The sequence below is a fragment of the Citricoccus alkalitolerans genome, assembly GCF_039528175.1.
GTDB classification, from domain to species: Bacteria; Actinomycetota; Actinomycetes; order Actinomycetales; family Micrococcaceae; genus Citricoccus; species Citricoccus alkalitolerans.
This window is the reverse complement of sequence record NZ_BAAALH010000003.1, coordinates 1-49,690: the sequence shown is the minus strand read 5'-3', so window position 1 is coordinate 49,690 and position 49,690 is coordinate 1. Positions and strand designations below refer to the sequence as shown.

Here is a 49,690-nt window from a genome sequence, read left to right as displayed (position 1 = left end):
GGTCGGTCTTGGTGGAGGGCGGGCCCTAGGCCAATGCCACGTCGGCATCTCCGTCGTCGACGGCAGCGCTTTCGGCACTCCGGACCGGAAATTGCCGGACAGGACGGTCCGGCAAGGAATTCAGCGGTTCCCAGCCGGCTCTCTTCAGGGCAGCCGTGTAGACGTCCGGTTCCCAGTCCTCCGAGACCGGTATCGGCACGGTGTCCAGGACGGCATCCGCACCGCGCACAACCCCGTCGACGTCCGCCGTGGTGCCCTTGCCGATGAAGATGTCACTGAACCAGCCGACGGGACCGATCAGGCCGCGCCGTGTCGGATCGCTGATGCTGGCCATGTACTCGGCGTCGCCGAAACAGGCGTTGTAGTTGATCGCCATACGGCGCTTAGTCGGTTTTCCGGCCGGTGAGCTTGTCCCGGAGCCGGTCAACCATGCCCACCCCGGGACCGATGGTCTTGTGGAACAGTTCCGAGTGGGGCGCATTGGGATGCGGCCGCGTGGGAGCGATCTTCTTGGCGTTCTCGACCTTCTGTCCAATCTCGACGAGCTCATCGGCCGGGATGCTCGCCCGAAGCTGGGGGAACTGGTCAGATTCCTCGTCGTCGATATGGTGGCGCAACTGGCTCTCCATTTCCCGGACGCAATCCATGAACTCGGGGTCGGAGGCATTGATGTCCTCGATCCGCTTCATCACCTGGACAAGCTCGTCATGCTCCTTCTTATCGTGCTCGACTTCTTCGGCACCGTTCGGGAGGTGCTTCTCCATAGCCGGGTAGACGAACATCTCCTCGGCCACAGCATGGCGCATCACCTCGGCGATCACGGTGTCTGCCAGGTCGCGTCGCTCGTCGGCGTCTGCAGTGCTTTCAATCTGGCCCAGCAGCTCAAGCATGGCGCGGTGGTCGGCTGTGAGGATGTCCACGGCATCGGATTGCTGTCCATCGATGGTGTTTTCAGTCATGACAGGTATCTCCTTGGTTCGAGGCTCCTCGAGTCGGAGCCAGCGGCCAGTCGTGGGCCGGGTGCCCCTTGCGTTTTTGCATCGGGGCAAAGCCGGGCGCGTCCGGCTGTGTCGGGCACGCTACCGCTCACCTTGCCTCATCGGCAGATGGCGCGACAAGGACGTCCACACGCGATTGCCAGGCTTGCCCCCAGCTCGTCTAGGGCACCGAGTGCCACCACGGCCCCGGGAGGATACAGATCGGCACGTGGACCGGTCCTTGTGTTCGGTTAGACGGGACTTCGGGCCCGCCATCCGAGCCCCGACTCAGCCGGCGGCCTGGATTCAGTCTTCGCAATCGGTGCAGTACAGCAGACCGTCTTTCTCCTTCGCGACCTGGGACCGGTGACGGACCAGGAAGCAGGAGGCACAGGTGAACTCGTCGACCTGGGCAGGAAGCACCCGGACCATCAACTCCTCCCCGGAGAGGTCGGCACCGGGAAGTTCGAATCCCTCCGCGGCGGCGGTCTCATCCTCGTCCACCACGGCGGACTGGGTGTCGGCACGATGGGATTTGAGCGCCTCAATGGATTCCTCGGAGAACTCATCGTCGTTCTTGCGTGGAGTATCGAAATCGGTGGACATGGAAGTCTGATCAGCCTCCGCGGCGGGATGAGGCCAGTCGCCCGGCCGATGGTCATGGACTGCAGACAACACGCGGGCCGCTCCTCGTATTCCACGCCATGACCATCGGACAGCTCACCGATTCCGGGTGTCTCGGGTCTTCACGGCGGTGCGAACGCCGGGACATGATCGGACTATGGCTGATTACCTGCCAGACGTCATCTCTCGGAAGGACAGACCATGAGCACCACCCCTGACCGGCCCCCCACACATCGCACCACCGCCGAACGTGACGCCCCGGGTCGTAGCCCGGTTCAGATCGTGGCGATGATCTACGGTGTCGTCTTCTTGTTGGTCGGCATCGCCGGGTTCATCCCGGGCTTGACCACCAACTACGAGACCATGCAATTTGCCGGACACCACTCCGAAGCCATGCTGATGGGCATCTTCCAGGTCTCGATCCTGCACAACATCGTCCACCTGCTCTACGGCATCGCCGGACTGGTACTGGCTCGGACAGGGACCATGGCACGGCACTACCTGCTGTGGGGCGGCGTCGTCTATCTCTTGCTGTGGCTCTACGGCCTGTTCATCGGACACGACTCCCCGGCGAACTTCGTGCCATTCAACACCGCCGACAACTGGCTACACCTTGGGCTTGGCGTGACCATGGTCGCTCTGTCCTTCCTGCCTCGGAGGAAGCACACCACGGAGTTGACCGCGGCCTCACCCAAGTACTGATCCCCCACCACCATCCACACCATCCCCTGCGGAGAGGAGCACCATGAAAACCGCACGCGAAGTCATGACTGCCGGAGCTGAGTGCATCGGCGAGAACGAGACCCTGGAAGAGGCCGCCCGCAAGATGAAGGACCTCGATGTGGGTCAACTGCCCATCTGCGGGGAGGACAACCGTCTCAAAGGCGTCGTCACAGACCGGGACATCGTGATCAAGTGCCTGGCTGCCGGCGGCGACCCACGTCAAACCACGGCCGGCGAGTTCGCCCAAGGCAAGCCGGTGACCATCGGCGCCGACGACAGCATCGAGGAAGCCATTCAGACCATGAAGGAACACCAGGTCCGCCGCCTACCGGTCATCGACGGCCACGACCTGGTCGGCATGCTCAGCCAGGCCGACGTCGCCCGCAATTGGCCCGACGACCGCGTCGGTGAGTTGCTGGAAGTCATCTCCCAGGACTGACTCCACGGCCTCCCCTGAAGCCAGCCACAGGCCCCTGCCGGAGAACCGGCAGGGGCCTGTGGCTGATTCAACCGGGCCGGCCACGAGCGCGTCCGGCCCTTGCCCCTTGGCAGCACGAGCCCGATTCACCGAGGTCCCCGCAAGGACACGCCCCCGACCCCGGACCCCGTCGTCCTCGCCCCGATTCTGGTTGGAAACTGGGGCCGCGTGGCGCTGACGGCGTAGGAGTGGTGGCACACCGTCAGGTTGTTTAGCGGTCGAAGTGTGTGCCGGGAGGTTCAGTTCCAGTAGATGCGACGACGCCGGCCGCGATTTCGCGGAGCTTGATGTTGCGGCTCGTCGAAGCTGACTTGAGGATGCGGACCGCGTCTTCCTGGCTGCAGCCGTTCTTGCCCATGATGATGCCCACGGCAAGATCGATCGTGGTGCGAGATTTCATTGCTTCGAGCACGTCGGCTTCGGCCTCGCGGTGCTTGGCCAGGCGCAGGGACAGGGCTAGCGCTTGCGATGCTTGCTGGGCATAGTTCTGGGCGGCCTCGACCTTGGCGTCCGTGAATTTCCCTGGTTCGGCAGAGTACAGGTTCAAGGCCGCCCCGTCCCCGGCTTCCAGCTCGAAGGGGATGGCCAGGACCGAGCGGATGCCGCGCTGTGAAACGTCCCTGGCATAGTCGGGCCACCGGTCGTCATTCTGCAGGTCGGAGACCTTCACCGTCACTTGGTTTCGTGAGGCGGACAGACAGGGGCCGTCACGGTAGCCGTATTGGATTTCATCTACGTCCTGCGCCTCTTCGCTGCTGCTGGCCACGGTGCCCGCGCGCCGTTTACGCAACAGCGTGATCCCGCACAGCACGTCCTCGCCTCCGTCGGAGAGCTCATGGACCGCCAGGCGCGTCAGCGCATCCAAGAACGCTTCCACCTCATCGAATTCCAGAATCTTTCCGTACAAATACTCGTTGACGGTTGTCTTGGCTTCAATAGCCATGCTCGGGCCTCCAGCGCCTCGGTGCAGCCAGGATCCGGACCGGTCCCCTAATGTTCTGGGGCCCGCGATACGGTCGGCTGCTGTCAGATTACCTGCGGCTGTTGGCTCAACCGTGTCCCATCACCATAGCCGTGGATCCTGCCGGCGGCCGATCCGGACGTGCCGTGGCCGACAAGCCGCGGCAGAGTTTGGGGCCACATGCGGAGACGCTGCGATAGGGGTCAGAATCCGCCGGAGGCTTCACGGAGAAGCTTGAACTTTCGTACTTGGCTTGCGAGGCGGCGCACGAAGCAGCGTCTGAGCATCAAAAGCCACCGGGTCAGAATCGGTCGTTTACGGACGGGGTGTCATTTCAAGAGTCGGCGGCACGAATGCCAGGAGTCGGGTGCACTGACGCCGGGCCTTAATCACCAACGCTGTTCGCAAAGGGATTGTTTGGTGAGACGTGCTGGAACCTGCCTCGTGCATTAGGCCGAGAGCGTTCCATAGGCCAGTTGCGTCGCGGCAACACTGGTTCACGGGTACCGGCGCCGATGGCCAAAAGTTCCCCTCCGACGCCGGATTCGGCACCCCCTAGCAGGGCATCATCTACAGGTACCGGTCCGGTTTTTTCTGACGGGATGCCCCGGCGCACTTCGGGCCGTGGCAGGCCGTATGGAAGCGCCCCCCAAGGCAGCGCCGACGGGGCCTCCCGCGTTTGCTTAACACCACGTCAGGATGGGCGCTTTCATCGTCAGTGCGCCGACTCGAGGATCTCGTCCTCCCACAGCTGAGGCTGATTGGGGTCGATGATGGGGTGCACTCGGTCAAGCTTCGCCTTAAAGTCCGTCCAGTCGTCGCTGAGCTTCATGATCGTCGTGACCGAAGCGATGTGCTCGCGGAGCTTGGGGTGACCAACCTCGGTCGTGAGCTGCTGATGGAACTTTGCCTTGCGCTTCTTCTCGTCCTTCGCTCGCTCCGCCTTGATTTCATCGAACACACCAGGGGCAACGCGCCTATACACGACGTCGTTCGTCAAGTGGCCGAAGTAACTAGGCTTCTTCAGAGAAGACGGGTCGAACCGCAGTTCCCGGAGGCGAAACATCTCCTTGTAGAAGTCAACGTCGAACGTCTTCACCCATGGCTGCAACTCGTCAGCGACGTACGCCTCTAGGATCTTGGCCAGCGCATCGCGGGCGCGGACGTCCTGATATCCAGTGGCCTCGTCAATGAGTGCGATGATGCCGACGCGAGCAAGCCCACGAACAATAATCTCGGCGGCGGTAGCGATCGGGTGCTGACTCTTGAGAAGTGTGTCAGCGCTGCGAGCCGAGAGCCATGCTTCGCACACCTGAGGTAGCACGTCGGCTCGGTATCCGTTGGCTCGAACACCGGAGGGGGTGACGAAGCTGATCGGGCGGGCATCTTCGATGAGTTCGTCCGAGATGAAGGGGCGAAGCGCCTGAGCTCGGAGAATCGGCGGCAAGGTAATATCGTCGCCCGGCTTAGTGTTCACTCGCCGACTGCGGCCGAGTGCGGTCAGCATTGCTCCCTGTGTGATCACACGCGTCCCGTCGTCGAGAACATAGCACTCGATCGCGGCGTCGCCGATCATCAGTGGACGGTCGGCAGAACCAGAGATGGCCCGCTTGGGTTCGGGCGTGGCCCAACGGGCGGCTGCAGCTTTCTGTGCCGACTCCTTCCGCTGTGCGGGGGTCATCTTGGAAGCCCGTGCCACGCCGCCTTTGGCGCGGCCGCTCGGATCGGTCATATGTGCGCTCCATCCTTGTTGCGAATAATGCCTGCATAAACTATACCATGCACGCATTCAATGCTCTTATGCGTGCTAGTTATGAAGAGTATCGATGGAGCGGCAGTAGTCATCTGGTGTCAGTTTCAGAGGTCGACGGCACGGATGTCAGGAGTCGGCTGCACGAACGCCATATCTCAATCTGGCCCCTGTCCACCATGATCATGCGTGTGACTTGGATAGATACGATGAGATCCCACGTCACACTCACTCGTTGGGGGAAGTATGGAGAGGAAACTTGCCTGCACGCTGGGGCTCCTGCTGGTGGTCACAGGATGCGGATCGGGTGAAGCGGGGACACCTACAGTGGCTGCCACTTCAACGTCCGGGGCCGCGGTAACCAGCGAAAACGCGCCGTCGCCCGAGTCAGAGTCGGAACCGATGAACCTGGAGGAAGCTGGCGCCCACTACCTTCAGCACATCTGCTCAGCGAACGAGGTGGGCGATGGATACAACGATGTGCTGTTCGGGGCGGTGGACACGCTCAACGCTGGTGGCACCCCGGAGTTGACCCCCTTAACGAACGCGGCGGCTGAATCACGAGACGCAAGCCGAGATGTTGCAGTTGCCTTCTCCGCCGAGGAAGCCGAATGGCCGACCGCGGTGCAAGAGGACATCCAGACCCTTGTGGATTTTCAGTACGAGGAGATGGCGTTCCTGTCCAACATGGCGGAAGCCAGAGACGTGGACCAATACTTCACCGTCGTGGACGCCTACGAGCAGATGACAGTGGAGTCGGATGGTCCGGCTGCGGCACAGAAGATCCGCGCAAAGCTGGGGCTTCCAGCGGATACCGTCGAGTCCTGCGAGAGCTACACCAGTTAAGAGGTGTCAGCTCCAGAAGTCGACGGCACGGACCTCAGGAGGCGGCTACATGGCGTGAATCGCAGCGATAGGTGGCCGCGGTTCTCGCAGATCTATATGGCGGCTCGCGTCGCTCAACGGCGGTTACGCCGGCTGTCGGCCCCACCTTCTTGGCCATTACTTTCCTCCCTCGGACGACAACGGTGGAAGGCTCTCCATAATTTCCGTGGTCCTCACAGATACGGCCACGACTTTCTCCAGAAGATCGAGGACGAACCGAGGGTTTCCATGTTCGGTACCCCATTGATTGGGGTCGTTGACGATCCCCGAGGCTTTGTCGGTGGAGACTTGGTACTGGCGCATGACCCATTCGATCGCCGAGCGGGATCCGAGCTGATACCGGTAGGCCGCTTCCGGGATGCCGTCAACGGTGATGTTCGGGTTGAGGATGATCCGCGAGGGGGTGTCTGCAGCCTTGTGGCCGGTTGGGAAGCGCATCTTATCGACGTGGTAGATGCTGTCCTCATCCCCGAAAGAAAGCTGGTCGCCGCCCTCGGCTCGAAGAGGGAACTGTTCGACGTCCTCGTAGTCCATGTGCAGGCTGGCAAGCTCCCGGCCAGCGGCCGTGAGAGCATGAAACGCGCTGTCCGAGACGTTGGGGATGCGGGGGAGCATCTGCTTGAGCTCACCTTTGTAGCGCTGGCGATACTCCGGTGCATGCAGCAGCCCGTAGACGAAATAGAAGACATCGTCCTTGGTGACGGCCGGACCGTAGAGGCTGCGCATGTGCGCCAGGAAGGCGTCGGTGATGTTGTCAACGCGGAGGTATCCATCGAGGACATCTTCGCCGATTTCCAAAGCGCCTTCCTCGACCGGGACCCAGGTGTAGCGCGGAAAGAAGTTGCCACCGGAACCAGCGCCTGTGACGTGCAGATCTGGCACAAGCCGAGTTGCAACTGCGGTGAAAGGAACTGCTGACCCCGGGCCCACAAGATAGAACCCGAAGTTCTCGTGCGCAGCGGTTGGGAAGTACCGGCGGGCAACCGCGGGCAGGTAGACAAGGCCGTCTGAGTGGTCGATGTGCTGGCGGAAGAAAGGCCGGTATAGCGCGAGGGTGGTGCGTCCGGATTGACGTTCGAGTGACTTTCCCTTTGCCAGTCGGTCGCGCAATGAACGGTTCCACTTGATCTGGGTTTCGTCGGTGGTCACGACTCCGCCGGTGTCTGTTCCCTTAGCACGGTCCAGGTGAGTGGCTTCCTTATGCGCCTGGAACCGAGTCTGCTCGTTCTTGTAGGTAGAGATAAATCGGCTGAGATTCTCATCCAGTGCTATGCGGGACGAGTTGTACACCCAGAAGTCCCGGTTGGTCTCCAGTCCTCGCGAGAATTCCGCAAAGACACGCACTGCGGTTGACTTTTGGTCGCCGAGGATGGGGTACGTGAGGTACTTTTCGTCGCGTTGGTTGATCCAGTCGCCGTGCTCGTTTGGGGTGATGGTGCTCCAGGGGATGTGGTGGATGTCCGCTTCCTCGATGATGGCGAGCTTGTCCTTGGCGGTGAGGTAGTCGCCGATGTCGCGGTAGTGGATCGCGCCGGGGCCGGTGTGGGCAGGGTTCCGGACGAGGAGGAAGATCGCGATGGTCGTCCTTCCCCCAGAACCGAAGACGTTGCCCTTCTCTTTCCGTCGCTTCTCGCCAGCGGTTCGGGCGTTGCCGCGGAGGTTGAAGACGTAGATTTCGGAGAACTCGTCGGCGAGGGTCTTGCGGACGCCGGCGGCGGTGTTGCCTTCGATCCACCCGCCGTTGGTGACGAAGCCGATGACGCCCTCGGCGCCGAGGCGGTCGGAAGCCCAGCGTATGGCGCGCATGTAGGAGTCGTAGAGGCTGTTCTTGTTGGTGGCCGCGGTCCGAGCGGCGTAGGTGTCGCGAATGCGGGCATCAAGCGTCGGGTAGTCGACGTTGGCGTTGTCGTCGTTCGCCGAGTTCTGGCCGACGGAGTAGGGCGGGTTGCCGACGATGACGCGGATGTCCAGGCCCTTCTGGTGTTCGGCGCGGGAGTTGTTGGTCGGGAAGACCACCTCGTCCTGGATGTCGCCGTCCTCGGTGAGCTGGAAGGTGTCGGTGAGGACGATGCCGTCGAAGGGCACGTAGCCCTCCTCGGCGAGATCTTTGCCGTCGCGTTCGGCGGCGAGGTCGTGGTAGGTGGTCTCGATGTTGACCGCGGCGATGTAGTAGGCCAGCAACAGGATCTCGTTGGCGTGGAGCTCGGAGGCGTATTTGCGGGCCAGGTCCTCCGGCTTGATGAGGCCGGATTGCAGCAGCCGGACGATGAACATACCGGTTCCGGTGAAGGGATCGAGCACGTGGACACCCGCGTCGCCCAGGGTCCGGCCGAACTGCTCGCGGAGGATCTCGTTGACACTGCGCAGGATGAAATCGACGATCTCCACCGGGGTGTAGACCACGCCCATGGAATCGGCTGTCGCGGGGAAGGCCTTCTTGAAGAACGATTCGTAGAGCTGGGTGATGATCTTTTGCTTGCCGGCGGCGTTGTCGATGTCCGCGGCGCGCAGGCGGACGGAATCGTAGAACCTTTCGAGCGTCGCGGCTTCGGCGTCGACGTGCACTGCGGTGAGCGCGGCGACCATGCGGTCCATGACCTGGGAGACCGGGTTGGACTTGGTGAACTCGTAGTCCGCGAACAGGGCATCGAAGACCGGCTTGGTGATCATGTGCTGGGCCAGCATCTCGATGGCCCCGTCGGGGGTGATCGATTCGTTCAGGTTGCCCCGCAGCGCTTCGAGGAATACGCCGAACTGTGCGGCGGCGTCCGTGGCGGGGTCCTCGACGAGCTGGGTGATGCGTTCGATGTGGGCTCGGGCGATGTCGGCGATGTCCTGGGCCCACTGCTCCAAGTACTGCTTGGTGCCGACCTTCTTGACCATGCGTGCGTAGATCGCATCGCGTAGCTCGTCCATCTGGGACAGCCGGAGCCCGAGCTTGGTCTGGGTGCCTTCCACGGAGGCCGAGGTGCCGTCGTCGTTGTGATCGAACCCGACGCCGATGACATCGATCTTGGGGTTGTGGTCCTTGTTGAGTTCGATCTTGTTGACCATGGCATCGAAACGCTCGTCATGGGCACGCAGGGCCTGCAGGACCTCCCAGACGACCTGGAAGTTCTTGTTCTGATCCAGGGCGTCCTCGGCCTCCACCCCGGCCTCCACGACGACCGGCAGGATGATGTAGCCGTATTTCTTGCCCGCCGATAGACGCATGACCCGCCCGACGGACTGCACGACGTCGACGACGCTCTTGCGCGGGTTCAAGAACATCACGGCGTCCAGGGACGGGACGTCCACACCTTCGGAGAGGCACCGGGCGTTGGACAGGACTCGGCAGGTGTTGTCCTCGGTGGTTTCGCGGAGCCAATCCAGGTGGCGGTTGCGCTCCATCACGTTCATCGTGCCGTCGACGTGCTCAACCTCGACCCGCAGCAGATCGTTCACCGGCTCGTCGTGCTCGGCATCGACGTAGGCGTCGATGACCTCGGTGAACTGCTGCTTGACCTGCTGGGAGGCCTTGATGCTCCGAGTGAACGCGACCGCCCTACGCATCGGCTGAGCATCGGCGGCAAAGGCGTGCTCAGAGTCCCCCCGCTTGGCCAGCCCGTTCCAGCAGCCCACCAGACGGGTGGCGTCATCGAGGGTGAGTTCACCGTCCTGGGCGAACGCCGTCTGTAGGGCCTCGTTCACGGATTCTCGATTGACGGTGAGGATCAGGACCTTGTAGTCGGTCAGCATTCCCATGTTCACGGCATCACCGAAACCGAGGCGGTACATCTCCGGGCCGTAGGTGTCCTCATCATCCATCGACGCCAACACGGCCTGGGCCTTACCGGCCTTGGCTTTGGAGGCGTCGTCATAGATCCGCGGGGTGGCCGTCATATACAGGCGCTTGGAAGCCTTGAGGTAGTGCCCGTCATGGACCCGGACGAAAGCCGATTCGTCGTTGGCGAGTTCGGTGACGCCAGTGGTGCGGTGGGCTTCGTCGCAGATGACGAGGTCGAACGGTTCGAGCCCGGCGATCTGTTGGGCCTGGGCGACGACGTCGATGGACTGGTAGGTGGCGAACACCACCCGCATGCCCTCGCCATTGGCCCGGGCATGCTTCATCCGTTGGGCCAGGATGCGGGGCTCTGTGGTGGCTGGCAGCGCCAGGTCCACCACGGAGATCTCCGGGCTGTCCTCGGTGCGACGCCGGGCCTTGGAGGCCTTGGCATCGGAGCACACGGCCATCGCGGTCATTCCCAGACGGGTCTGGTTGGACCACTCGCGCAGAGCCTGGGACAACAGGGCGATCGAGGGAACTAGGAACAGCACGCTCCCGGCGGCCCCGACCTCCTCTTCGGCCAGACGCAGCGAGGTGAAGGTCTTTCCGGTGCCGCAAGCCATGATCATCCGGCCGCGGTCATGCTCCCGGAACCCAGCCCGCACCGTGTCGATCGCGGTGCGCTGGTAGGGACGGAGATCGTCCTGCTCGGTGAGACTGAGCGCGGTAGGGGTCTGCGGGTCGAAGTAGGTCCAGTCGACGCGGGACTGCTCCAAATCGGGCAGCCCCAGACGGCGCACCGGGACCGCCTGATCCCGGATGGCCTCTTCGGCGTTGGGTCCCCACTTGGTTGAGGTCGAGACGATGATGCGCTCGGTGAATCCCGTCCGGCCGGAAGCCGCCAGGAATGAGTCGATGTCTCCCTTGGAGATATGCCGCTCGGGGGAGTAGAACTTGCATTGGATGGCCACCAGCCCCCCGTCGCGGCGTTGGGCGACCAGGTCAATGCCGATGTCGTGGCCGGTATTGCCGGGCCAATCTTCCCAGAGCCAGACGTCGGAGAACTGCTCGGCCCAGGTCGGGTCCGTCTGGAGGAAGGCCTGGATGAACCGTTCGAATCTGGAGCCCTTTTCCGCTTCCGAGCCTTCGGCGTAGTACATGCGGTCCAGGAGGTCCATGGGTGAAGGCGCGGTAATCATGCAAGCCATTATCGTCTAGCAAGAAGGCCGTTTCGTGCAGCGGCAGGCCCGCTCCGCCGACCACCACGGACGCGGGGATCCATGAGCCGCAGGATGGGATCGAAGAACGCCGGGATCTTTCTCAGAGTCCCTCGTGGTGGTGCAATTAGACATGCAACACAATGACCCCATCATGGCCCTCGCAAAATGGCGCTGGTCTGCAGCACTCGGCATCGGGCTAGCCGCAGCCCTGACACTCACAGCCTGCACCGACCCAGGCAACGAAAGCGTGGGCACCGAGGGAGGGGTTACCAGCCCGGATACGGGCACGCCGGATGCGGTTGCGCAACCCCCCGCCGAACCAACAACGGAATCACCGGGCCCCACCGCACCGCCCAAAGAGCCAACGACCGAAGAAGTACGCCAGTACTCCACCAAGGACGGCATGTTTACCTGGACGCTGCCTGCAGGGTGGACAGTCGCCCCGGGAGAGTTCTGGGAAGTCGAGAGTCCCGACGAGACGGACTATCCGGGTCAACCTTACGAGTATGTGGGATTCCAGAATGCAGCCCAAACCATTGGTTTCGATGTCGAGACCGGTAATGCATCCATAAAGCATGGCCGTCCATGGCCGGAGCTTATTGAAGTGCTCGACGCGAAGCACATGCCGGAGGTTCCCCAGTCCGAGCTGTATGGGGAGGTTTGGTACCGAGCAGCGCTGGTCCACTCCTATGACACGCCAGGCAGTCCCGGCGAGTATGAACTATGGGTGAGCGTGGCGGAAGGGGGCGACCCGCGCGGCGCCACAGGCGACGACCTTTGGGACTCCTGGGTCTTTACCACTCCGCGTGTCGAGGGTTATGAGCAGGAGGCGGGCAACTCGTTCCTGGGCTACACCGGTCAAGCTGAGGCTGAGCAAATCACTGGTCGAGAGGGCGAGGAGGCCGTACGTGCGCTGCTCGAGACGGAAGAATACGCCGAGCTCCGGGACGTCGCCACTTCAATGGTGGTCGAGATACCTTGAGGTCGGACATCACGGGCCTCTCAGCCAGGCCCATTGTCGACGTCTGGGCACCACGGGGCCGCGGTGCCGGCCATGGGGTCCCGTCCGGCCCTGGGGTGGAGAGCGGCGGGCCGCCTGCCAGGTTCAGGGCTGCGGCGTATCGTGCCAACGCAAGACGGTGCTGGGGGTGTGCGCCAACACGAATGCCCTGCTGGACGCGGCCGGAGTGCCGGCCCTCGATTCAGCCCCGTCCAGACGATCCATGGCATCAGGGGGTGGGCGCAGACATCGCCCTTCATGCCGGCCTGGTCTGCACGCAGGCCAGCTGCTGGGCCAGCTCTTCGATCTTGTCGGGGCGGAATCCGGACCAGTGATCGCCGGTCTCTGTGATGATCACGGGGGCCTGCATGTAGCCCAGGTCCCGCACCCGCTGCAGTGCTTCGGGGTCTTGGGACAGGTCCACGGTCTCGCAGGCGACGCCCTTCTTCTCCAGGGCCCTGTAGGTGGCGTTGCACTGCGCGCAGGCCGGCTTGCTATAGACGGTCACGGTGATCATGGTCTGGTCCTCTCGGATGGAACTGTCGTGGTCAGTGGCTGTGGATGAGGTCGGGGTCGATGCCGTCGCCGAACTCGGCGCCGGGGAAGCAGCGCGGGTGGATGCCGCTGGTGATCTGCTCCCGCAGTCGGTGATCGAGCTCGGGCAGTGCGTCCTGCACAGGGTGGCCTTTCATCAGGGCGTCGGCCCCGGCCTGGGGGACGGTGATCCATCCCTGCTGCCCACAGAACGGGCACACCGGGGTCAGGATGTCGGCACAGTTGTCTTGCATGCTGTCGTAGATCGCGTGGTGACTCATCTGGGGTTCCTCTCACCGTCGGGGGTAGGTTGGCCCTCTCCCCCGTTGTTTTTTGCCTGCTGGCGAAACGCAGTGAGCTGCCCCGGACGGAGCCGGCAGCAACCCGCAGGGCGGCGGAAGAAGAAAGCTTGGGAAGGAAACAAGCGACCGAGGAACGAGGGAGCGCCGAGCCAAGGTTTCTTCAGGAGCCGGCCCCGTAGCGCTAGCGGAGGGGCTTGTGCCGGTGGAGCCGGGGCACATAATCCGAAGGACAGCAGCAAAAAACGAAGAAGAAGCCGGCCCGCCAGGGCCGGTACCTGGTCCGATGCCGTCCCGGCGGACCAGGAAACCGTCGGCCGCTTGCGGCCGCCCTTGTTGTCCACAGGACCCGGCCGATCACGACCTTGCGACAGGCTCTGACGTTTAGGCTCGTGTCCATGGGTCAGGTCAGGCGGGCTCACCCGGAGTGGGTGATGATGGCCGATGCTGGCGTGCCGATCGCCGTGATCGCCCGGCTCAATGAGGCCGATCCCAAGTACGTTCGGAATTACATCCGCCAGCGGGGTGAGGCGTTGCGCGGCGGTCCCGCTCCTGCCCGGTTGTTCTTACATGATCGGCCCCGACCACGACCAGCGTATTTACCGGATCCGGATCGGCGCTGGCGGGCCCGATTGGAGGAACTACAGAGATTCTTGGTGGCACATCAGCGCCGGCCTCATGCCAGCGAGCACGACACGAACCGTGACGTGGGGGATGAGTGGGCGTTGGCGCATTGGCTGACGATGCAACGCTCTGAGGAGCGCCTCGGCCGTCTGGCCGCGCACCGGGCCCGACGGCTGGATCAGACGCTGCCGTCCTGGCGTATCGATGACCGGGCTCTGGCCGCCGAGGCCGCATGGCGACTGAAACTCGTCGAGGTGTTGCGCTTCCACGAGGCGCATGGGCGTCTGCCGCGCCGCAGCAAGAGCTCGAGTCCTGAGGAAACCGTGCTGGCCTCGTGGATCGAGGGACAACACGACCGTGACCGAGCCGGCACGCTCGATCCCAAACGCGCATTCTGGCTTGACCGCCAGGTGCCGGGCTGGAAAACCGCCCCTCGCAAGCGGCCCTCGTTCGAGTCTGCACCGTCCACCTGAAACCGGATACCTGCACTGTCACCGATATAGGTCCTGACAGCGGCCATGAGGAACCGAAACAGGGATTCGCCGGGCCGTCGGCGACCGTCAGTTATCACCTGTACGATTGCCAATCGAACATAGTTTCGATTCATTGGGGTGGAGAGTTGCTGGCTACCAAGGTCCGGGCCCTGGCTGAGGGGCTAGACGACCAACTCCGGACGCGCGTCGAGGACGGCGTGGTCATGGCCGGCTTCCCCTCGCCGTCCCAGGACTACACCACCGCCGAGATCGACCTGACCGAGCACCTGATGCCCAACCGGGCCTCGACGTACCTGGTGCGGGCTCGGGGACACTCGATGACCGGTGCCGGGATCTGGGACGGCGACGAACTCGTGGTCGATCGCTCGATCCGCCCCCAGCACGGCCACGTGGTGATCGCCGTACTCGACGGCGAGCTGACCGTGAAACGACTCAGCATCGGCACCGACGGCCGCGTGGTGCTCTCCTCGGAGAACCCCGCCTATCCCGACATCGCCGTCCCTTCCCTCTCGGACCTGCGGGTCTGGGGCGTGGTCACGGTGGCACTGCATCATGTCTCCCGCGCCTCGTGAGGCCATGATCGCCCTGGTGGACTGCCAGAGCTTCTACGCCTCGTGCGAGCGGGTCTTCGACCCCAGCCTGGAGAACCGCCCAATAGTGGTGCTGTCCAACAACGACGGCTGCGTCGTCGCCATGTCCCAAGAAGCCAAGACGCTGGGGATCCCGATGGGGATCCCGTGGTTCAAACTCGAGCCCATCGCCGCTGCCCAGGGCATCGTGGCGCGATCCTCCAACTACGAGCTGTACGGCAGCATTTCGGCCCGGGTCATGGAGGTCATCGGCCGGCACGCCGCCTGGCAAGAGGTCTACAGCATTGACGAGTCCTTCATCAGCCTGCGCGGCACCGTTGAAGAGTTGATCCAGGCCGGCCGACGCATCCGTCAGGACGTGGCCCGCTGCACCGGGGTTCCGGTGCGTGTGGGCATCGCTCCCACCAAGACGTTGGCGAAGGTCGCCCTGATCGGGGTGAAACGCTCCCGACCCCTGTCTCAGGTCGGGGTGTGCCACTTCGGGGCCTACTCCCCCACCCAACGGGACACCATTCTGGCCAGCATCCCCGTCATGGACCTGTGGGGCGTCGCCGGGCGCCTAGGCCGGCGCCTGGCGAATCTGAATATCCATACCGCCGCGGACCTCGCCGCCCAGGACCCCGGGCAGATGCGGCGGCGGTTCTCGGTGGTCGTGGAGCGCACCGTGCGCGAGCTGCGCGGCACCCCCTGCATCCCCCTCAAGGAGGAACCCCGCCAGTACAAGGACCAGCTGATCTACTCCCGCAGTTTCTCCGAACCGGTCACCACCACCCCGGCCATGCGCCAGGTCCTGTCCATCTACGCCCAGCAGCTCGCCTCCCGACTGCGCAACGCCGGGCAAGAGGCCCGGGTGCTCACGGCCTGGGCTTCAACGTCACCGTTCGCCACGGACCAGGAGCCCCATTCCCCTCAGATCAGTGCCGTACTGCCGGTGCCGACAGCCGAGCCGGTGACGATCGCACGCGGATCCTTAGGCCTGGCCGAGCTGATCCGCCCGGGCACCCGGTACGTGCGGGCCGGCGTCGTACTCACCGATTTGCGCCCCGCCGGCCAGGCCGAGACCCTGCCCGGCCTCGGCCCGCCCGGTGAGGGCCGCAACCTCGGCCCCACTCTGGACGCCGTGACAGCCCGCTTCGGAGTCGGGAGTATCGGGCTGGGATACGGAGGCCTCGGGGAACCCCCGTCCTGGCAGATGCGCCGTGCCATGCTCTCCCCCAGAGCCACCACCCACTGGGAGGAGCTCGTCACGGCCCACCTGTAAAAGACCCCCACGAGCCCCGGAACCAGTAGTGCGGCGTCTTCTTCTCAGTGCTCGCTGCGCCGCAGATTCATGATGCGCCAACCGGCGGGCACTCGTCCACGGAGCGTCGCCACTCCTGCCTCGTAGGACTCGGCTTCAGCCGTCAGCTCATCGATTCCTCGATCGCCAGCCCCGGTGTCATCGTCGGGGATGGTCTCGGTGACGGCGGTGATCTCCATCCATTCAGCCTATGCGCCCTCGGTCCACGGGGGCGTGTGCGGCAGACTGGGGCCCATGTGCGGACGGTATGTGATGGCCCGGGCCCTCGGAGACCTGGTAGCGAACGCCGGTGCGGTCGGGCCCAAGGAAGAACTGGCGCTTCGACCGAACTGGAACGTGGCCCCGACCAGCGAAGTCCCCATCATCTTGGAACGGGCAGTCGAGACCGAAACCCGCCGGGAGGTCCACGTGGCCCGGTGGGGCCTGGTCCCACCGTGGGCTAAGGACATCGCCGTCGGCTCGAGAGCCTTCAACGCCCGCTCGGAAACCGTCTCCTCGAAACCAACCTTTCGCGCGGCAGTGAAGGCCCGGCGATGCGCAGTCCCGGTCGATGGGTACTACGAATGGCTCAAGCCGCCCGCGGATGCGCCCAAGGGCACACCGAAGCGGCCCTTCTTCGTTCGCCCCGCAGACGGTTCGCCGATCTACTTCGCCGGGCTCTACGAATGGTGGAAAGACCCAGCAGCCGCGGAGGACGATGAGGGCCGGTGGCTTCTGAGTTGCACAATCCTCACCGGCCCCTCCCCCGAGACCGGCACCGACGAGCCGACCTTGGAGCAGCTGGCCGGTCTGCACGACCGTCTGCCCCTGCCTATGGACCGCGACACCATGGACACCTGGCTGAAGCCCGAGAAGCTAGCGTCCGCAGACGAGGCCGAAGCACTGGTCGAGGAGGTCCGGAACCAGGCCTACCGGACCGCCTCAACATGGACCCTGACCGAGGTCGGGACCGCCGTAGGCAACGTGCGAAACAACGGGCCGGAGTTGATCCAGACCGTGCAGGGTTCCTAGGCGGAACACTGACATACGTACAGCCTGACGCTTGGGTGCACCGGCAGCGTGTGTCTTGGACCATGGGGGACGGTACCGGCTTGGCCCTGGGGTCCATCCAGTGGTGCCGAATCAAGGGGCCCGGCGGTGGGTACCTGCGGAGGGGTGCTGTCGTGATCCTGCTGAGCCGATGGGGGTGGGTGCCGTTTCGGCTTTTGCCCTTTCCCGTATCCGGTCAGTGTCTCCGGTTGTTGTCCCGTGTCGTTCGATCCCGGGTCTCCGGCCGGCTCCTCGAAGCGGTGAGCCTGGTGCGGGTTCGGGTGACCTCGTCAGCGCCGGGGACGGGCGCAGTTCCGGCGCGGAGAGTTTCGAGCGCGTCGCGCAGGTAGGGCAGGGCGTATTCGACGTACCCTCGCCCGGCCGGGTGAATCAGTTCATCGTGGATCAACCGTTCACGGTAGACCGACTGATACCGCCGGTCTTCTCCCATGCGGACGGCGATGTCCGCGACGCGGGACGGGCCGGTGTCCTCGAGCATGGCGTTGAGGTAGTCGAGTTTCCTGCCGCTGATTTCTCGGAGAGCGGGCCGGTGAACGTTCTTGACCATCTCGCGGATGACCTCGGTGCGAATCTGTTCGATGTCGCCGATCTCGATGGTGTCGGCGTTGCCGGCGTGGGTCCAGGCGCGGGCCCCGACGAGCTGGATGAGGTACGGGTAGCCCTGAGAGACCTCGCCGGCGCGCACTGCGGCTTCGGGGGTGATGGTCTTGGGAGTATCGGCCACCGTTTGGCGAATGGTTTCGGCGGCAGTTCCGACAGGGACGCTACCGAGCTCTACACGGTGGGCTCGGCGCAGGAAGGTGGTCTTGTCGTTCTCCAGGAGGTCATCGAGGCCTGCACGGATGCCGGCGGCGACGAACCCGACCTGATGCCCACGACGGGTGAGGTCCTGAACATGCTGGGTGACCTCATGCAGTTGCGCGCGGTCGACGGACTGCAGCTCATCCAGGGTGATCAGCAGACCTGCCCCGGTGGCGTCCAGGATGCCGGCGAGCCGGTCGAGGAGGCGGCCGACGGGTAAGGCTTCGCCGTCGTAGCGTTCCACGACGTCACGCTGGGCAGAGACCCCGGAGAGTCCCGCGCCAGTCAGTCGGGACCGCTCAGCCTGAGGGTCACTCTCCCGCAGATGCTCGACGATCTCGGCCCGCAGTTCGGCCACGAGCGAGCTGGAGGCGGTGTGCAGAGTGATACACGTCCACCCTGCATCGGCGGCGACCGCCTCGAACTCGGTGAGCAGCACGGTTTTGCCTGCTCCGCGAGCTCCGGAGATCAGGACATTGCGTTGACCGGGCAATTCGCCGGCCACGGCCTGTTCGAACTCGCGGATGACGCTGGCCCGACCAGCAAGAATGGCTGGGCTCTGCCCGAAACCGGGGGTAAACGGATTAGTGACTGTTGCCATGAGGTGCCCTTGTCATGTTAGACCTTGTTAGACATTCTCAGCGTGTTAGACAGCGTTAGTCAATCCTAAGGACCGTCCAAGTTATCCTCCGGCGACCGGACGGCGACCTCAGCCTCTCCCTGTTTGAGGTCTCACATCGGCGCAGGTGACCAGCCGAGGCGTTGCGTGTCCATTACCTTGTAACTGACAAACTCTGTGAGTTCCGGACTCTGTGAGCCACGATCGCGACGGAGTGGACTGCGTATAGCGCGCTTCGCCCCCCCCCCTTTTGAGCGGCCGACTGTCTGCCCCAGGAGCCTTGTCAGGAAGAGAACGGCCGACCTCGGCGCACCATGCCCGGCATCTGCGTGAAAGGTTCCCCGTCGTTGTAGGCGGCCTCCAAGCGGAGGGTTTCGCGCTCCACCGCACGGGCGATGAAGTCCGACCAGCTGGTCGCTCCGGTGACCGGAATGGTGTGCACGTAAGCCGCTCGAGCACGCAGACGCTGCTCGTTGTCCTGGTAGAACGTCACCTTCCGCGGCTTCTCCTCCGCTGTCTCAGACACCGCAGTCGGTGCCGGTGTCGACTGCTGGTCCTGTGTCGGCGGCGGCATCGGAGTCGGCTCCGGGGTCGCAGGGGGTGCTGACGGGGCGGGCTCGACAGGTGCCGGCTGCACCGGGTCAGGCGCTGCCGGCGTCTTCGCAGTCTTGTCCGTCACCACCGGCGCAAGTGCATTCGATGCCTCTTCGGCGGCCGCTGACTCCCCCGCAATCAGGTCGTTGACCACGGAGGTGGAGCGGGCCTTCTTCAGGCCGACGCGGCGCAGTGATTTGAGCGCGTTGGCGCCGTCCTCTCCCCCGCTGCCTCTCGACACGTTGTCTGACCGGCTCACGAGTTGCTCCCCTCCCAGATACGACGGGCTACCAGTTTCATGGGCTCAAGCGAGGTGTTGGCTGATCTGCCGTAGCTCATCAGCGGGCGAGCCTCGGCATGGGCCAGCGCGAAAGCCTCACGGGCCGGCAGCGAGGGTTCGACCACGGCGTCGCCGTAGGTGTTCCTAATCTTCAGCGCCCAGTTCTCTTGGTCGCGCAGTCCTCGACGGAGGCGATTAAGAACGATGCCGGCCACCTGAAGGTTCTCATTGAACGCTTCCGAGACCTCGACCATGGTCTTGGCGATCTCACCGATGCCTTCGAAGGAGGAGGCTCGCGGCTCGGTGACCAGGATGGACCAGTCGGCCGCGGTCAAAGCGTTGACCGTGAGCATGCCCAGCGACGGCGGGGCGTCGATGATGACGATGTCGTACAGCTCCGAGACCCCGGACAGGGCCGAGCGCAGTCGGAACTCCCGGGCCAGCATCTGGTCCCGTTCCCGGGCTGCCAGGTGCCGTTCGGCAGCGATGACGTGGGGTGCGGCTTTGCCGATTTGCCAGGCCTCCCCGGCTTCGGTGATGGCGTCTGCCGCGGCACCGGCCGGGACGCGGAAGTTGTTGTCCGGGTCGCCGTAGATCACGTCGTTGAGGGTGAACTCCGGGTCAGTGACGGCCAGAGCACTGGTGGCGTTGCGTTGCGGGTCGGCGTCGATGAGGAGCACCTTCTTGCCCTCATGCAGGGCGTAGACCTCGGCCAAGCCGACGGCCACGGTGGTCTTGCCCACGCCGCCCTTCTGGTTGCACACGGCGATCACTCGGCTCACCCGGTGCCTCCACTCCTGCTGGTAGGTCCCCGGCGCGGGCAGCTGGAGGCAGGGGGCAGGCACTGCAGAACAATGCCGCTCCCCCGTCGTCCGGCTACGACGGGGCAAGATCGCCTGGCCCGAGACCGGCACCGCTGCTGCGGCCCGATCGTTCACGAGCGCGATCCTGTCACAGGCTAACCCGAAGCCCCGGGCGAACACCCTCACGAAACGCCGATATTGACGGTATCAACGCCATGGCCAGCAGTAACAGTCAGACAAGCTTGGCTGGCAATGCTGGTATTACTGTTTGGTACCCTGGCCAGTGATCGCCTCGTGATCGGTCAGGTTAGCTTGACTGTCATTGCTGGCATTACTGGCATTGCTGGCAATGGTATCTTCACTCGCCGAAGACTGATGGCAAGGTCTCCCCCCACCGGCCTTGCCGGTTGTGCCATCAATGCTGGTTTCACCATCACACATCTCCATAATGCTGGCATTATCGGCCTCGACGCTAAAACTGCCTAGGGATCATGAGCCGCTTGTTTGCAGCTTTAGTCGGAGAGGAAGATGCTGGTTCCGCGCAAAGGGCCTTGCCAGCATTACCGGTCTCACTGACTGAAATAGCCCTTTTGCTGGCACTACCGGCGAGCTCTGCACAGATGCCCTCGACGGCATACTTCGCGCAGGCCGCTTCAATATCGCCTGCGCTACTGGTATTGCTGTCAGTGCCAGTCGTGCCGTCAATGACTGCTTGCCAGTGGAGCCAGCAAAGCCAGCAGTGCCGCTTCACTGTCGAAGAGAGCACAGCAAACATGACCCGTTAGACCGTCAACGCCGGGATGGCCGGTTATGCCAGCATTACCGTTCGGCATTCACGGCCGTTGCCGACGTACTCCGATGAGCGATGCGCGGTCCACGGCGATTCTCACCACGTCGGCGAACCATCATGGCGGCGGTCGGCAGCCCTCCGACCGGCATGGCGCAGACGAACCCGGAGGCTTGAGCGACCTCGGTGCCGGGTCGACGGGATGAAGCCCACAGTGCACGCAGAGCAGGTGGGGACGGGCACGCTCCAGCGCACAACGCCACTGGCTTGGGCGGTCGCCTCCCGTCCCCTGCTCGTTGCATCCCGGCCGCGAGGTCCGGCACAAAACGGCAGACCCACGGGGCGGAGCCCAGGACGCCAGTGGGGGCGGTAATGCTGGCAATGCCATTAGTACTGGAACAACCGCCGTCGTTGACCCTGAGGCTGGCAAAGCCCGCAGTCCCAGCAATACCAGCATTGCCAGCGAGGCGCCCCCAGGTCCCGGGTGAAGTTCGGGCGGGCTTCCGCACACATGGCAGTCGGACCATCCACTACGCAGGAGCTCAGCATGACGATCACCGCCAATCCAGCACCAGTCGACCTCAACGCCATGGTGTCCGCACTCATTGATGGCCGAGGCGAATGCCTCACGGGTTTCGATGTGGAAGCCATTGTGTCTATGGCCTTCTTCGCCGACTGCCTCCGGTGAGGCGACACCGGTCGTGGGCATCGGGCTCTTCGACAGCATCGTGCAAGCCAGCCGCGTTTTCGAGCGGGGGAGCGTGGATCGGGGCCTCGCCGACTCCATTGCCAGCTCGACCGGTAATGCTGGCATGACCTCCACCCTCAGCAACCGGGTGCCGGGGGAAGGCGAGGTTCCGCTGTGAACAGCATCCTCTTCGGAGATGTCGAAGTCACGCCGGTCCCGCAGGTCGCGACCCTGCGCACAGCCGGCACCAACGCGTTGGCTACCGTGGGTCTTGGGCTTGGGTACCAGCCGGCCGATACCCAGGAGGACTAGGCGGCGTAGGCGCATTTATTAGTGGGTGACTGGTCACGTTGACATGCTGAGAGCGCGACACGCACTGAAGCCCTGACCGATGCGCAGTGGGCACTGCTGCGCCGCAAGGGCGTCCAGGCGGTCATCCCGCAGAGGGTCGACCTCTACCCAACCGGCCCCGCCGCGTGGCCAGGGGCGACCGACCGGTCTGTGTCGACACCGAGGCCTACAGACGGCGCAACGTCGTGGAAGGTTCCTTCAACGTGTTCAAGCAGTGGCGGGGTTTGGCCACCCGGTACGACAAGCTCACCCTGACTTGCCGCGGCGGTGTCATGCTGCCCGCCATCACCATCAGAATCAAAGCACTGGTAGACATCCCCCGATGGGAATCAGGTCTGCCACATTCACCGCGGCTCGGCCGACGAAAGATGCAGGGTATCCGTGACGTCGACCCACCGCACCACATCAAACACACTCCTCGTCAACAGACACCTCATCGTTCGGGGAGAACGCGACGCTGCTGGCGCGCCGTAAGCGCCGCGACTATGGCGCCCAGGTAGGGCACCGCAATAGCAAGAAGCAATAGGCCCAGACGGAGCAGAACCGATAGATGAGGGGCCCGGATTACTTTAATGACGGCCCAGAGCAGAAGAGCAAGGCAAGCGACCGCGGCCAGGGTAGGCGCGATCCACACCTCGGGCCTGAGGACTGGGTTGTTGGTCATGCCCCCATCCTCTCAACAACTCGGTCATCGACACCCAGCCGCTGTTTGCACCGGTCGCCATTCTGGGAGACAGGTTCTAGGGTCTGCAGCTGTACCCAGGCGGTAGCCTCAGCCGGGTACGAGGGTTGACTCCCATGGGTCCGGTGGCGGTTCGACCAACTCCCACAGCAGGGAGGCGTGCGCCAGGTCGTCGATGTACCCGGCGGACTGCGCTGCGGCACGTGCCGCCAGCCAGCTGTGCCAGACGGCGCGCTCGGCCCTGTACCGGGCGACCTGCTGGAAAACCTGCTCGAGGACGCCGAGTTGCTCGGCCAACGCCTCCAGGTTTGCGTCACTGGCAGTGGGGGAGAGGCTCCAGAGTCCGGCGGAGCCGGTGCACAGCCGCCATGACGCCAGCACGTTCAGCGCATCGTTGACCGCGGTCCGCGACAGCCCAGACTCCTGGACAAGGGTCTTCACCGGCACAGAGGTACCCAGCATCTCCAGGGCCTCGAACACCAGGGCCTCAGGCATGCCCAGTGACCGAAACACTGGGCGCAGGGCATGGATCTTCCCCGGTCGCCACGACCGTGCAGCAGCGGCCTGTTCTAGGTGGTCAGGTACGACCAGCCGGTAGGTGTCTGCCTCCGTGCCGTGACCCTTCTGGATGAGCGCAAGCAACGGCTCCGGGTCCTGGACCAGTTCGCGGAGATGGCGAGAGACCGTGCTGGCATCACTGCCGATGGCCACGGCCAGGGCACGGACCCCGAAAGCGACCACGACATCGCCGGTCTTCATGCAGGCTTCCGCCACGGCCCGGAGCAGCAGGCGCTTGGTGAGCGAATTGCGATCACTACCCAGCCGGGTATCCACGACCTTTAGGGCGTTCAGCCAGGTCCGCACCTGCTGGGAGGCAGATACTGAGGGCCCCCCCTGTGTAGAAGGCTGGCTTGTGTTGGATTTACGGACAGGGCTCTGAGTCGCGAATCTTTGGGCCTCAACCCAGTCCCGTCGCAGCGCTGCCTGCCGATGGGTGGGGGAGTAGCGCGAGTAGAACTGGGCCAGGCCGGGCCACACGCCGTTGAGGATCCTGGCCTGGATGTCGACGAGGCCCAGTCCGGACCCCGCGGCGTTGACCAGGACGGCCTGCCGTGCCTCGGAGGCCGAGGCGTACCGCGTGTGGTTCCACGTCCCGTCGGTGGCTGTGCGCAGCATCTCCGTGGACATGGTCCGGCCCGAGACGGCCACTGGGCCGGACGCATCGGCTGAGACCACCCCATCCGGCTCGGCTTCGTCGTACCGGTGGGCCCGGACCATGGCCCGGTACTCGGACAGCTCCTCCCAGAGCCGGTCGAAGGCATCCTGACCGTTGCGGTGGGTGGCGACGGCCACCGCGTCTTCCAGGCCCATCTCCAGCTGCTGGTGGCCGCCGGCACGGTGAACCGACCCGGGGGTGCGGATGCATCCGCTGATGATGGACCGGTGCGGTGAAGGGTCCAGGGTGGGGCAGGCGATCGCCAGGGCCTCGACCAGCTCACGGGCCACATGGAAGGGCACGGGCTCGCGTAGTGGCACGTAGACGTGGCGCCCACCGGAAGGGGACCGGTCGCGGATCCAGGAGGCGCCGGCGGCGTGCAAGAGGCCCGTGGTCGTATGCACGTCTGACAGGACGGCAGGCTCCCCACCGGTGGCGGGTTTGGCGTCGAAGTCCAGGCACAGGGTCCGGCACATCCCGTCACGGGTGTGAATAAGGACGGCTGCTGGACGGACGGGTGGCTTGGCCAGGATCTCGTGCAGGTCGACCTCGGACCGGGCCGGGTAGTTGCGTCCGCCGTCTCGGGAGACGCGGACGCGGTCGCGGCCGCCGAGTGCGGGGGCTAGGGCTCGCCAGATGGCACCGTGGTCGGTTCGACGCGCGGGGGTGCGTGATGCTGGCAGTCCCTCTTCAGGCTGCGTTACGATGGCGATGTTCCTTCCGGGAACGTCAAAGCACCGGTACCCACCGTGGTGTGAGAGTCAGGTGGGCCGGTCAGTTGGCTAAGTGCATATCGAAGTAGTGATGGAGCCTTGGGCTCTACCTCCTTCTGGTCGGCGGCCCTTGCAGGGGCCTTCGGTCTACTGACGTATCGGATTGCAGTCCGTTCCGTCGAGGTGAGGTGTAGTTACACGATGTCCGGTTTTCCGGCGGGCCCCGGCAACGGCCCCTGGTGTCCGGCTTCTTGATGGGCCCGCTTCTGCGGGCCCATCTTTTTGTCCGGAGTGGCTACGCGATCCGTTGCCCCTCCTGGGTGAGGTTCGCGGCGATCAGCCGCTCCACGTACTCAGACACGGTGAGGTTCGACTGCTCGGCTTTCGACTTCAGTCGTGGCTGCAAGTCCGCGGGGATGCGTGTCCCCACGAAGGCCCGGTCGCCTTTGGAATCGGACCGTCGTGTCGTGGCTCGAGCCGTCGAACCGTTGCCGGAGGTGGTGACGGATTGCTTCATCGCGTCGCTCCTTCGATGTCTGACTGGTGGTTGATGCCTTCGAAGTTACCACCGTGTGATTCACCTCTGTGCCAGTGCCCATGCCGCATCTTTCCGCCCCAGCACTGGGATGGGCTGCCCATCGCCGAGCGCGTCGTTGCCGGCTCCGGGCTGGCTCGAACCGACCGGCAATGCCTCCAGAAACGGCTATGGCGTCAGTGCTGTCATTCCCGTCATTGCCATTCATGCCAGCATTACCGGCTATGCCGCCAGCGTGGTGATTTCTGATGTGGGGGAGCATCCTGTTACAGGCTAATTTCTGCCTCACGTGGCTGTGTGGAAGACGCCGTTGATGGCAATGCCAGCATTGCTGTGCCGCGGCAGATCTGCAGCCGGTTCCGGGCACGCCAGCATTACCGCTCTGCTCCTGCCCAGGGCCGGATACGCGCCCGGACCAGGGGAGTGGTCGGCGGCCCGGGCCGGGATGTGGCCCGTGTGCCTCAAGATCGGCCAGAGATTTTTTTCTCAGCCGCTGGCGTGTTGGGCGTGTCGTGCTCTCAGCGGCAGTCCGACCAGGCGTCACCGCAGCGGGGCCGGCAGGATCGAAGTGAGGTTGCGGCCGGTGGAGTCGATGGTCTCGCGCTGCCGGAACTTCGCCGGACTCGAGATCCCGGCCCTCTCCATGGGGTCGCCCAGGACGTCCGAGACGTTGTCGCGGCGCAGCCAGTGCGGGGTGGCTGCCAGCATGGAGGAGGCCTGCACCATGGCGTCCACATCGTGGGCAGGTGCCAGGTCGATCCCGGCCAGACTGGCCGGCTGCCAGCGGTCGGCTCCGGTACCGGTGGGAAACCAGCAGGTGGTGTCCATGAAGCGTTTGGCGACCTGGTGGCGGGCCGGGAGGTCCCAGTGGTGGGCCGCCGTCCGGCGCCGGTGCTGGCCAGTAGGTCCGGTGTGGAGTATTTCTCCCCGTACACGGTGCTGCGAGCACGGGAGCGTAGTTTCCGAAGTAGCCACCTGTCCGTGGGACGACGGGGTTAGTAGCTGTAGTCATGAATTTTGTTCTCCTCGGTGAACTCGAAGTAATACCTGCGGGGTTGTGTTCCCGGTTCTTCGGGGATGTCGCTGCCGTCGGGGGAGTCCCAGGCCCACTTTGCGGTCACGGAAACACCGGTCTCGCTGGATTCAGTGGCGTAGTTGAGCTCGACGTTGGGCACCGAGGTAGCTCCGCGTTCGGCGGCTTCGAGCCATTCGGCTCCGGTGGCAGGCCGTTCGGGGGCGATGACGACCACGGCTCGGTCCTTGGTCATCAAGGGTCGGGCCCGAAGTTCAGCGGCGGTGCGGTTGAGGTCCTCGTCCGGGGTCCAGGTCGTCATGATGCGCGCGGCTTCCAGAGCTATCTGTTGGCGATCGCTGACTCCATCTGAGACAGGCTCGTCGGAGACTGCGGGGCTGGTAGCGGGGGAGGTTGGGGCCGTGGTGGCTACGGGGTCGTCGCGGCTCCACGGTTGAGTGAAAGCCAGCGCCACTCCAACACCAACCAGTGCGGCGAGGACTGCGATGGCAATGTAGGCCAGAAGCCGGGTGCGGTTCATAATGCGATGCCCATCTGGATCAGGATCGGATAGGGGTCCAGGGCGTGCTCGTAGGTGGGCCGAGTGTCGTCGGCTACGGGTGCGTTGATCTGGAAGTGCAGGTGCGCCCGTGCTGAGTTGCCCGAGCTGCCCTCCTGGCACAGCGGGGTTCCCGTGGCGATGGTGTCGCCGCGGCCGATGTGGAGGGTGTCAGGGGTGCAGTGGTGGAACTGGAAGACCAGCCCTGGGTCATCGGTCATCCGGCCGACGACGTAGTGGCCCTGGTACTGGTTGACCCCGGCGTCGGTCACGCGAAGGTCGGTAGGGGCCACAATGGTGGCCCCGCCTCCGGTGGAGAAGTCCAGGCCACGGTGGGTGGAGACGTATTCGTTGCACGCCACCCCAGCTACACAGCCGCGGTACCCGTAGCGACTGGTCAGGACACCACCGGGTAGGGGGTGGGTCCATTCCCCGGTGCCGAGTTCGCCGATGACGGATCCGCCCGGAGGGGCGCAGTCGGCGGAGTAGTCCAGCTGGGCCAGGTCGTTGATCTTGCGGACGTAGGCCTGGGTCTCCGGGAACGGCGGGACGCCGTTGTGCTGGAGCACGGCTGCGGGGCCGGCGTTGTACGCCGCCAGGGTCAGGTCGACCCGCTCGGCCTCGGTGGTGCCCAGATGCTGGACGTCTGCGCGGATGGCCTTCATATACCGGCCCAGGGCAGTGATGCCGGCCTTCGCGTCGAAGGGATCGGCGCCTTGGCCGTACTCGGCCCAGGTGGCGGGCATGAACTGCGCGATACCGCGTGCTCCGACGGGGGAGCGGGCCTGGGGGTTCCAGTTCGATTCAGACTGGATCTGGGCGGCGACCAGCGCCGCCGGAACCCCGGCCTCGCTGGCTGCTGCACTGACGTCTTCGCGGTACTGCTCAGGAATGCCGGCAGTGCTGCCACCGGCCGGAATGCAACCGGTGTTAGCGGCGGGAGTGGGCTCGTCCAACATCATGAGTATCACCGGGATGAGGATCAGCAGCCCCACGACGGCGGCTGCTGCGCCCATCGGTAGCAGGCTGCGAGAGTGGTTCACGGCGGCTTGTTCCTCAGAAACCCTGGGCCACGGCCGCGGCGGCCGCCAGCCAAGCCCGCTGGGTCCCCGAGAGCAGGGCGTCATAGCGGATCACCCCGCGCACCAGCGCCGGGTCGTAGGGCACACGAATCACGGCGCGGACCAGAGGTGCGAAGCCATCGGCGATGCGCTGGGCCTCGGTGCGGGCCTTCTTCAGGGCGTCCCCACCCAGGCCTCGGCCGGCGTCAGTGGACTCGGAGACGATCACCACGGCGCCCCGGGCCAGTTCGGCGTCGTGGCCGCCTCTGGCTTCGAGGGTCTGCAGAGTCAACAGGGCTGCCTCGGCGCGGTCTTCCATCGCGGTGACCGGGACGACGAGCTGGTCGGTGTGGTCGATCATCCGCCGCCAGTTCGCCGATCGGGCGGTGTTGCCCGAGTCCATGATGATCATCCGGTAGAACCGGGACGCCACCTGGTGGGCGAGGTCGACTTCCTCGGCGGTGACCTCATGGTCGCCCTCGTCGTTCTCATCGGAACGCAGCACGTCGTACTTGTCGGCCGGCTGATGGTGCACGAAGTGAGCCAGGTCGGCGGTGGAGGTCGCCGGGGACAGAAGCCGGGTGGAGGAGTCCACCAGGTCCAACACGCTAGCGGTGTGCGGGCCCTGCTCGGTGCGCCAACCCAGGGTGCCCTGGGACTCATTGTTGTCCCATGCCAGCACAGGACCGCCCCCGTAGCGGGCGAGCACCGCGGAGAGCAGGGCCACGGTGGGGGTCTTGTTCGCGCCGCCCTTGCGGTTGACCACGGCCACGGTGCGTGGGCCGGGCCAGTGCTGGGACACGGTGCTCACATCTTTGCGTTCGGCCAGCTCGGCCGCCGAGGCAGGGATGCGCAGACCAAGGGTGTTCAGGGCGGCCCGCCAACCCCGAGAGGCCGGTTCCGTGGCTTGGTCTGGGACCAGGAAGGTGGTGTCGCGCAGACTACGCCGAGTCGGAGCCACTGGGGTGTCCGTCGACTGGGGTGCGACAGCGGCCGACGCGGACGGTGCCGGGCCGGTGGTGGCGCCGGTGGTGATTAGGGGGTTGGGCCGGGACGGTGGTGTCACCGGTGTGGCCGGTGTGGCTGGTGTGGTCGGGAGCGTGGCCATGGCCGGTTCGGCCTCCGGTGCGGGCTGCTCCGCGGGAGTGATGTCGGTGGTGTTCGCGGCGGTGGTGGCCACGGGAGCAACCGTGGGCGGCTGGTCGAGGGGGGTGACGGTGCCGGTGGGGTCTACGGCGAGCCAGGTTGGCGGGGTGTCGTCGGTCTGGGCGATCAGTCGGGTGCCGTCGCTGCGGGCCCAGCGCACCAGGTGTTCGATCACCGCGTCGATGAGCTGCTCACCGGCCGGGCAGGTGACTTCTGTCGTCTCCGTGTCGGTGATCAGGCTCGCGCGGGTGGGGGAGTCCATCTGGATGCGGATCATCACTTCTCCTTGGAATCATCAGCCGGATCGGCGGCTGGAGTGTCGGCCGATTCGGAGCGGTAGAGCACGGTGTTCTCGAGAGTTTCCGCGACGACGTAGCCCGCGTCGGCATTCACCAAGTCAGGAGCGGGATCCTCGTCGGTGAAGGTCTCCCACGACTGAGGGATCGAGTCCGGAGAGGAGAGGTCGAGGCTGGCCGGGTCCGTGCGGCCTGCCAGCCCGTAGGCGGTGGCGCCGTCAATGGTGGAGGTCTCGAAGCTGTGCAGAGGACGCAGCATCGGCCCTTCGCCCCAGGTCAAGGCGAGGGTGTCGAAGGCGGCAGCGCGCCCCTCGGCCTCGATGAGGGGTTGCTGACGTTGGTCCGGGGCCTGCGGCACCTCGGCGGTGGCCAGGGTGACCCCGTCTTGAACCTGGATGATGGCCATGACGGTGGAAGAGTCCTCGGTCTTCCAGCCCAGCAGGGCATGGTCGGCGTCGAGCATCCACGACACCACAGGTGCGCCACTGGCGCCGGCCGGGGGAGTGAAGGAGACTCGTCCGGCCACGGTTCCGTCAGCGTTGACGGTGTAGAGGCTGGCCTCGGCGGCGGTGATGATCTGGTTGTCGCCGGTGACGGTCAGGGCGCGGGAACCGGCGGGGATGACCACATCGGTAAGGCTATGCCCGGCAGCCGGGATGCCTACGATCCAGTGCTCTTTGGCCACCAGGGGCCGTGCCCCTCGAACTTCGACTCTCCAGCCTTGTTCTACCGGGATGGTCGTGGCCGGGACGGTCGAGCCATCCTCGGGGGTGCGGAGGTCCCACACGCGCAGTTCATTGCCGGCTTGGGCCACCAGAGAGGGAGTGCCGGCCCAGTCGGTGTGCACAGCCGAAGTGAGGTCCTTCGGGGCGGAGATGCCGCGCCAGACCGGCCGGCCGGTCTCCGGCGCGCGAGCGGTCAGGGTGCCGTCGGGATCGGCGGAGAGAATGTGCCCAGTGTCCAAAGCCGTGAGATCGGAGTTCTCGGCCACCGGCACGGACCAGGCCGAGCGTCCGGAGAAGGCCTCGGGCAGGGCCACCGGGATCTGCTGGTCGGCTCCAGGAACGACCCATCGTTCCGGGGTGCTGTCGCCGGTGATGGACAAGGCCACGGCGGTGCCGAGGCCGCCGAGGGCGAACACGGCCAGGGTGCTGGCCCCGAGGAGCAGCCAGCGGCGGCGCGGCCCCCGCTGTGGCTTTTCCGGGGTGAGGTCGGCGACGGTGGCGTCGTGTACGTCTCCGTTGGCGGTGACCACCATGTCCCAGGTCTCATCGGTGGGGGAGAGCACCCGCACCCGCACGGCATCCAAGCACAGGCGCTGGACTTCGCGCACCACGGCAGCGATCGCCGCCTGCCGGTAGCCCTCACCGGGGGCGGGCTCGACCGGGACCCCGTTCAGCTCGGTCCGTTCGGTGGCCTCATCCAGCCATAGGGTCAGCACTGGAAAGGCCGGCACGGTCTCTAGGTTGAACTCTGGCTCTGCGGTTTCGTCCACTACCCCCCCCGAGGTGGAAACGTCAGTCCTTGATCTCGTCCGCTCTCAGCAGCCACTCCCGGAAGTGCTCGCGTTGCACGCGGCGCAACCGCGGTCCCACCGAGATCGTCGGCAACCCTTGTTCTTTCATCCACCGCAGGACGGTGCCCTGGGACACCCGCATCAGCGTGCAGATGTCATCGGTGGTGAGCAGGTCAGGCTGCCCCTCCAGAAGTGAATCGACCGCCGTGGCATCGTTCATCATCACGCTCCATTGTCCTCACGAACGCAATAGGTTCGTCAAGCGCAAGACACGCAATATAGACAAAAGTCCATATTGACGCCTCTGACGCGAAATGTTTGAGTTGACTGTATTGGCCAATCACATGCTAAGGGGATGAGCAGAAGTGGCCCAACGGGGGAACCCTTTTGTCGTCGCGCCCGAGAACTCTTCGCAGAGTCTGGCTGAGAACGACGGCGGCCTCGACACCGCGGCGCTGTATTACGGGCCGACCTCACCCGAGGACATCACCGTCGCCGCCGATCCGGATGCCGCGCTGTGGCCACAGACGACCGTGACGGACTTTCGTCAGGTGACCGTCTTCGGCTTGCATGGGGGAGCGGGGGCCACCACGGTCGCCTCCCTGTTTGGGGACGACACCGTCGATGCCGGTACCGGTTGGCCGGTCGCTGGCGGGTGGGCCCGCCCCCTGCCGACCTTGCAGGTGTTGGCCGTGGCACGGACTCACTACGCCGGCCTGGCCGCCGCCGAGGCGTTCACCCATCACTGGGCCGCCGGCCAGTTGCCTTCCTCGACCCTGTTGGGGCTGGTGATGGTCGATGACGGCCCCACCCTGGCCGACGGCCAAAAGAAAGCCGTCAAGAGACTCCTGCGCAAGGTTCCCCGCGGCGCTCACCTGCCGTGGATCGAGGCCTGGCGGCACGTGCCGCCGGATCCCGGGCGACTGCCGCGCAGGCTCACCAAGATCATCCACGCCTTCCGCACCCCTAGATAAGGAGACCCACCATGCTGATGGACCTGATGGCCACCGCCTCGACCTTCGCCAGCGTCATCCCGAACCCGACCCCCGAGCAGCCTCCAGGCACCGAGGGCATCACGACCCTGCTGAACTGGATCAGCTGGATCGTCATCATCATCGGCGTGGCCGGCTTCCTGGCCTCAGCCGGCTCCCTGGTGTTCGCCGCCTTCACCGGTCGGGAGATTCAAGGCCTCAAGGGTCTGGCCATTGCGATCATCGTCTGCGGGCTCGCCACTGGCGCCGGGGCGATCATGCGCGTCTTCGTCTAACGCACTCGAGACACCGAGCGACGACACACAGCGAAGGGGGCCACCATGGCCAAGAACAAGAACACCGACTCAGCCCAGGCCGGATTCGGTCTGGGGTGGTGGGTTGCTGGCGGACTCCTGGTGGTCCTGGTCGTCGGCATCATCGTCGGCGTGGTTCTCTGGCCACGCGACACCACCGCCGCACCGGAGAACACCACCACACCGACGGCCACGGAGCAGGCAGCCACCCCTGCGCCTCCCCAGGCCGTCGCCGCATGCCAAGCCAGCAACGTGGACCAAACCGTCCCCGCCGAAGCACCAGACACCGTCTGGAAAACCCATCCATACGAGTGGCTAGTTCCGACCTCCGAGCGGTACGGGCCCTCCACGCAGGAGGGAAGTTTGTGGAGTTGCTTTGAACGGTCTCCCGCAGGCGCCGTCTTCGCAGGCCCGAACCTGTTCGCCGCCGTCAGCGCAGGAGAGGAAGAGGGCGCGGTCCCCGGGCCAGGTCGAGATGCTGCCATAGAAAGCGTGGGGGAGGGTTCATCTGACTACGAGCGTGCCGTCTTCGAGGGTTTCCGCGTCCTGGCCGCCGACGAGGACAGCGCCACTATTGATTACTGGATCACGGCAGCGGGGGCCAATGCTTCCGTGGTCATGGAAATGGTCTGGGATGAAGAGGCCGGGGACTGGCGCCTCGACCTTGAAGGTGCCGGCAATCAGCCCCGGACATCCGTCCTCCAGGACACCAGCGGTTACGTCCGCTGGCGGTAGGCGCACATCATGGCAGGTTGCACTTTCGGTGACCTTGGTTGCGTCGCAGGCGAAGCCGCGAACGACGCCTTCGAGAATATGGTCGAAGGCCTCTATGACGGGGCTGTGGAGATGGCCAAGATTATCGGCACGTGGTGGATGGAGGTTCCGCCGCCGAACCTGGAATCGGTGGGACTGCTCCTGCTTCAGCAGGACTTGAGCTGGTTCGTGTGGGTCTTCGCCGTGATCGGCTTCCTCTTCGGCCTGGTGCGGTTGGTGATGACCGAGGACGTCCGTTCCGGGGCACTGAACCTGGCCAAGCCGATCGTGAACCTCGTGCTGGCCACGGGGGTCTACATGGCCGCCGTGCCGATCCTGCTGACCGCCGGAGACGAGACAGCCCGGTGGCTGCTGGACCGCTCCACGGAGGGCAACACCTCAATGGACATGTTCATCCCCTCCACCACTGTCTTGGCAGGGAACACCGCGGTGGGGTTTGTCATGTACTTGTTGATGCTGCTCGGAGCGCTCGTGAACTTCATGTTCATGATCTTCCGGAACCTGATGCTGGTGATCCTCATGGCCTTCATTGCCTTACTGGCGGCCGCCTCCGGGACAGAGACTGGCAACCAGGCTTGGCGCAAGGCCAACGGCTGGCTGCTTGCCCTGCTGCTGTTCAAGCCGATCGCCGGAGGGATCTATGCTCTGGGCTTCCGGATGATGATCGACGACACCGACCTGTCCCAGGCTTCCGACCTCGGTGTCGGGATGGCGTCGGCTGTCACTGGATTGTTGGTCCTCGGTCTGACCGGCCTAGCCCTACCAATGTTGATCAAGTTCATCGTCCCGGCCGCCGCTGCCGGTTCTGGCGGTTTCTCCGGCGGAGCCGCCCTGTCCGGGGCCGCAGGGGTCGCCGCTGGGGCGGCCGTGCTGGCCGGGGGCCTGGGAGCTGGAGCAACAGCCGCCCGGGGCGGCGCCGGAGCAATGATGGCCAGTGGTGTCAATCCCGGTGCCGGACCGGCCGGCGCCTCCGGGCCTGTCCCTGGTGGGGGCAATCCGGACGGCGGTCCGACTTCGTCCGGAGCCGGACCTGCCGGGGGAGCGCCCTCCACCACCGAGACCACCGCCGGGGGATCAGATGGAAGCCCGTCGGCCAGCGGCGGGGCCCCGGGTGGCGCCTCTTCCGGGAACAGCACCGAGGCAGCGGCATCGACCAGGTCCGCTGCGGGGGGATCCGCCTCGGGTACGTCGTCTTCGACGTCTGCGGCCGGGGCAGCCTCCGGCGCTGAGACGAGCACCGGGGGCCGGGCCGAGACCGCATCGACTGCCAGCGGAACTCAGGCTGCCGGTGGCTCGGCTGGAACCGCCGCGGGCGGGCCCTCCGGGTCTGGCCGGTGGGCTGAGGCTATCAACCGGTACACCCAAGCCAGTCATGCCGGGGCGCAAGCCGCCGAGGGCGTCCGGGTCGACCGGGCCTTGGACGATGAAGGAGACCGAGCATGAGCACGACCGAGCCTGTCCGGATCGAGCCACAGGTGTTCGGCAACCTCAGCGTGCCCCGCCGCTCCGGGCTGGGCGGACTATCGATGGGCGTGAGTCTGTCTCTGATCCCGGTGGTGTTGCTGAGCATCTTGTTCATGGCCACGGGCCGCTGGTACATCGCCTTCGCCCTCGTCATGGCCGTCACGGTGGCGGTGCTGCTGCTGAAGGTGACCAAGCGGGACGGACGCAGTATCTACGGAAGGATCGCCTTGCGACTGGCACAGCGCATCAAAGAGAAATCTGGCCGCGACGTGTACCTGGCCGGTCCGACCGGTAAGGGCACCCCCGACGGGGCCACTCGCCTGCCCGGGGTGATGGCTAAGTCTGAACTGGGCGAGTTCACCGATTCCTATGGCAACGCCTTCGGGCTGATCCGGGTCGCCGGGGCCGGGGTGTATAACTACTCCGTCGTCATCGAGACTCACCCCGACGGGGACTCTCTGGTGGACCAAGAGCAGATCGATCATCGGGTGGCCGTGTGGGGTTCCTGGCTGACCCAGCGAGGCCTGGACGAGGGCATCCGCGGGGCCTCGGTGACCATTGAGTCCTCCCCGGACTCCGGGCTGCGTCTGGCAAATCTGCTTCAGACCAACCGCACCGATTTGTCCCCGGACTACGCCCGTGCGGTCACCGACCGCATCGGGGAAACTTTCCAGGGCGGGGCCCCGCAGTTGGTGGCCCGCGTGAGTGTGACCTTCGACGGTCGCCGTCACGATGGCAAGACCGGCGACCGCGGCTGGGCGGAGATGGCTGAGGAGATCGGCACCCGCCTGCCCGGGCTTGTCGGAGGTCTGCAGGGCACCGGGGCCGGGGCGGTGCGGGCGTGTACCGCGCAGCAGATCACGGACTTCACGCGCGTGGCCTATGACCCGACGGTGGCCTCCCTGGTGGAGCAAATGCAGGCCGAGGGCGGTACCGACCTTCAGTGGGAGGATGCCGGACCCTCGTTCGCCCAGGACTCCTTTGAGCACTACCGCCACGACCGGGCGGTCTCGAAGTCCTGGACGATGTACAAGGGCCCGGAAGGACACTTCACGTCTAGCTCTCTGAAGCGGGTGTTGGAGCCCTCTCCGGGGCTGCTGCGCAAGCGCGTCACCTTGCTCTACCGGCCCATCGCGGCCGAACGGACCACCGCCTTAGTGCAGCAAGAACAGAATGACGCGGCCTTCGCCGGATCTCAGACCCGCCGTAATGCCCGCGCTGCCCTGCGACAGGCTGCCGCAGCCAAGACTGCCTCCGAGGAAGCCCAAGGTGCCGGGTTGACCCGCTTCGGTTTGGTCATCACCATTACCGGCACCTCGGAGGAGGACTTGAAGGTCTGGGACAAGCGCATCCCCGGGTTGCTGGGTCCGGCCCGGTTGCGGATCCGTCCCGCCCTGGCTAACCAGGCCGTGACCTTCCAGGCAGGCCTGCCCCTGGGGTTGGTACTGCCCGATCACATGCTCATCCCCGACACCCTGAGGGAGTTCTTCTGATGACCGACCTCCAGACACTCCCGGATACGCTCCCCGGAACCGCGCTGACGTTGTCCAAGAAGGACCTGGCCCGGCTCAAGCGCGAGGATGCCAAACGCCAGCGCGCCGCACGCCAGTCCCGTCCCAGGCTCACCGAACGCTGGCGTCAGGCCCGGGAGGTCTCCCGGCACCGGCCCGGCCCGCGCGGCTGGAGCCGGGCCGGCGGCGGACCGGTGGACGTCATCGAGGCCCCCTTCGAGCTGCAGGGAACCACCGTGCAGGTGTGCGGGTTCTACCCGTTCTCGGCCGGGGCTGGGTTGCCGGTCATCGGCGCCCCGTTGGGCTATCACCTGCGCCGACGCTCCCTCGTATGCGCCGACCCTGTCTCTTGGTTTCGGGCCGGGGTTATCTCCAACCCTTCAGCGTTCATCCTTGGGCAGCCCGGGCTGGGAAAGACCTCCATGGTGCACCGGTGGATCACTGTGCTGGCGGACTGGGGCGTCATCCCGATGGTACTGGCCGATACCCGCCCGGACTACGTGCATACCATCCGCGACCTCGGTGGTCAGGTCATCCGCTTCTCCCCGGGCCAGGGACACATCAACCCGATGGACCTGGGCCCCATCGTGGGACGACTGACCAGCATTCAGGATGCCAGGGAACGGGGCAAAGCGCTGGAGGAAATGGCCTCCCGGCGGCGGTCCCTGATCGCTGGCGTCGTGGGCATGATGCTGGGCCGCGAGCTAGCCCCGCATGAACGATCGGTGATCGCCACAAGCCTGTCCGACCTGGACCCGGAGCTTACTACCCCTCCGCTGTTGGGCGAGGTCATCGCGCACATCAGCGCCCGGCCGCAAACACTGCGGGCGGTGACCCTGACCAACGACAATGACACCGAATATGACCTGCGCGTCCGCGAGGTCCTGGACGCATTGATTTCTCTGGGTCCGTCGGGGATGTACGGGACGATGTTCTCCGAACCGACCTCCGAACACATCGAGGTCGGCCGCCCCGCCGTGTTCGACATTTCCGGAGTCAACGAGAACGACCACGTGCTCATGGCCGCCGTGCAGTCCCTGTGCTGGAACCTCGGCTCAGCCACCGTCAGCGCGGAAGCCTATTTGGCGGCCGACGAGGGACGGCGGAGGAAAACCTACTTACTGGTGATGGACGAGCTGTGGCGGATCCTGCGAGCCTCAGCCGACATGGTGCACTTCATCGACTCCATCACGCGTCTAAACCGTGGCCGGATGATGGCCCAAGTGATGGTCACCCACACCATGAACGACCTCAAACTCGCCGAACCGCATTTGACCGCCACCGCGTGGGGATTCGTGGAACGCTCCGCGATGGTGTTCCTCGGCGGGCTCGCCGAAGGCGAGATGGGCAACCTGCGCGAAGTCTTCAACCTCTCCCGCGCCGAGGTGTCCCAACTCTCGGACTGGATCGCCGAAGCACCCGTGGACCAATGGACCGGTCGGGCAGGATTGCGCCCAGGGGCCGGAAACTTCCTACTCAAGACCGGCAAGGAGGCAGGAGTACCAATGCACGTGCAGCTGACCGACCTGGAGATCGACAACACCAACACCAACCGCGACTGGGACATGGTGCAGTGATGCTCGCCGACCCCCGCCCCGGCAGGCGCACCCAGCCGGCCTCGTCTGAGACCGGCTGGGTACTGGCCGCCGGCCTCCTCACTCTCGGCATCGGAGCTCTCGGCCTCTGGGTCTTCGGCGCCTGGATCGACCCCACTATCGGCGGCACCTCTGGCGGCCCACTTGACGTCCTCATCTCCCAAGCCACCGGCCACATCCCGGTCGGGGCCTGGCAGCTCATCGTGTTTGCCGCCGGGGTAGCCGTGTTGTTGGTCGTAGCGGCCGCCTTCCTGGTCGTGGTGCGCCGGGGCCAGAAGAACGGGTCCAGGATCGACCACCTGGCCTCCCAGATGGCCAAGGCCAAGGAGTTCGACGCACTCAACGAACCCACCATAAGCAAGGACTCTGAACGGCTCCGCGCCACGTCCGCTGGGCCGGGGGTGCCGCTGGCCAAGCTGGTCAACAACGGCAAACGACTCTTCGCCTCGTGGGAGTGGGTTCAGATCTGGCTCATGGGACCCCGCGCAGGCAAGACCACCAGTGTGTGCGTCCCACAGATCCTGGAAACCCAGGGGCCTGTGGTGGCAACCTCGAACAAGCGTGACCTCGTGGACATGACCCGCGGGCCCCGGTCCCGGACCGGGGTCGTCTGGGTCCACGACGTCCAAGGCATCATCGGCGAAGAACCCACCTGGTGGTGGAACCCGCTGTCCTTCGTCACCGGAATGGAGCGGGCCGAAATGCTCGCGGACATCTTCGTCACCTCCGCCACCTCAGCCGGCTCCACCCAAGACGCCTACTTCGAATCCGACGGCCGCCGTCTGCTGTCGATGATGTTCTACGCCGCCGCCATCGGGGGCCGGCCCATCACAGACGTGCACCTCTGGGCCCAGAACCCCGACGACAAGGCCCCCCGAGACCTCCTGCTCGAGCACGGACACACAGCAGTGGCCGCCTCGCTGGGCAAGATCCAGCAGCTCACTCCCAAGCAGCGCGACGGGGTCTACGGGACCATGCGCCCCTGGGTCAACGTGCTCTCCTACGACCGGGTCGTCCCCTGGGTACGCGATACCGGCCAGCTCGGCCGAGCCGAGTTCGACCCCAAACGGTTCGCATCCTCTACCGACACCCTGTACCTGATCTCTAAGGAGGGCGCAGGCTCCACCCGCGCCATCGCCGGCGCTCTGGCCGTGGCAGTACTGACCGAGGCCGAAGAGATTGCCGCACTCCAGCCCGGAGGCCGGCTCTCCCCGCCGATGACAGGCGTGCTCGATGAGGTTGCCAACGTGGTGCGCTGGCGCCAACTACCCGACGTGTACTCCCACTACGGATCCCGCGGAATCGTGCTGTCCTCCTTCTTCCAGGGCTGGGATCAGGGATTGGAAGCCTTCGGGGAAAAGGGCATGAAAAAGCTCTGGTCCGCCGCCAACATCCGGGTCGCCGGCTCCGGACTCTCGGACTCGTCGTTCCTGCCGTTCCTGTCCCAGCTCATCGGCGATCACGACGTCATCCGCCGCACGTCCTCCACGCAGAAGGGTGGACGCTCAGTGTCCACCGCCATCCAGCGCGAACGCCTCCTGGACGTCAACGACCTCGCCGCCTTACCCCGCGGCCGCGCGGTGCTGTCCACCTCCGGGCTGCCCCCGGCCCTGGTCGAGCTCCAGCACTATTCCACCCAGCCCTACGGCAACGACGTGACGGCCTCGAAGGACTACTACGAACGGCGCGCAGCCAATCAACCCGCCAGTTAGGGCCTGCACATTCCGCTATGAGGTTCGACATCAACCGTCTTCGGACCTTACATCGGCCATAATGGGATTGATTATGAAGATCAGCGAAATGTGGGCCGAAGCGCGGGAGCACGGCTGGGCCTCTGGACAGGGAAGCCTGGCGGAAGTCCAGAACCAGTGCCTTTCACTTGAGTGGAAAACGGTAGCGGGCCGTTCAGGTGAAAACGGTCACTCAGTGCTGCGGCCAAAAGAAAAGTCCGAAGCCCATCAACGATCGCTAAGTGCGGTACATGGGCTCGGCTCCCAGCCTCTCCACGTGGATGGGTCTCATCTTTTGGATCCACCAGACGTCGTCATTCTGACCAGCTCAGAGCCAGCCATCACGCCCACCCTGTTGTGGAACCTTCCGCAAGCCACATCCGCAAGGCCGCCCTTAGCCCCCTGGGAGGATCTTGCCCACGGGATCTTCGTCGTTGACACCGGCAAGGGTCAATTTCTTGCCACCGCTTGGGATGACGAGACGGAACGGGGATCCCTAAGGTTCGATCCAACGATCATGCAGCCGTCCGATAGCCGAGCAAAGCGCGCCTATGACTACCTCAGTTGCGCGAGCGATAACGCACATGCTTTCGAATGGTCCGCGCCGCAGCTCGTGCTCCTAATTGATAATCGACAAGTACTCCACGGAAGAGCAGCTGTGTCCGCGGGAGACGACGAGCGACGGCTGGACCGCCTCTCATACCGTACGAGTGACACGTGATACCGGCATACGACCATCAGGCCCTCTGGTTGAAAGCCAAGCTCTTTCTTAACCGAGCGATGGACGATTCCTTTGAGCGACCCTTCGACGAGAGGACCTTGTGGGCGAGCTTGGCATTGGAACTTCTCGGCAAGGCTGCACTGGCCAAGGTCTCGCCCGTTCTTATCGCTGAGCCGAACTCTGAGGGGAAGCACCTGTTGGCGTCAGTAGGCCTAGTTGAGTCAGAGGGCACGTTCTTGACCGTCGGGGCTAAGACCGTATTTATGCGCTGTTCTCGGGCATTCGGTCCTTTCGACAACTACAAGGCGCAACGAATCGCTCGAAACCGGAACGAATACCTCCATTCTGGAGGGATGGGTACAGCGATTCCTCCTCGCCTTTGGTGGCCCGAGTATTGGAGCCTCGCCAGCATCCTCGTATCAGCCCAGGACCGCACTCTCGAGGACTTAGTCGGCACCAGCCGAGTTAGAGGCGTCGAGGAACAGTTGGAGAAAAACAAGAAGTACATCGAAGAGCGAGTGGAGTCTCTACTAAATAGAGCGAGAGTGCGCCACCAACAAGAACGAAGTGGGGAAATCTCAACCCGCACGCTTAAGTCTTGGAAGACGTTCGATCAAAAGCGGTGGGACTTGCAGTACAGCGGCCCGACTACCTGTCCCGCTTGCGGAGGTCAGGCAATGCTCGAGGGTGAACAAGTTGAGAACATCCGCATCGAGGATGGTTTCTGGCTTCCCCTCGATGAGCAAACCAGCGAATTTCACGGGACCGCCCTGGGCGACGTCATCGCTGACCACCTCTTCTGCCCTGCCTGTCAGTTCGAACTGGATAGCTACGAACTCATAGAAGCCACCGAGCTTGATCCATGGTTTGAAGTCGAGGATTCTGAATTCGCCTATAAACTTGAAGAACAAGAGTACGGAAACGACTAAACTACTGTCGCTTAGGTAGTCCAACTCCGCCGATTTACAACCGATACTTCTCTGCCTCGTCCGAATGCACTCCGTCGTCCGCCATATCAAATTGTCTATCAGGTACTCGAAGACCCCTTTATTGCCCGTTTGCTCACGACGAGCCTGCTTTTAAAACCATCCTGGGGGCGTGGGGGCGACCTCCCACTGTGCAGGGACGTCGGTGGACCGGGGCGGGTCGTAGTCCCAGAAAGGACCGTCAGGGTCGGTTATCCGATCCATGATGGGCCAGAGGTAGTCCCGGAACCAGGCGGCGGAGGCCATGGCGTCGCCCCACCGCACTTGCTCCCAGGACTCCCAGAGTGCTTCTAGGACGGTGCCGACTTCCTCATACCTCCACCACTGGGGGTCCCAACGACGGGTGGTGAGGTTGCGCCGGTAGTGAGGCAGCAGCCAGCCCTCGACCCAGGCTCCGGCGTTGGGAAAGCACAGGGGCCGCTCTTCCTCGGCCGTCTCGGGAGTCTCGGTGGCTTGATCGTCGGTGCTGCCGAAGTCCACGGTCATCGGTTCACTCCGGTCTCTTGGCTGCGGCCGGCAGAGGCGGCATTGGAGACGGGTCGCTTGCTGGTCTTGGACGGGTTGGTTGCGATGCGTTCAGCGGTCGAGCGGGGGAAGAAGTCGGCTTGCTGGGATCGCACGGTCGCCAGTTCGGGGGTGTTGGCGTGGCGCTCGATTTGGGCCAGCTGGGCGTCCGTGACTCGCTGGTATTGATTCGACAGCCGCCCCCCGGTCTGTTCCTCAGCCTGTGCACGTACCTGGTCCTGTCGTGCTTCGGCTCCGTACCGGTCTGACAGGGCTAGGTGGGCGTCCTCGTCCACAGCCTTGGCGTCGGCAGGTTTCGCTGCCTCCTGACTGGCGGCCTGATCGGCCTCGCTGGGCTGTGTGCTGGCATCCAGCTGAGAGTCGGTACCCGGCTGCTCATCTCGGTCGGTCTCCTGGTCCGGTGTGGCCGTGGGGGCAAGTGCCTGGTCGGCCTCTGCGTCTAAACGCTGTCGGGCGAAGTAGTCGTCCAACGCATCACGTAGGGCCGCGTGCCGGTCGACCAAGGACGTGGGGTGGTCCTTGTTCATCAGCTCCAGGTTGATCCCGTAGTCGTTGCGCAGGACGTCGGCGGCGTGCATCCATGCCCCGCGAGCCTCTGGGTGGGAACCGGAGAGGTGCGCGGCCACGGTGACGCGGTCGGCGATGGATTCGGATCCGGCGGTACGCCAGAACTCTGGGTTGTACATCTCCCGATTCACCATCGCGGCGACCGTGGACTCGGCCCGGGTCTGTTGGTCCGCCTGGGCGGTCCGCTCGGCGGCTTGCATCTGTTCTCGGCGGGCCTGGGCGTCACGGAGCTGCATTCCGGATCCCATCGCCACGCGCAGCATGTTGCCGAACTGCGCGGCCATCTCGGATTCTTCCTCGTTCTCTGCCATGTCCCTCTCCTATCGATCCATTCCGGTATCCGGTCGGGGCCGGGTGAACTGTTGGCCGCCCATCCTGGCACGGGTCTGGCTGGGTGCAGGGGTGTACTGGGCCGTGATGACGTCCACGGTGCGCATCAGCGCGGCGGTGCGGCTCGCTAACTGGGGACGGTGCGTGGCCAAGGATTGCGTGGTCATCGCCCGGGAGAGCCGGTTGGCCTGGGCCAGCACCGCAAGCCACCCACGGGTGCTGTCCTTGGTCGCAAATCGAGCTCCCAGGCGCACTGCGTGCCTCACGTTGCCCCGCCCTTGGGCGGCACGGGCGTACTGCTCCGAGAGCTGGGAGAACGCACCCGGCTTGCCTCGCTCGATGTGCATGGACAAGCGGGCGTAGATCGTGGACAGGTCATCGGGCCCGGTGCCGGTCTTGCCGCTGAGCAGCCGCTCCACTCGTGCCGGGTCGAAGGCCGCCACCTGCACCGAGGACCAGTCCCGCTTGGGGCTGTTGTGCATCGAGGCCAGCAGCGTCTCGGCCGGCCCCTTTCCGGCGCCGTCGAAGCGGCGCAGCACGTTGGGCCAGCCCAGGGTGGCATCCAGTTTCGACGGCGAGTACCAGACCGCTTCCTGGGCCTCGCCGAGGGCCACCTTGTACCCGCGGATCTGGGTGGTGGAGTCCTTGGCAAATGAGGGTGCCACCCGCACGTTCAACTCACTCAACCGCTCGATGTACTGGGACGGAGTGGCGACCGTGGCCAGCGCGGTGCGCATCCGCCGGCGAAGCTCCGGACGAGGAGCCTGGGGGTATCCCTCGGCGGACGCGCGAGCAATCTCGGCGGGTTTGTCCCCAGACAACCCGCGGGCCACCTGACGGGACTCCAGCACCGCCAGCCCGTGTTCCTTCTCCAGCTCCCCGCAGACCTTCTGCGCGCGTCGGTAGTCATTATGAATGTTCGCCTTGGTGCCGTCCTCGCGGACCAACTGCACGGCGATGTGGATGTGGTCGTTGCCGGCCTTCGACGTCCCGTGGTGCACGGCCACCCAGCGGGAAGACTGCGCCCCATCCGGATCGATGAACCCCATACGCTCCACGAACTGGCTGGCAAGGGTTCCCCACTCGGCTTTGGACACCTCACGATCGCCTTTGGCTAGGGATAAGGAGCAGTGCCAGACATGGCCGTCCTTCTCGGCGACCTTGACCTTCCGCTGGGACGCTTCGTCCCACGCGTAGACAGGGGCCTTCACGTCGGTGCCATGCGTGCGCCGAGGGCCGTCCAGGATCGCACCGATACGTTGTCCGTCCTCGACGGAGAGCTCCTGTCCGGACTGAAACTCGATCAGTACCCGGTCGTCGCCGGAGACCACCATTGGGGTGGTGTGCTCGTTGGACCGGCCGGGTCCAACGAGGTAGCTCATCAGCCCGATCATCTGCCCGCCGCGGACCACGTTCGGCATCATGGCGTGCCCCGATCCAACGCCAGGGCCTCGATCGTGACATCAACGTCACGCAGCACCCCGCGCAATTCATCCAACGCCCCGCGCACATCCCCGTGCAGCTCTCCGTCGGTGTTCAGCCCACGGGCGATCTGATTCAGGTTGTTCCCCACCCGGGCCAGCTGCCCGGTCATCACGTTCAACGCGGTCAACACCCGGCGACGATCCGTCGCCGTTTCACCGGCCGAGACCGCCAGGGCGGATTCCTTCAGCAACCGGGGCACGGACACGCCCTGCTCCACGGCGGCCAGCGAAAGAGCCGCATCCTCAGAGGCAGAGAGCTTCACCACCCGGCGCGCCGGACGGCCACCGGTCACGTTGGCCTGACGCTTACGCTCCGCCACCGCACCCACCCCGTCTCCTTGACCTAAACGCTGATGTGGACCTCCAGCCCAGTGCAACGCCGCTCACCCACGAGTGTCCCACCGACCGGCGCGCCAGCGCAAGGGCGCAGGCCGATTAGGGCACCTAACCATATAGCTTGCTCCGGCTCCGCCGGTCCCGCTGCCGCGGGCGTCGATGCGGGCTGCCGCCCGCCGTCTCTCGACGGGAACGGAGCGTTCCATTCGGCCGTGGAGGGTACTGGTCCGTCAGAACCGGTCAAGCATCCGGGCCGGCTTTCGCGGCATATCCTCACTCGCTCGTGCCTCGCTCCCTCCGGTATTCCACGTCCGGCCCTCCCGTGCTGGACCGAACCTGACGGCCCGAGTATTTCGGTCTTCGCCGAAAGGAACGGCAGCCAGAGCAAAGCGACAGGAGAGTTCTCCATGGATTCCACCACCTGCGGTTTCCAGACCGCCCTCGAAGACTTCCTCGGCGACGACGCCGGCGACCAGGTCCTCACCTACGCACGGACCCACCGAGCCGCCGAACACCTCCAGGGCTACCCCGAGCTACTCACCCTCGAGGAAGTCGCCCACCTCCTCGACACCGAAACCCACGAGGTTCTCCAGATCACCTGTGACCACGCACTGCCAGCCATCGAGATCGGAGCCACCATCCGCCGCTACCGACGAGAAGATGTCCACAACTACCTGCACCACCTCAGCGAGAAACCCGCACCCGACCTAAGGTGAAAAGCATGACCGAGAACATCACCGAATCCTTCATCGACCAGGCCCGCAAACTCAACGACCAACGCCTCACCGCCGTCCAAGACATCGCCGCCGCCGTCCAAGCCCGAGTGAACGCTGAGCAGGCCCTCAAGGACGCGCAAGCAGCCGAGCGCAAAGCCTTCAAAGACGCCGAACGCAAGGGCTGGACCAGGACCGAGTTGGACAAGCTCCGCCCGGCCAAACGCCGCCGCACCACCACCAAGGACACGGCCGGCACCAACGCCAACACCGCGGCCGCAGACCGTTCAACCGACCAGCACCAGTCCACCGACTGACGCCATCACCCACAGGGGGGAACACCATGGAATCCACCATCTCCGAAAAGCTATCCGACCTGATCGCCAGGGCACCCGATTCAGCCGTCGTCGTGGACATGCATCTGCATCGGGAACCGGTGACCGTCGTCTTCGAGTCGCAGGACTGAACCATGGCCGACGACACGCCCTCCATGCGCATCACCAGCCCCACCGATCTGGCCGGAGCCGTGCCCCACATGGTCGGCTACCAACCAGACAACAACCAGGTCGCCATCCTCGGCTTCCACGGACCCGACTACATCGGCGCCGCCGTCCACACCTGGGCCGCCGAACTCGGCGAAGGCCCCGCCCACACCGCCGAAGTCACCAACCACATCACCCGCGCCTTCGGAGACCGGGCCAACTCCTACCTGGCCATTGGCTACGGACCAGAGGGCCCCGAACGCGCCCTCCTGTTCCAGGACGCCTTCACCCAGCAGACCGAGACACAGACCCAAGCCTGGGCCGTGGACAACGACCGCCTCCGAGTCTTCTCCCCCGATCGCGGCTGGAGCCCCGAAGCCGACCTGGAGGACACGGCCGGCACCGAGTACTCCATGATCACCGGCGCCCAACCGGCCGCCACCCGCGAAGACCTCGCCCAGCACTACGAACCCGTCCCCGAAGACCAACAAGCGCTCCTGCATCCGGACACCGCCCAACGCTTCGCCACCATGGCCCCCACCGCCCAATACGAATGGGCCGCCCGCGCACTCACCGAAGGAGCCGAATCCAAGACCGGCCTGACCGACGAGCAAGTCGCCGTCATCGCCCATGCCGTTGCCACCAGCGTCCACATCCGCGACACCCTCCTGGCCGACGTCGTCGGCGACAGCATCAAAGCCGATCGCCTCGTCGACGCCTTCCGGCGCTGCGATGACGCACGTCGACCCGACATGGCCGACCTCGCCGGCGCCGGTCAATACATCACCCGCGGCAGCACCGTCGCCATCCAAACCATCACCCGCCACACCACCGGCTCCCTCGGCCGCATGGCCAACCAAGCCGCTTCCTTCGGCCTCGACCCACAACCACTGATCGATTCCATCGACCGCAATGAACTACGACAGCGACTCACCATGGCCGATCGACAGCACTACCGCAGCCACGTCATGGGCCACTCTCCACTGCTATCCAATCCCGACACCCGGGCGCCCACTAGGCCAACACCTCGGACTGGTTACCAACCCGGGCAGCATCCTGGCACCAGCTTGGATCGGTGAGACACATGGACACTTCTCTCGTAAGCCAGATTGTGATTGCGGCCGCGACCCTACTCGCGTCCCTCGGCGGGTACGTGCTCGCAGGGCGCAACGAGAACCGTCGAGATGCGCGCACCATGCATCGCGAGCTACAGCTCCGAAATTCTGAACGTGCAGCGCGACTTGATGACCAGCGACATGCACTGCAACGCGAAACACTCCTCGCCCTACAGGACGCAGTACAAGCGATGGCCCGTTTCACTAGTCAAATAATGCACTTCGACCACATGCAAGCCCGTCAAGGCGAGTACACCCATCTCCCTGGCACCTTGAGTGATGACAGCTATGCCAATCTTGTCGAAGTTCGTCGGCTGCAGAGCAGAATCCTCGATGCGAACGTCCGTGATGCCGTAGACAGATGCGTCCTATTGTCAAGAAGGCTTTCAACATCTCCAAGCGATTTGGAGGGCCTTTCAGGAGAGAACCTTGAACGACATGTGATGACAAAGTTCGGAGAGTTTCACGACGGCTACGAGTCGGCGTCAAACATCCTGGGAGAAGCAGTTCGCAGAGAGATCGCATGGCAACCGCTTACTGCTTGAATGATTCCCATGTGGGAAGGAATAAGCGCAGTTGCCACTGCCATAGTGGGCCTTGCTGGCATCGGGGCGACCATCTGGGTTCAACGGCAGGAACGCAAACATACGAGTCGACAACTGGCCGAAGATCGCACGCAGAGCAGACGGCAGGCGGCGTATGAACGACTCCTACTTCAAGCAATCCGGACCACTGAATTCGTCTGCGGCGCCGATACGATTTTCGTGCGCCATGCGATGCCACCGGATGTAGACACGGAGTCCTACGATGCCTGGATGCTTCTCGACCTCTATACAAGCGATGCATTTCAAAGCGCTCACTCCAATTGGTCCTCGGCTATCGAGCGAGTTCGCGACATACTGGACCGCGTACCGGAGAAGAAGATGTGGCACCAGATGAAGCGAGATCTCCAGGCAGAATTCGTAGATGCATGCGACCTCGCTGAGGAACAACTTCGAACCCTGCTTCAAGTAGCCCGCTCAGAACTGAATTGACTCGTACTTGGTCGCGCCCTGGCCTTCCGCAACTACGACTCTTGCTCCGTGACGAAAGCAGCATTTCTACCCGCTGTACCAACTATGGACGTGAGTAGCGAAACCACCTGGCCTCCTTCGACGCACTGCTGGCGTCTTGCATCCCATGGGTTGCAAGACGTCTCAGACGGCGCATTCTTAGACTTCCGGCCGAGCCCAGTTCTCCGGGGAGCGCCCACCCAAGCGGTGCCTTGCATCTATGTGTTCTAACCGTGAGATGAAAATCGTGTATTCACTGTCGGTTGCGAGACAGGAGAATGGTGCACGAAGATCCACCGGGTAATGGCTCTTCACGGACGTGCGCGTCGGTAGCAGCCCAAAATGAGTTGGCGCTCCGCACGGCGACCTATGCCCACAGTGATGGTCTTGCTGCCGAGAGGCCATCGCGCCTTCGCAGGTATTGTGACCAGATTGAAAGCTGGCAGTCCTCGAATGAAAAGAGTGACGGCCGGCGTGCCGTCACGTATGGATGTCAATGCTCGCGATAGAACCGACCGCAACGGGCCCGTCAGAGTCGTTCACCGGTGACGAGAATGCGCCTCCTGTGGCCGCTGACCAGCGAGAACGACAAATGGGGGCTCCAATGGGGCCGCTCTAGGAAAGAGGGGGACCCCATGGCACCGCGACATAACTGGTGGCACACGATGCGGGAGGCCCGGCGGCAGGCGTGTGTGGCCGTCGACTTCTACAACAGGTCCGGTGAGCGCCAGAGTTTGGCAGATTTCGTAGTCCATATGCATTTGGCGTGGCAGAACCTCATGCACGCTCACCTGATTAAGCAGAAGACGAACATCTACTTCCGCATGAAGAAGGGCAGCCGCCTGTACAAGCGAGACAAGTACGGACAAAAGCAGTCCTGGGACCTCCAAACCTGTCTGGACGCGGTTTACGCGCCCCAGGATCCCATCCGGATCAACGTCGAGTTCTTCATCAACTTTCGCAACTCCGTGGAGCATAGGTACGACCGGAGCCTAGTGCTCGCCACGGCGGCCCTCGCCCATGCATACGTCATCAACTTCGAGGCTGAGCTAACGCGATTGTTTGGGGCGGAAGAGACACTCGCGGAGGAACTCCGCTTTCCAGTCTTTGTGCAGTCCCTATCGCCGGAAGGGATGGAAACTCAACGGGTGCTCCGGAAGGGGCTACCCCTGGAGGCGCAGACTTACATCACGGAGTTTGAAACACGTCTTCCGGACAACGTGCGTGACGACCCGCGCTACGAATACAGAATCCAGCTCCAACCGATCGTCGGACCGAAGTCCGAAGCGGACCTGGCGTTCAAATTCATCAACGCCAAGGACCTCTCCCCGGAGGAACTTGAAGAGAAGCACGCCGAGGGCCGACAGGGCAAAGTCCTGATCATTGAAAAGCTCAAAGCTAGTGGCTTTGCCAACGAGATGTTGCCGGGAAATGCAGCTGCCGCGATTGAAGAACAGACTAAGTTCAGGTTTTCAACCAACGACTTCACGAGGATGCGCCACAGGGACGGAGTCGGACCAAAGAAGGGCCAGGGGCCATCGGCCGAGTACGCCGACGGCTCACGGTGCATCTACAGCAAGGCGCACCACAACCACGTCTACACGCAGGCCTACGTTGCCGCGCTGATCCAGGAACTCCGAGATCCCGTTAGGCACGAAGCGGCTTTGGGAAGAGCTCCGGAGAAACCCGGCTCTCCGCCTCAAAAGAAGCCACATCCCTTATCGAAGCAAAAAAACTGACTACCACCACTTGTCGTGTTCTGAAGTGCAGGCGCTCAGGCCAGTTGACTTACGGGTAGCGCCGGCGGCTCCTTAGCTTCGATTGTTCGATACTGGTTCGCGCGGGCCTCGCTCTTGCCCAGCGGTCCTGTTCCCAAGGGACAGGAGGGGCAACGGCTGCCACTAGATGGACTTACCCGCTGGGCTCATTGGCCGGCAAGGCCAGGTAGCGGTATACGGTGGCCCGGCTGACCCCGAGCAGCTTGGCGATCTCCGGCGGGGTGAGTCCCGCATGCCGGTATTGTCCAGCCTGGCGGACCCTCTCGGTCTCTGGGGTGACTGCCGGCCGGCCGCCCCTGCGGCCGCGG

The 49,690-nt window shown here is 64.5% G+C and carries 50 protein-coding genes; 25 read left to right on the top strand and 25 right to left on the bottom strand.

Translation table 11 applies throughout. The annotated features are described in order from the left end of the window. Positions 1-25: 25 nt before the first annotated feature. The 3 genes from ABD134_RS15195 to ABD134_RS15185 all read right to left on the bottom strand — a co-directional run bounded on the left by ABD134_RS15195 (position 26) and on the right by ABD134_RS15185 (position 1,583). Positions 26-376 (bottom strand): hypothetical protein, encoded by a 351-nt coding sequence (locus ABD134_RS15195; protein WP_344231053.1) that lies wholly within the window; start codon positions 374-376, stop codon positions 26-28. Positions 377-383: 7 nt separating this feature from the next. Further along, on the bottom strand, positions 384-959 hold the full coding sequence (locus ABD134_RS15190; RefSeq protein WP_344231051.1) for a hemerythrin domain-containing protein: 576 nt from the start codon (positions 957-959) through the stop codon (positions 384-386). A 324-nt stretch (positions 960-1,283) separates the two neighbouring features. After that, positions 1,284-1,583: a DUF4193 domain-containing protein gene (locus ABD134_RS15185; RefSeq protein WP_344231049.1), complete on the bottom strand. Its 300-nt coding sequence runs from the start codon at positions 1,581-1,583 to the stop codon at positions 1,284-1,286. A gap of 306 nt (positions 1,584-1,889) precedes the next feature. Between ABD134_RS15185 and ABD134_RS15180 the strand changes: the two genes are divergently transcribed. Next, positions 1,890-2,303: a DUF4383 domain-containing protein gene (locus ABD134_RS15180; protein WP_344231164.1), complete on the top strand. Its 414-nt coding sequence runs from the start codon at positions 1,890-1,892 to the stop codon at positions 2,301-2,303. A 43-nt stretch (positions 2,304-2,346) separates the two neighbouring features. Continuing rightward, on the top strand, positions 2,347-2,763 hold the full coding sequence (locus ABD134_RS15175; RefSeq protein WP_344231047.1) for a CBS domain-containing protein: 417 nt from the start codon (positions 2,347-2,349) through the stop codon (positions 2,761-2,763). Positions 2,764-3,013: 250 nt separating this feature from the next. On the opposite strand, the gene ABD134_RS15170 is transcribed toward ABD134_RS15175, so the two are convergent. Then, the gene (locus ABD134_RS15170; protein ID WP_344231045.1) at positions 3,014-3,745 is read right to left on the bottom strand and encodes a GAF and ANTAR domain-containing protein; all 732 of its coding nucleotides are present in this window, start codon (positions 3,743-3,745) and stop codon (positions 3,014-3,016) included. Positions 3,746-4,478: 733 nt separating this feature from the next. Continuing rightward, positions 4,479-5,495 carry a P63C domain-containing protein gene (locus tag ABD134_RS15165; RefSeq protein ID WP_344231043.1) on the bottom strand — a complete coding sequence of 339 codons (1,017 nt, stop codon included), beginning with the start codon at positions 5,493-5,495 and terminating at the stop codon, positions 4,479-4,481. A gap of 420 nt (positions 5,496-5,915) precedes the next feature. Here ABD134_RS15165 and ABD134_RS15160 point away from each other — a divergent pair, with 420 nt between their 5' ends. After that, positions 5,916-6,359 (top strand): hypothetical protein, encoded by a 444-nt coding sequence (locus tag ABD134_RS15160; protein WP_344231041.1) that lies wholly within the window; start codon positions 5,916-5,918, stop codon positions 6,357-6,359. Positions 6,360-6,515: 156 nt separating this feature from the next. Here ABD134_RS15160 and ABD134_RS15155 read toward each other — a convergent pair whose 3' ends face one another. After that, positions 6,516-11,363 carry a DEAD/DEAH box helicase gene (locus tag ABD134_RS15155; RefSeq protein ID WP_344231039.1) on the bottom strand — a complete coding sequence of 1,616 codons (4,848 nt, stop codon included), beginning with the start codon at positions 11,361-11,363 and terminating at the stop codon, positions 6,516-6,518. 172 nt (positions 11,364-11,535) lie between these two features. On the opposite strand from ABD134_RS15155, the gene ABD134_RS15150 reads away from it, so the two are divergent. Beyond that, positions 11,536-12,366, top strand: coding sequence for a hypothetical protein (locus tag ABD134_RS15150; protein ID WP_344231037.1), 831 nt, complete (start codon positions 11,536-11,538; stop codon positions 12,364-12,366). A gap of 274 nt (positions 12,367-12,640) precedes the next feature. Here the strand turns inward: ABD134_RS15150 and nrdH are convergent, their stop codons facing one another. After that, positions 12,641-12,898: a glutaredoxin-like protein NrdH gene (gene nrdH, locus ABD134_RS15145; RefSeq protein WP_344231163.1), complete on the bottom strand. Its 258-nt coding sequence runs from the start codon at positions 12,896-12,898 to the stop codon at positions 12,641-12,643. Between the two features lie 34 nt (positions 12,899-12,932). Next, a complete protein-coding gene (locus ABD134_RS15140; protein ID WP_344231035.1) occupies positions 12,933-13,199 on the bottom strand; it encodes a hypothetical protein in 267 nt (88 codons plus the stop codon). 416 nt (positions 13,200-13,615) lie between these two features. On the opposite strand from ABD134_RS15140, the gene ABD134_RS15135 reads away from it, so the two are divergent. The 3 genes from ABD134_RS15135 (at position 13,616) to ABD134_RS15125 (ending at position 16,186) form a co-directional block, all read left to right on the top strand. Next, a complete protein-coding gene (locus ABD134_RS15135) occupies positions 13,616-14,314 on the top strand; it encodes a helicase associated domain-containing protein (RefSeq protein WP_344231033.1) in 699 nt (232 codons plus the stop codon). Between the two features lie 224 nt (positions 14,315-14,538). Continuing rightward, positions 14,539-14,907: a LexA family protein gene (locus tag ABD134_RS15130; protein ID WP_344231162.1), complete on the top strand. Its 369-nt coding sequence runs from the start codon at positions 14,539-14,541 to the stop codon at positions 14,905-14,907. Beyond that, positions 14,888-16,186: a Y-family DNA polymerase gene (locus tag ABD134_RS15125; protein WP_344231031.1), complete on the top strand. Its 1,299-nt coding sequence runs from the start codon at positions 14,888-14,890 to the stop codon at positions 16,184-16,186. The genes ABD134_RS15130 and ABD134_RS15125 overlap by 20 nt, the downstream gene beginning before the upstream one ends. A 44-nt stretch (positions 16,187-16,230) precedes the next feature. Here the strand turns inward: ABD134_RS15125 and ABD134_RS15120 are convergent, their stop codons facing one another. Further along, positions 16,231-16,404, bottom strand: a complete 174-nt coding sequence (locus tag ABD134_RS15120) for a hypothetical protein (protein WP_344231029.1) — start codon at positions 16,402-16,404, stop codon at positions 16,231-16,233. 55 nt (positions 16,405-16,459) lie between these two features. Between ABD134_RS15120 and ABD134_RS15115 the strand changes: the two genes are divergently transcribed. Then, positions 16,460-17,236, top strand: a complete 777-nt coding sequence (locus ABD134_RS15115; protein WP_344231027.1) for an SOS response-associated peptidase — start codon at positions 16,460-16,462, stop codon at positions 17,234-17,236. Positions 17,237-17,450: 214 nt separating this feature from the next. Here the strand turns inward: ABD134_RS15115 and ABD134_RS15110 are convergent, their stop codons facing one another. The 3 genes from ABD134_RS15110 to ABD134_RS15100 all read right to left on the bottom strand — a co-directional run bounded on the left by ABD134_RS15110 (position 17,451) and on the right by ABD134_RS15100 (position 20,351). Further along, positions 17,451-18,677, bottom strand: a complete 1,227-nt coding sequence (locus ABD134_RS15110) for an ATP-binding protein (RefSeq protein ID WP_344231026.1) — start codon at positions 18,675-18,677, stop codon at positions 17,451-17,453. A 301-nt stretch (positions 18,678-18,978) separates the two neighbouring features. After that, positions 18,979-19,548 (bottom strand): ParB family protein, encoded by a 570-nt coding sequence (locus ABD134_RS15105; RefSeq protein ID WP_344231025.1) that lies wholly within the window; start codon positions 19,546-19,548, stop codon positions 18,979-18,981. After that, positions 19,545-20,351 carry a ParA family protein gene (locus ABD134_RS15100; protein ID WP_159554258.1) on the bottom strand — a complete coding sequence of 269 codons (807 nt, stop codon included), beginning with the start codon at positions 20,349-20,351 and terminating at the stop codon, positions 19,545-19,547. The genes ABD134_RS15105 and ABD134_RS15100 overlap by 4 nt, the downstream gene beginning before the upstream one ends. 273 nt (positions 20,352-20,624) lie before the next feature. Between ABD134_RS15100 and ABD134_RS15095 the strand changes: the two genes are divergently transcribed. Then, positions 20,625-20,858, top strand: a complete 234-nt coding sequence (locus ABD134_RS15095) for a hypothetical protein (RefSeq protein ID WP_344231021.1) — start codon at positions 20,625-20,627, stop codon at positions 20,856-20,858. A gap of 848 nt (positions 20,859-21,706) precedes the next feature. After that, complete coding sequence (locus ABD134_RS15090) at positions 21,707-21,847, top strand: hypothetical protein (protein WP_344231019.1); 141 nt, start codon at positions 21,707-21,709, stop codon at positions 21,845-21,847. A 1,123-nt stretch (positions 21,848-22,970) separates the two neighbouring features. Here ABD134_RS15090 and ABD134_RS15085 read toward each other — a convergent pair. The 8 genes from ABD134_RS15085 to ABD134_RS15050 form a co-directional block, all read right to left on the bottom strand. Further along, the gene (locus ABD134_RS15085) at positions 22,971-24,572 is read right to left on the bottom strand and encodes a MarR family transcriptional regulator (RefSeq protein WP_344231017.1); all 1,602 of its coding nucleotides are present in this window, start codon (positions 24,570-24,572) and stop codon (positions 22,971-22,973) included. A gap of 532 nt (positions 24,573-25,104) precedes the next feature. Further along, positions 25,105-25,326 carry a hypothetical protein gene (locus ABD134_RS15080; RefSeq protein ID WP_344231015.1) on the bottom strand — a complete coding sequence of 74 codons (222 nt, stop codon included), beginning with the start codon at positions 25,324-25,326 and terminating at the stop codon, positions 25,105-25,107. Positions 25,327-25,884: 558 nt separating this feature from the next. Continuing rightward, a complete protein-coding gene (locus ABD134_RS15075) occupies positions 25,885-26,172 on the bottom strand; it encodes a hypothetical protein (RefSeq protein WP_344231013.1) in 288 nt (95 codons plus the stop codon). 167 nt (positions 26,173-26,339) lie between these two features. Beyond that, positions 26,340-26,678 carry a hypothetical protein gene (locus ABD134_RS15070; protein WP_344231011.1) on the bottom strand — a complete coding sequence of 113 codons (339 nt, stop codon included), beginning with the start codon at positions 26,676-26,678 and terminating at the stop codon, positions 26,340-26,342. Positions 26,679-26,893: 215 nt separating this feature from the next. Next, on the bottom strand, positions 26,894-27,931 hold the full coding sequence (locus ABD134_RS15065) for a transglycosylase SLT domain-containing protein (protein ID WP_344231009.1): 1,038 nt from the start codon (positions 27,929-27,931) through the stop codon (positions 26,894-26,896). A 40-nt stretch (positions 27,932-27,971) separates the two neighbouring features. After that, positions 27,972-29,399: a MinD/ParA family ATP-binding protein gene (locus tag ABD134_RS15060; RefSeq protein ID WP_344231007.1), complete on the bottom strand. Its 1,428-nt coding sequence runs from the start codon at positions 29,397-29,399 to the stop codon at positions 27,972-27,974. Beyond that, positions 29,399-30,874: a hypothetical protein gene (locus ABD134_RS15055; RefSeq protein ID WP_344231005.1), complete on the bottom strand. Its 1,476-nt coding sequence runs from the start codon at positions 30,872-30,874 to the stop codon at positions 29,399-29,401. Before ABD134_RS15055 ends, ABD134_RS15060 begins: the two co-directional genes overlap by 1 nt. A gap of 61 nt (positions 30,875-30,935) precedes the next feature. Then, a complete protein-coding gene (locus tag ABD134_RS15050; RefSeq protein WP_344231161.1) occupies positions 30,936-31,157 on the bottom strand; it encodes a helix-turn-helix domain-containing protein in 222 nt (73 codons plus the stop codon). 142 nt (positions 31,158-31,299) lie between these two features. On the opposite strand from ABD134_RS15050, the gene ABD134_RS15045 reads away from it, so the two are divergent. The 8 genes from ABD134_RS15045 to ABD134_RS15010 all read left to right on the top strand — a co-directional run bounded on the left by ABD134_RS15045 (position 31,300) and on the right by ABD134_RS15010 (position 40,943). Next, positions 31,300-31,908 (top strand): DUF6668 family protein, encoded by a 609-nt coding sequence (locus tag ABD134_RS15045; RefSeq protein ID WP_344231003.1) that lies wholly within the window; start codon positions 31,300-31,302, stop codon positions 31,906-31,908. Between the two features lie 11 nt (positions 31,909-31,919). Further along, a complete protein-coding gene (locus ABD134_RS15040; RefSeq protein ID WP_344231001.1) occupies positions 31,920-32,201 on the top strand; it encodes a hypothetical protein in 282 nt (93 codons plus the stop codon). A 45-nt stretch (positions 32,202-32,246) separates the two neighbouring features. Continuing rightward, a complete protein-coding gene (locus tag ABD134_RS15035; protein ID WP_344231000.1) occupies positions 32,247-32,954 on the top strand; it encodes a DUF8175 domain-containg protein in 708 nt (235 codons plus the stop codon). Positions 32,955-32,963: 9 nt separating this feature from the next. Continuing rightward, positions 32,964-34,436 carry a hypothetical protein gene (locus tag ABD134_RS15030; RefSeq protein WP_344230999.1) on the top strand — a complete coding sequence of 491 codons (1,473 nt, stop codon included), beginning with the start codon at positions 32,964-32,966 and terminating at the stop codon, positions 34,434-34,436. Then, complete coding sequence (locus tag ABD134_RS15025; RefSeq protein WP_344230997.1) at positions 34,433-35,950, top strand: SCO6880 family protein; 1,518 nt, start codon at positions 34,433-34,435, stop codon at positions 35,948-35,950. The genes ABD134_RS15030 and ABD134_RS15025 overlap by 4 nt, the downstream gene beginning before the upstream one ends. Next, on the top strand, positions 35,950-37,545 hold the full coding sequence (locus ABD134_RS15020) for a hypothetical protein (protein WP_344230995.1): 1,596 nt from the start codon (positions 35,950-35,952) through the stop codon (positions 37,543-37,545). The genes ABD134_RS15025 and ABD134_RS15020 overlap by 1 nt, the downstream gene beginning before the upstream one ends. Beyond that, positions 37,545-39,275: a type IV secretory system conjugative DNA transfer family protein gene (locus tag ABD134_RS15015; RefSeq protein WP_344230993.1), complete on the top strand. Its 1,731-nt coding sequence runs from the start codon at positions 37,545-37,547 to the stop codon at positions 39,273-39,275. The genes ABD134_RS15020 and ABD134_RS15015 overlap by 1 nt, the downstream gene beginning before the upstream one ends. A gap of 768 nt (positions 39,276-40,043) precedes the next feature. Then, on the top strand, positions 40,044-40,943 hold the full coding sequence (locus tag ABD134_RS15010; RefSeq protein ID WP_344230991.1) for a hypothetical protein: 900 nt from the start codon (positions 40,044-40,046) through the stop codon (positions 40,941-40,943). 150 nt (positions 40,944-41,093) lie between these two features. Here the strand turns inward: ABD134_RS15010 and ABD134_RS15005 are convergent, their stop codons facing one another. The 4 genes from ABD134_RS15005 to ABD134_RS14990 are packed head-to-tail and all read right to left on the bottom strand — an operon-like array spanning position 41,094 to position 44,226. Then, complete coding sequence (locus tag ABD134_RS15005) at positions 41,094-41,486, bottom strand: DUF4913 domain-containing protein (RefSeq protein ID WP_344230989.1); 393 nt, start codon at positions 41,484-41,486, stop codon at positions 41,094-41,096. Beyond that, the gene (locus ABD134_RS15000) at positions 41,483-42,403 is read right to left on the bottom strand and encodes a hypothetical protein (protein WP_344230988.1); all 921 of its coding nucleotides are present in this window, start codon (positions 42,401-42,403) and stop codon (positions 41,483-41,485) included. Before ABD134_RS15000 ends, ABD134_RS15005 begins: the two co-directional genes overlap by 4 nt. A gap of 9 nt (positions 42,404-42,412) precedes the next feature. After that, positions 42,413-43,846 carry a relaxase/mobilization nuclease domain-containing protein gene (locus ABD134_RS14995; protein ID WP_344230986.1) on the bottom strand — a complete coding sequence of 478 codons (1,434 nt, stop codon included), beginning with the start codon at positions 43,844-43,846 and terminating at the stop codon, positions 42,413-42,415. Beyond that, complete coding sequence (locus ABD134_RS14990) at positions 43,843-44,226, bottom strand: MobC family plasmid mobilization relaxosome protein (RefSeq protein ID WP_344230984.1); 384 nt, start codon at positions 44,224-44,226, stop codon at positions 43,843-43,845. Before ABD134_RS14990 ends, ABD134_RS14995 begins: the two co-directional genes overlap by 4 nt. Positions 44,227-44,649: 423 nt before the next feature. On the opposite strand from ABD134_RS14990, the gene ABD134_RS14985 reads away from it, so the two are divergent. The 7 genes from ABD134_RS14985 to ABD134_RS14955 all read left to right on the top strand — a co-directional run bounded on the left by ABD134_RS14985 (position 44,650) and on the right by ABD134_RS14955 (position 49,343). Then, positions 44,650-44,958 carry a hypothetical protein gene (locus ABD134_RS14985; RefSeq protein WP_344230982.1) on the top strand — a complete coding sequence of 103 codons (309 nt, stop codon included), beginning with the start codon at positions 44,650-44,652 and terminating at the stop codon, positions 44,956-44,958. A gap of 5 nt (positions 44,959-44,963) precedes the next feature. After that, the gene (locus ABD134_RS14980; RefSeq protein WP_344230980.1) at positions 44,964-45,272 is read left to right on the top strand and encodes a hypothetical protein; all 309 of its coding nucleotides are present in this window, start codon (positions 44,964-44,966) and stop codon (positions 45,270-45,272) included. Between the two features lie 26 nt (positions 45,273-45,298). Continuing rightward, a complete protein-coding gene (locus ABD134_RS14975; RefSeq protein ID WP_344230978.1) occupies positions 45,299-45,421 on the top strand; it encodes a hypothetical protein in 123 nt (40 codons plus the stop codon). A gap of 3 nt (positions 45,422-45,424) precedes the next feature. Beyond that, a complete protein-coding gene (locus tag ABD134_RS14970; protein WP_344230976.1) occupies positions 45,425-46,516 on the top strand; it encodes a DUF4192 family protein in 1,092 nt (363 codons plus the stop codon). Positions 46,517-46,521: 5 nt separating this feature from the next. Beyond that, positions 46,522-47,097, top strand: a complete 576-nt coding sequence (locus ABD134_RS14965) for a hypothetical protein (RefSeq protein WP_344230974.1) — start codon at positions 46,522-46,524, stop codon at positions 47,095-47,097. A gap of 9 nt (positions 47,098-47,106) precedes the next feature. Beyond that, positions 47,107-47,586, top strand: coding sequence for a hypothetical protein (locus ABD134_RS14960; protein ID WP_344230972.1), 480 nt, complete (start codon positions 47,107-47,109; stop codon positions 47,584-47,586). A 653-nt stretch (positions 47,587-48,239) separates the two neighbouring features. Then, positions 48,240-49,343 carry a DUF3644 domain-containing protein gene (locus ABD134_RS14955; RefSeq protein WP_344230970.1) on the top strand — a complete coding sequence of 368 codons (1,104 nt, stop codon included), beginning with the start codon at positions 48,240-48,242 and terminating at the stop codon, positions 49,341-49,343. A 172-nt stretch (positions 49,344-49,515) separates the two neighbouring features. Here the strand turns inward: ABD134_RS14955 and ABD134_RS14950 are convergent. Then, on the bottom strand, positions 49,516-49,690 hold a 175-nt coding region (locus ABD134_RS14950; protein WP_344231160.1), incomplete at its 5' end, for a helix-turn-helix domain-containing protein.

Excerpts from the sequence above, each read along its gene's own strand:
- ABD134_RS15190 (WP_344231051.1), bottom strand. The coding sequence starts at position 959 with ATGACTGAAAACACCATCGATGGACAGCAATCCGATGCCGTGGACATC.
- ABD134_RS15180 (WP_344231164.1), top strand. The coding sequence starts at position 1,890 with ATGATCTACGGTGTCGTCTTCTTGTTGGTCGGCATCGCCGGGTTCATC.
- ABD134_RS15095 (WP_344231021.1), top strand. The coding sequence starts at position 20,625 with ATGCTGGTATTACTGTTTGGTACCCTGGCCAGTGATCGCCTCGTGATC.
- ABD134_RS14980 (WP_344230980.1), top strand. The coding sequence starts at position 44,964 with ATGACCGAGAACATCACCGAATCCTTCATCGACCAGGCCCGCAAACTC.
- ABD134_RS15040 (WP_344231001.1), top strand. The coding sequence starts at position 31,920 with ATGCTGATGGACCTGATGGCCACCGCCTCGACCTTCGCCAGCGTCATC.
- ABD134_RS14955 (WP_344230970.1), top strand. The coding sequence starts at position 48,240 with ATGGCACCGCGACATAACTGGTGGCACACGATGCGGGAGGCCCGGCGG.
- ABD134_RS15035 (WP_344231000.1), top strand. The coding sequence starts at position 32,247 with ATGGCCAAGAACAAGAACACCGACTCAGCCCAGGCCGGATTCGGTCTG.
- ABD134_RS14985 (WP_344230982.1), top strand. The coding sequence starts at position 44,650 with ATGGATTCCACCACCTGCGGTTTCCAGACCGCCCTCGAAGACTTCCTC.
- ABD134_RS15015 (WP_344230993.1), top strand. The coding sequence starts at position 37,545 with ATGCTCGCCGACCCCCGCCCCGGCAGGCGCACCCAGCCGGCCTCGTCT.
- ABD134_RS15000 (WP_344230988.1), bottom strand. The coding sequence starts at position 42,403 with ATGGCAGAGAACGAGGAAGAATCCGAGATGGCCGCGCAGTTCGGCAAC.
- ABD134_RS15050 (WP_344231161.1), bottom strand. The coding sequence starts at position 31,157 with ATGATGAACGATGCCACGGCGGTCGATTCACTTCTGGAGGGGCAGCCT.
- ABD134_RS15070 (WP_344231011.1), bottom strand. The coding sequence starts at position 26,678 with ATGACGACCTGGACCCCGGACGAGGACCTCAACCGCACCGCCGCTGAA.
- ABD134_RS15115 (WP_344231027.1), top strand. The coding sequence starts at position 16,460 with ATGTGCGGACGGTATGTGATGGCCCGGGCCCTCGGAGACCTGGTAGCG.
- ABD134_RS15075 (WP_344231013.1), bottom strand. The coding sequence starts at position 26,172 with ATGGACACCACCTGCTGGTTTCCCACCGGTACCGGAGCCGACCGCTGG.
- ABD134_RS15170 (WP_344231045.1), bottom strand. The coding sequence starts at position 3,745 with ATGGCTATTGAAGCCAAGACAACCGTCAACGAGTATTTGTACGGAAAG.
- ABD134_RS15065 (WP_344231009.1), bottom strand. The coding sequence starts at position 27,931 with ATGGGCGCAGCAGCCGCCGTCGTGGGGCTGCTGATCCTCATCCCGGTG.
- ABD134_RS15195 (WP_344231053.1), bottom strand. The coding sequence starts at position 376 with ATGGCGATCAACTACAACGCCTGTTTCGGCGACGCCGAGTACATGGCC.
- ABD134_RS15150 (WP_344231037.1), top strand. The coding sequence starts at position 11,536 with ATGGCCCTCGCAAAATGGCGCTGGTCTGCAGCACTCGGCATCGGGCTA.
- ABD134_RS15120 (WP_344231029.1), bottom strand. The coding sequence starts at position 16,404 with ATGGAGATCACCGCCGTCACCGAGACCATCCCCGACGATGACACCGGG.
- ABD134_RS15155 (WP_344231039.1), bottom strand. The coding sequence starts at position 11,363 with ATGATTACCGCGCCTTCACCCATGGACCTCCTGGACCGCATGTACTAC.
- ABD134_RS15160 (WP_344231041.1), top strand. The coding sequence starts at position 5,916 with ATGAACCTGGAGGAAGCTGGCGCCCACTACCTTCAGCACATCTGCTCA.
- ABD134_RS15060 (WP_344231007.1), bottom strand. The coding sequence starts at position 29,399 with ATGATCCGCATCCAGATGGACTCCCCCACCCGCGCGAGCCTGATCACC.
- ABD134_RS15140 (WP_344231035.1), bottom strand. The coding sequence starts at position 13,199 with ATGAGTCACCACGCGATCTACGACAGCATGCAAGACAACTGTGCCGAC.
- ABD134_RS15025 (WP_344230997.1), top strand. The coding sequence starts at position 34,433 with ATGAGCACGACCGAGCCTGTCCGGATCGAGCCACAGGTGTTCGGCAAC.
- ABD134_RS15080 (WP_344231015.1), bottom strand. The coding sequence starts at position 25,326 with ATGAAGCAATCCGTCACCACCTCCGGCAACGGTTCGACGGCTCGAGCC.
- ABD134_RS15030 (WP_344230999.1), top strand. The coding sequence starts at position 32,964 with ATGGCAGGTTGCACTTTCGGTGACCTTGGTTGCGTCGCAGGCGAAGCC.
- ABD134_RS15175 (WP_344231047.1), top strand. The coding sequence starts at position 2,347 with ATGAAAACCGCACGCGAAGTCATGACTGCCGGAGCTGAGTGCATCGGC.
- ABD134_RS15130 (WP_344231162.1), top strand. The coding sequence starts at position 14,539 with ATGGCCGGCTTCCCCTCGCCGTCCCAGGACTACACCACCGCCGAGATC.
- ABD134_RS14995 (WP_344230986.1), bottom strand. The coding sequence starts at position 43,846 with ATGATGCCGAACGTGGTCCGCGGCGGGCAGATGATCGGGCTGATGAGC.
- ABD134_RS14960 (WP_344230972.1), top strand. The coding sequence starts at position 47,107 with ATGTGGGAAGGAATAAGCGCAGTTGCCACTGCCATAGTGGGCCTTGCT.
- ABD134_RS15020 (WP_344230995.1), top strand. The coding sequence starts at position 35,950 with ATGACCGACCTCCAGACACTCCCGGATACGCTCCCCGGAACCGCGCTG.
- ABD134_RS15125 (WP_344231031.1), top strand. The coding sequence starts at position 14,888 with ATGTCTCCCGCGCCTCGTGAGGCCATGATCGCCCTGGTGGACTGCCAG.
- ABD134_RS15110 (WP_344231026.1), bottom strand. The coding sequence starts at position 18,677 with ATGGCAACAGTCACTAATCCGTTTACCCCCGGTTTCGGGCAGAGCCCA.
- ABD134_RS14965 (WP_344230974.1), top strand. The coding sequence starts at position 46,522 with ATGGACACTTCTCTCGTAAGCCAGATTGTGATTGCGGCCGCGACCCTA.
- ABD134_RS15165 (WP_344231043.1), bottom strand. The coding sequence starts at position 5,495 with ATGACCGATCCGAGCGGCCGCGCCAAAGGCGGCGTGGCACGGGCTTCC.
- ABD134_RS14975 (WP_344230978.1), top strand. The coding sequence starts at position 45,299 with ATGGAATCCACCATCTCCGAAAAGCTATCCGACCTGATCGCCAGGGCA.
- ABD134_RS15005 (WP_344230989.1), bottom strand. The coding sequence starts at position 41,486 with ATGACCGTGGACTTCGGCAGCACCGACGATCAAGCCACCGAGACTCCC.
- ABD134_RS15135 (WP_344231033.1), top strand. The coding sequence starts at position 13,616 with ATGGGTCAGGTCAGGCGGGCTCACCCGGAGTGGGTGATGATGGCCGAT.
- ABD134_RS15090 (WP_344231019.1), top strand. The coding sequence starts at position 21,707 with ATGACGATCACCGCCAATCCAGCACCAGTCGACCTCAACGCCATGGTG.
- ABD134_RS15185 (WP_344231049.1), bottom strand. The coding sequence starts at position 1,583 with ATGTCCACCGATTTCGATACTCCACGCAAGAACGACGATGAGTTCTCC.
- ABD134_RS15085 (WP_344231017.1), bottom strand. The coding sequence starts at position 24,572 with ATGTGCCGGACCCTGTGCCTGGACTTCGACGCCAAACCCGCCACCGGT.
- ABD134_RS14970 (WP_344230976.1), top strand. The coding sequence starts at position 45,425 with ATGGCCGACGACACGCCCTCCATGCGCATCACCAGCCCCACCGATCTG.